The sequence below is a fragment of the Micromonospora lutea genome, assembly GCF_016863535.1.
Classification (GTDB): Bacteria; Actinomycetota; Actinomycetes; order Mycobacteriales; family Micromonosporaceae; genus Micromonospora; species Micromonospora lutea.
The window spans coordinates 1-56,303 of record NZ_BOPB01000022.1 but is presented as its reverse complement, the minus strand read 5'-3'; the positions used below and the strand labels follow the sequence as shown (position 1 = coordinate 56,303).

At 71.4% G+C, this 56,303-nt stretch carries 55 protein-coding genes and 1 tRNA gene (1 of these 56 running past the window's edge); 25 read left to right on the top strand and 31 right to left on the bottom strand.

The window, feature by feature from the left end:
• From Vlu01_RS19335 to Vlu01_RS19325, 3 genes are all read left to right on the top strand, one after another.
• On the top strand, positions 1-2,592 hold the 3' portion of the coding sequence (locus tag Vlu01_RS19335; RefSeq protein WP_204001533.1) for a multifunctional oxoglutarate decarboxylase/oxoglutarate dehydrogenase thiamine pyrophosphate-binding subunit/dihydrolipoyllysine-residue succinyltransferase subunit. It extends 1,203 nt beyond the left edge of the window; only the last 2,592 of its 3,795 coding nucleotides appear in the window; its start codon lies off the left edge, out of view; the stop codon is at positions 2,590-2,592.
• 87 nt (positions 2,593-2,679) lie between these two features.
• Positions 2,680-2,859, top strand: a complete 180-nt coding sequence (locus Vlu01_RS19330) for a DUF6104 family protein (RefSeq protein ID WP_204001531.1) — start codon at positions 2,680-2,682, stop codon at positions 2,857-2,859.
• Between the two features lie 101 nt (positions 2,860-2,960).
• A complete protein-coding gene (locus tag Vlu01_RS19325; RefSeq protein WP_239095993.1) occupies positions 2,961-3,935 on the top strand; it encodes a glycoside hydrolase family 6 protein in 975 nt (324 codons plus the stop codon).
• Positions 3,936-3,997: 62 nt separating this feature from the next.
• Here Vlu01_RS19325 and Vlu01_RS19320 read toward each other — a convergent pair whose 3' ends face one another.
• Positions 3,998-6,181 carry a bifunctional polysaccharide deacetylase/glycosyltransferase family 2 protein gene (locus tag Vlu01_RS19320; protein WP_204001529.1) on the bottom strand — a complete coding sequence of 728 codons (2,184 nt, stop codon included), beginning with the start codon at positions 6,179-6,181 and terminating at the stop codon, positions 3,998-4,000.
• Entirely contained in the window at positions 6,174-6,947 is a 774-nt protein-coding gene (locus tag Vlu01_RS19315; RefSeq protein WP_204001527.1) for a hypothetical protein, read from the bottom strand. The genes Vlu01_RS19320 and Vlu01_RS19315 overlap by 8 nt, the downstream gene beginning before the upstream one ends.
• A gap of 388 nt (positions 6,948-7,335) precedes the next feature.
• Here Vlu01_RS19315 and pta point away from each other — a divergent pair, with 388 nt between their 5' ends.
• On the top strand, positions 7,336-9,441 hold the full coding sequence (gene pta, locus Vlu01_RS19310) for a phosphate acetyltransferase (protein WP_204001525.1): 2,106 nt from the start codon (positions 7,336-7,338) through the stop codon (positions 9,439-9,441).
• 64 nt (positions 9,442-9,505) lie between these two features.
• Positions 9,506-10,624: an acetate/propionate family kinase gene (locus tag Vlu01_RS19305; protein ID WP_204001523.1), complete on the top strand. Its 1,119-nt coding sequence runs from the start codon at positions 9,506-9,508 to the stop codon at positions 10,622-10,624.
• A gap of 5 nt (positions 10,625-10,629) precedes the next feature.
• Here the strand turns inward: Vlu01_RS19305 and Vlu01_RS19300 are convergent, their stop codons facing one another.
• On the bottom strand, positions 10,630-10,800 hold the full coding sequence (locus tag Vlu01_RS19300) for a hypothetical protein (protein WP_204001520.1): 171 nt from the start codon (positions 10,798-10,800) through the stop codon (positions 10,630-10,632).
• A gap of 105 nt (positions 10,801-10,905) precedes the next feature.
• Between Vlu01_RS19300 and Vlu01_RS19295 the strand changes: the two genes are divergently transcribed.
• The gene (locus Vlu01_RS19295) at positions 10,906-11,895 is read left to right on the top strand and encodes an alpha/beta hydrolase family protein (RefSeq protein WP_204001518.1); all 990 of its coding nucleotides are present in this window, start codon (positions 10,906-10,908) and stop codon (positions 11,893-11,895) included.
• A gap of 192 nt (positions 11,896-12,087) precedes the next feature.
• On the opposite strand, the gene Vlu01_RS19290 is transcribed toward Vlu01_RS19295, so the two are convergent.
• From Vlu01_RS19290 to Vlu01_RS19280, 3 genes are all read right to left on the bottom strand, one after another.
• Positions 12,088-13,050, bottom strand: a complete 963-nt coding sequence (locus Vlu01_RS19290) for a zinc-binding dehydrogenase (protein ID WP_204001516.1) — start codon at positions 13,048-13,050, stop codon at positions 12,088-12,090.
• A 45-nt stretch (positions 13,051-13,095) separates the two neighbouring features.
• A complete protein-coding gene (locus Vlu01_RS19285; protein ID WP_204001514.1) occupies positions 13,096-14,274 on the bottom strand; it encodes an NAD(P)-dependent malic enzyme in 1,179 nt (392 codons plus the stop codon).
• Positions 14,275-14,413: 139 nt separating this feature from the next.
• Positions 14,414-14,806: a S24/S26 family peptidase gene (locus Vlu01_RS19280; protein WP_204001513.1), complete on the bottom strand. Its 393-nt coding sequence runs from the start codon at positions 14,804-14,806 to the stop codon at positions 14,414-14,416.
• Positions 14,807-14,831: 25 nt separating this feature from the next.
• Between Vlu01_RS19280 and sodN the strand changes: the two genes are divergently transcribed.
• Positions 14,832-15,236 carry a superoxide dismutase, Ni gene (gene sodN, locus Vlu01_RS19275; RefSeq protein WP_204001512.1) on the top strand — a complete coding sequence of 135 codons (405 nt, stop codon included), beginning with the start codon at positions 14,832-14,834 and terminating at the stop codon, positions 15,234-15,236.
• A gap of 232 nt (positions 15,237-15,468) precedes the next feature.
• Entirely contained in the window at positions 15,469-15,876 is a 408-nt protein-coding gene (locus tag Vlu01_RS19270) for an ATP-binding protein (RefSeq protein ID WP_204001511.1), read from the top strand.
• A 169-nt stretch (positions 15,877-16,045) separates the two neighbouring features.
• On the opposite strand, the gene Vlu01_RS19265 is transcribed toward Vlu01_RS19270, so the two are convergent.
• Positions 16,046-16,435, bottom strand: coding sequence for a hypothetical protein (locus Vlu01_RS19265; protein ID WP_204001510.1), 390 nt, complete (start codon positions 16,433-16,435; stop codon positions 16,046-16,048).
• A gap of 42 nt (positions 16,436-16,477) precedes the next feature.
• On the opposite strand from Vlu01_RS19265, the gene Vlu01_RS19260 reads away from it, so the two are divergent.
• Positions 16,478-17,422: a diacylglycerol/lipid kinase family protein gene (locus tag Vlu01_RS19260; protein WP_204001508.1), complete on the top strand. Its 945-nt coding sequence runs from the start codon at positions 16,478-16,480 to the stop codon at positions 17,420-17,422.
• Positions 17,423-17,866: 444 nt separating this feature from the next.
• Positions 17,867-18,124 (top strand): WhiB family transcriptional regulator, encoded by a 258-nt coding sequence (locus Vlu01_RS19255; RefSeq protein WP_007072794.1) that lies wholly within the window; start codon positions 17,867-17,869, stop codon positions 18,122-18,124.
• A 37-nt stretch (positions 18,125-18,161) separates the two neighbouring features.
• Here the strand turns inward: Vlu01_RS19255 and Vlu01_RS19250 are convergent, their stop codons facing one another.
• The 4 genes from Vlu01_RS19250 to Vlu01_RS19235 are packed head-to-tail and all read right to left on the bottom strand — an operon-like array spanning position 18,162 to position 21,560.
• Positions 18,162-18,968, bottom strand: a complete 807-nt coding sequence (locus Vlu01_RS19250; protein WP_373307453.1) for a sirohydrochlorin chelatase — start codon at positions 18,966-18,968, stop codon at positions 18,162-18,164.
• Positions 18,950-19,714, bottom strand: coding sequence for a phosphoadenylyl-sulfate reductase (locus Vlu01_RS19245; protein WP_204001506.1), 765 nt, complete (start codon positions 19,712-19,714; stop codon positions 18,950-18,952). The genes Vlu01_RS19250 and Vlu01_RS19245 overlap by 19 nt, the downstream gene beginning before the upstream one ends.
• Positions 19,711-19,872 (bottom strand): IS1 family transposase, encoded by a 162-nt coding sequence (locus Vlu01_RS19240; RefSeq protein WP_204001503.1) that lies wholly within the window; start codon positions 19,870-19,872, stop codon positions 19,711-19,713. Before Vlu01_RS19240 ends, Vlu01_RS19245 begins: the two co-directional genes overlap by 4 nt.
• Positions 19,869-21,560 (bottom strand): nitrite/sulfite reductase, encoded by a 1,692-nt coding sequence (locus tag Vlu01_RS19235; protein ID WP_204001500.1) that lies wholly within the window; start codon positions 21,558-21,560, stop codon positions 19,869-19,871. Before Vlu01_RS19235 ends, Vlu01_RS19240 begins: the two co-directional genes overlap by 4 nt.
• Before the next feature lie 413 nt (positions 21,561-21,973).
• Between Vlu01_RS19235 and Vlu01_RS19230 the strand changes: the two genes are divergently transcribed.
• Entirely contained in the window at positions 21,974-23,452 is a 1,479-nt protein-coding gene (locus tag Vlu01_RS19230) for a glycosyltransferase family 39 protein (protein ID WP_204001497.1), read from the top strand.
• Between the two features lie 56 nt (positions 23,453-23,508).
• Here the strand turns inward: Vlu01_RS19230 and Vlu01_RS19225 are convergent, their stop codons facing one another.
• A complete protein-coding gene (locus tag Vlu01_RS19225) occupies positions 23,509-25,038 on the bottom strand; it encodes a sensor histidine kinase (protein WP_204001494.1) in 1,530 nt (509 codons plus the stop codon).
• Between the two features lie 25 nt (positions 25,039-25,063).
• Entirely contained in the window at positions 25,064-26,095 is a 1,032-nt protein-coding gene (locus Vlu01_RS19220) for an SIS domain-containing protein (protein ID WP_204001598.1), read from the bottom strand.
• Positions 26,096-26,290: 195 nt separating this feature from the next.
• Here Vlu01_RS19220 and Vlu01_RS19215 point away from each other — a divergent pair, with 195 nt between their 5' ends.
• A complete protein-coding gene (locus Vlu01_RS19215; RefSeq protein WP_204001490.1) occupies positions 26,291-27,988 on the top strand; it encodes a tetratricopeptide repeat protein in 1,698 nt (565 codons plus the stop codon).
• A 14-nt stretch (positions 27,989-28,002) separates the two neighbouring features.
• On the opposite strand, the gene Vlu01_RS19210 is transcribed toward Vlu01_RS19215, so the two are convergent.
• Positions 28,003-29,589: an MDR family MFS transporter gene (locus Vlu01_RS19210; RefSeq protein WP_204001488.1), complete on the bottom strand. Its 1,587-nt coding sequence runs from the start codon at positions 29,587-29,589 to the stop codon at positions 28,003-28,005.
• 114 nt (positions 29,590-29,703) lie between these two features.
• On the opposite strand from Vlu01_RS19210, the gene Vlu01_RS19205 reads away from it, so the two are divergent.
• Entirely contained in the window at positions 29,704-30,282 is a 579-nt protein-coding gene (locus Vlu01_RS19205) for a TetR/AcrR family transcriptional regulator (RefSeq protein ID WP_204001486.1), read from the top strand.
• Between the two features lie 13 nt (positions 30,283-30,295).
• Here Vlu01_RS19205 and Vlu01_RS19200 read toward each other — a convergent pair whose 3' ends face one another.
• Positions 30,296-30,799: a GNAT family N-acetyltransferase gene (locus tag Vlu01_RS19200; RefSeq protein WP_204001484.1), complete on the bottom strand. Its 504-nt coding sequence runs from the start codon at positions 30,797-30,799 to the stop codon at positions 30,296-30,298.
• The gene (locus Vlu01_RS19195; protein ID WP_093405215.1) at positions 30,796-31,011 is read right to left on the bottom strand and encodes a biotin/lipoyl-binding carrier protein; all 216 of its coding nucleotides are present in this window, start codon (positions 31,009-31,011) and stop codon (positions 30,796-30,798) included. The genes Vlu01_RS19200 and Vlu01_RS19195 overlap by 4 nt, the downstream gene beginning before the upstream one ends.
• A 191-nt stretch (positions 31,012-31,202) precedes the next feature.
• On the opposite strand from Vlu01_RS19195, the gene Vlu01_RS27970 reads away from it, so the two are divergent.
• Positions 31,203-31,277, top strand: a complete 75-nt coding sequence (locus tag Vlu01_RS27970) for a 50S ribosomal protein bL37 (protein ID WP_370461611.1) — start codon at positions 31,203-31,205, stop codon at positions 31,275-31,277.
• A 78-nt stretch (positions 31,278-31,355) separates the two neighbouring features.
• On the opposite strand, the gene rsrA is transcribed toward Vlu01_RS27970, so the two are convergent.
• The 5 genes from rsrA to Vlu01_RS19170 all read right to left on the bottom strand — a co-directional run bounded on the left by rsrA (position 31,356) and on the right by Vlu01_RS19170 (position 34,650).
• On the bottom strand, positions 31,356-31,643 hold the full coding sequence (gene rsrA, locus Vlu01_RS19190) for a mycothiol system anti-sigma-R factor (RefSeq protein ID WP_204001482.1): 288 nt from the start codon (positions 31,641-31,643) through the stop codon (positions 31,356-31,358).
• A gap of 1 nt (position 31,644) precedes the next feature.
• Positions 31,645-32,460, bottom strand: coding sequence for a sigma-70 family RNA polymerase sigma factor (locus tag Vlu01_RS19185; protein ID WP_275409386.1), 816 nt, complete (start codon positions 32,458-32,460; stop codon positions 31,645-31,647).
• Positions 32,461-32,693: 233 nt separating this feature from the next.
• A complete protein-coding gene (locus Vlu01_RS19180; protein ID WP_204001479.1) occupies positions 32,694-33,308 on the bottom strand; it encodes an alpha/beta hydrolase family protein in 615 nt (204 codons plus the stop codon).
• Between the two features lie 40 nt (positions 33,309-33,348).
• Positions 33,349-33,741: a WhiB family transcriptional regulator gene (locus Vlu01_RS19175; RefSeq protein ID WP_204001477.1), complete on the bottom strand. Its 393-nt coding sequence runs from the start codon at positions 33,739-33,741 to the stop codon at positions 33,349-33,351.
• Positions 33,742-33,939: 198 nt separating this feature from the next.
• A complete protein-coding gene (locus tag Vlu01_RS19170; RefSeq protein WP_204001475.1) occupies positions 33,940-34,650 on the bottom strand; it encodes an SOS response-associated peptidase in 711 nt (236 codons plus the stop codon).
• Between the two features lie 104 nt (positions 34,651-34,754).
• Between Vlu01_RS19170 and aroA the strand changes: the two genes are divergently transcribed.
• From aroA to Vlu01_RS19150, 4 genes are all read left to right on the top strand, one after another.
• The gene (gene aroA / locus Vlu01_RS19165) at positions 34,755-36,059 is read left to right on the top strand and encodes a 3-phosphoshikimate 1-carboxyvinyltransferase (RefSeq protein WP_204001473.1); all 1,305 of its coding nucleotides are present in this window, start codon (positions 34,755-34,757) and stop codon (positions 36,057-36,059) included.
• Between the two features lie 166 nt (positions 36,060-36,225).
• Positions 36,226-37,152 (top strand): ribosome small subunit-dependent GTPase A, encoded by a 927-nt coding sequence (gene rsgA, locus Vlu01_RS19160; protein ID WP_239095999.1) that lies wholly within the window; start codon positions 36,226-36,228, stop codon positions 37,150-37,152.
• A 92-nt stretch (positions 37,153-37,244) separates the two neighbouring features.
• Positions 37,245-38,057, top strand: coding sequence for a histidinol-phosphatase (hisN, locus tag Vlu01_RS19155; RefSeq protein ID WP_204001471.1), 813 nt, complete (start codon positions 37,245-37,247; stop codon positions 38,055-38,057).
• Between the two features lie 49 nt (positions 38,058-38,106).
• Positions 38,107-39,072 carry a hypothetical protein gene (locus tag Vlu01_RS19150; protein WP_204001593.1) on the top strand — a complete coding sequence of 322 codons (966 nt, stop codon included), beginning with the start codon at positions 38,107-38,109 and terminating at the stop codon, positions 39,070-39,072.
• Here the strand turns inward: Vlu01_RS19150 and Vlu01_RS19145 are convergent.
• Positions 39,027-40,229, bottom strand: a complete 1,203-nt coding sequence (locus tag Vlu01_RS19145; protein WP_204001468.1) for a glycosyltransferase — start codon at positions 40,227-40,229, stop codon at positions 39,027-39,029. The genes Vlu01_RS19150 and Vlu01_RS19145 overlap by 46 nt on opposite strands.
• Before the next feature lie 136 nt (positions 40,230-40,365).
• Here Vlu01_RS19145 and Vlu01_RS19140 point away from each other — a divergent pair, with 136 nt between their 5' ends.
• Both Vlu01_RS19140 and Vlu01_RS19135 read left to right on the top strand, forming a co-directional pair.
• A complete protein-coding gene (locus tag Vlu01_RS19140) occupies positions 40,366-41,358 on the top strand; it encodes an SDR family oxidoreductase (protein ID WP_204001464.1) in 993 nt (330 codons plus the stop codon).
• Positions 41,359-41,447: 89 nt separating this feature from the next.
• Entirely contained in the window at positions 41,448-42,020 is a 573-nt protein-coding gene (locus Vlu01_RS19135; protein WP_204001461.1) for a DUF5709 domain-containing protein, read from the top strand.
• 27 nt (positions 42,021-42,047) lie between these two features.
• Here Vlu01_RS19135 and Vlu01_RS19130 read toward each other — a convergent pair whose 3' ends face one another.
• Both Vlu01_RS19130 and macS read right to left on the bottom strand, forming a co-directional pair.
• Complete coding sequence (locus tag Vlu01_RS19130; protein WP_204001458.1) at positions 42,048-42,707, bottom strand: response regulator; 660 nt, start codon at positions 42,705-42,707, stop codon at positions 42,048-42,050.
• Positions 42,704-43,828, bottom strand: coding sequence for a MacS family sensor histidine kinase (gene macS / locus Vlu01_RS19125; protein WP_373307451.1), 1,125 nt, complete (start codon positions 43,826-43,828; stop codon positions 42,704-42,706). Before macS ends, Vlu01_RS19130 begins: the two co-directional genes overlap by 4 nt.
• Positions 43,829-43,942: 114 nt before the next feature.
• Between macS and Vlu01_RS19120 the strand changes: the two genes are divergently transcribed.
• Entirely contained in the window at positions 43,943-44,416 is a 474-nt protein-coding gene (locus tag Vlu01_RS19120; protein ID WP_204001452.1) for an ATP-binding protein, read from the top strand.
• 12 nt (positions 44,417-44,428) lie between these two features.
• Here the strand turns inward: Vlu01_RS19120 and Vlu01_RS19115 are convergent, their stop codons facing one another.
• The 5 genes from Vlu01_RS19115 to Vlu01_RS19095 all read right to left on the bottom strand — a co-directional run bounded on the left by Vlu01_RS19115 (position 44,429) and on the right by Vlu01_RS19095 (position 50,212).
• Entirely contained in the window at positions 44,429-45,259 is an 831-nt protein-coding gene (locus tag Vlu01_RS19115; protein WP_204001449.1) for a phosphoribosylaminoimidazolesuccinocarboxamide synthase, read from the bottom strand.
• 108 nt (positions 45,260-45,367) lie between these two features.
• Positions 45,368-45,607 (bottom strand): hypothetical protein, encoded by a 240-nt coding sequence (locus Vlu01_RS19110; protein WP_204001446.1) that lies wholly within the window; start codon positions 45,605-45,607, stop codon positions 45,368-45,370.
• Between the two features lie 118 nt (positions 45,608-45,725).
• Positions 45,726-45,799: transfer RNA gene (locus Vlu01_RS19105), tRNA-Met, on the bottom strand.
• Positions 45,800-46,085: 286 nt separating this feature from the next.
• On the bottom strand, positions 46,086-49,097 hold the full coding sequence (locus Vlu01_RS19100) for a UPF0182 family membrane protein (RefSeq protein ID WP_204001444.1): 3,012 nt from the start codon (positions 49,095-49,097) through the stop codon (positions 46,086-46,088).
• A gap of 101 nt (positions 49,098-49,198) precedes the next feature.
• A complete protein-coding gene (locus Vlu01_RS19095) occupies positions 49,199-50,212 on the bottom strand; it encodes a YlbL family protein (protein ID WP_204001442.1) in 1,014 nt (337 codons plus the stop codon).
• 184 nt (positions 50,213-50,396) lie between these two features.
• Here Vlu01_RS19095 and Vlu01_RS19090 point away from each other — a divergent pair, with 184 nt between their 5' ends.
• On the top strand, positions 50,397-51,626 hold the full coding sequence (locus Vlu01_RS19090; RefSeq protein ID WP_505840627.1) for a zinc-dependent metalloprotease: 1,230 nt from the start codon (positions 50,397-50,399) through the stop codon (positions 51,624-51,626).
• A 45-nt stretch (positions 51,627-51,671) separates the two neighbouring features.
• Here the strand turns inward: Vlu01_RS19090 and Vlu01_RS19085 are convergent, their stop codons facing one another.
• Positions 51,672-52,364 carry a hypothetical protein gene (locus Vlu01_RS19085; protein ID WP_204001438.1) on the bottom strand — a complete coding sequence of 231 codons (693 nt, stop codon included), beginning with the start codon at positions 52,362-52,364 and terminating at the stop codon, positions 51,672-51,674.
• 32 nt (positions 52,365-52,396) lie between these two features.
• The gene (locus Vlu01_RS19080) at positions 52,397-52,918 is read right to left on the bottom strand and encodes a M48 metallopeptidase family protein (RefSeq protein WP_204001436.1); all 522 of its coding nucleotides are present in this window, start codon (positions 52,916-52,918) and stop codon (positions 52,397-52,399) included.
• Positions 52,919-53,455: 537 nt separating this feature from the next.
• Between Vlu01_RS19080 and Vlu01_RS19075 the strand changes: the two genes are divergently transcribed.
• The 3 genes from Vlu01_RS19075 (at position 53,456) to Vlu01_RS19065 (ending at position 56,262) form a co-directional block, all read left to right on the top strand.
• Positions 53,456-53,623 (top strand): DUF5679 domain-containing protein, encoded by a 168-nt coding sequence (locus Vlu01_RS19075; protein WP_012014940.1) that lies wholly within the window; start codon positions 53,456-53,458, stop codon positions 53,621-53,623.
• Positions 53,624-53,818: 195 nt separating this feature from the next.
• A complete protein-coding gene (locus Vlu01_RS19070) occupies positions 53,819-54,865 on the top strand; it encodes a hypothetical protein (protein ID WP_204001434.1) in 1,047 nt (348 codons plus the stop codon).
• Between the two features lie 68 nt (positions 54,866-54,933).
• The gene (locus Vlu01_RS19065) at positions 54,934-56,262 is read left to right on the top strand and encodes an ABC1 kinase family protein (RefSeq protein WP_204001432.1); all 1,329 of its coding nucleotides are present in this window, start codon (positions 54,934-54,936) and stop codon (positions 56,260-56,262) included.
• Positions 56,263-56,303: the final 41 nt, after the last annotated feature.

The following is a 56,303-nucleotide window of genomic DNA, read 5'->3' as shown; positions in this document are numbered from 1 at the left end:
CCGGTGCGCTGGGTACGCGATGTCGCGGTCGACAGCGAGGGCCAGATCAACAAGACCGCCCGGGTCCACGAGCTGATCCACTCGTACCGGGTGCGTGGTCACCTGATGGCCGACACCGACCCGCTGGAGTTCAAGATCCGCAAGCACCCGGATCTGGACGTCCTCCAGCACGGGCTGACCCTGTGGGACCTGGACCGCACCTTCCCGGTCAACGGCTTCGCCGGCCGGCAGCGGATGAAGCTGCGGGAGATCCTCGGCGTACTCCGCGACTCGTACTGTCGCCGGGTCGGCATCGAGTACATGCACATCCAGGACCCGGCCGAGCGCCGTTGGATCCAGGAGCGGGTCGAGCGCAAGTACGAGAAGCCGCCGGCCGGTGAGCAGAAGCACGTGCTCAACCGGCTCAACGCGGCCGAGGCGTTCGAGACCTTCCTGCAGACCAAGTACGTCGGCCAGAAGCGCTTCTCGCTGGAGGGCGGCGAGTCGCTGATCCCGCTGCTCGGCGAGGTGCTGGAGGCGTCCGCCGAGGACGGGCTGGACGAGGTCGTCATCGGCATGGCCCACCGGGGCCGGCTCAACGTGTTGGCCAACATCGTCGGCAAGCCGTACGAAAAGATCTTCTCCGAGTTCGAGGGGCACCTGGACCCACGTTCCACCCAGGGCTCGGGCGACGTGAAGTACCACCTGGGCCAGAACGGCAAGTTCACCACCCCCGACGGCGACCACGCCGTGAAGGTCTCGGTGGTGGCGAACCCGTCGCACCTGGAGGCCGTCGACCCGGTGCTGGAGGGGATAGTCCGCGCCAAGCAGGACCGCATAGACCTCAAGCTGGAGGGCTACACCGTGCTGCCGCTGGCGGTGCACGGTGACGCGGCCTTCGCCGGCCAGGGCGTGGTGGCCGAAACGCTCAACCTCTCCCAGCTGCGCGGCTACCGCACCGGCGGGACCGTGCACGTGGTGGTCAACAACCAGGTCGGCTTCACCACCGCACCGGAGTACAGCCGCTCCAGCCTCTACAGCACCGACGTGGCCCGGATGATCCAGGCCCCGATCTTCCACGTCAACGGCGACGACCCGGAGGCCGTGGTCCGGGTCGCCCGGCTCGCCTTCGAGTACCGGCAGGCGTTCAACAAGGACGTCGTCATCGACCTGGTCTGCTACCGGCGGCGCGGGCACAACGAGGGCGACGACCCCTCGATGTCCAACCCCCAGATGTACCGGATCATCGACTCGAAGCGCTCGGTCCGCAAGCTCTACACCGAGGAGCTGATCGGGCGGGGCGACATCACCGTGGAGGACGCCGAGGAGTTACTGCGCGACTACCAGGCGCAGTTGGAGCGGGTCTTCAAGGCCACCCGCGACGCGGCCACCACGCCACGCCAGCTCAGTCGTCCCAAGCGGGAGGACGAGCCGGAGCCGCAGGTGGAGACGGCGACCGAGGCGTCGGTCATCAAGGCCATCGGTGAGGCGCACGTCAGCCTGCCCGAGGGCTTCACCCCGCACAAGCGGATCCAGCAGTTGCTCGACCGGCGGGCCCGGATGGCCGTCGAGGGCAACATCGACTGGGGTTTCGGCGAGATCATCGCCTTCGGGGCGCTGCTGCACGACGGGATAACCGTCCGGCTCGCCGGTCAGGACTCGCGCCGAGGCACCTTCGTGCAACGGCACGCCTCGATCGTCGACGCGCAGACCGGCGACGACTACCTGCCGCTGCACTCGCTCACCGCCGACGGCGAACGCTCCCGGCTCTTCGTGCACGACTCGCTGTTGAGCGAGTACGCGGCGATGGGCTTCGAGTACGGCTACTCGGTGGAGAACGTCGACGCGCTGGTCTGCTGGGAGGCCCAGTTCGGCGACTTCGTCAACGGCGCCCAGACGGTGATCGACGAGTTCATCTCCTCCGGCGAGGTGAAGTGGGGCCAGCGGTCCGCGGTGACCCTGCTGCTGCCGCACGGCCACGAGGGTCAGGGGCCGGACCACACCTCCGGCCGCCCGGAGCGGTTCCTCCAGCTCTGCGCCGAGGACAACATGCGGGTGGCGAACCCGACCACTCCGGCGAACTACTTCCACCTGCTGCGCCGTCAGGCCCTCTCGCCCAAGCGCAAGCCGCTGGTGGTGTTCACGCCGAAGTCGCTGCTGCGGCACAAGCTCTGCGTCTCCTCGGTGGAGGACTTCACCACCGGCACCTTCGCCCCGGTGCTGCCCGATCCGGCCGCGGGCGCGCCGGAGCAGGTCAAGCGGGTGCTGCTCTGCTCGGGCAAGGTCTACTACGACCTGTTCCAGGCCCGGCAGGAACGCGGTGTCACCGACACCGCGATCATCCGGCTGGAGCAGCTCTACCCGATGCCGGTGGAGGAGATCCGGGCCGCTCTCGCGCAGTACCCGAACGCGGAGGACTTCGCCTGGGTGCAGGAGGAGCCAGCCAACCAGGGTGCCTGGTCGTTCGTCGCGCTCAACCTGCTGGAGCACCTCGACGGTGTCCGGCTGCGCCGGATCTCCCGTCCGGCCGCTGCGGCTCCGGCCGTCGGTTCGGCGAAGATGCACGAGGTCGAGCAGACCGCGCTGATCGAGGCGGCACTCCCCCGCCCCTGACGAGAACTGACCCGGTCCCGTCCCGCCCTACGGCGGGGCGGGACCGGCCGGTCACCGGCAGACGCCGGTGAGGAAGCGAGTACGCCGATGTACTTCACCGACCGGGGCATCGAGGAACTGGTCGCGCGCCGCGGCGAGGAGCAGGTCAGCCTGGAGTGGCTGGGCGAGCGGCTGCGTGACTTCGTCGACCTGAACCCGGAGTTCGAGACCCCGATCGAGCGGTTCGCCACCTGGCTGGCCCGGCTCGACGACGAAGACGACGACTGATCGCGGTGGACGGCACCGGACCGGCTGGTAGCGCCACACCGGCACGGACGCCCACCGGGCGGGTCAGGAAGACCGGAACCGGGGGCCGGGGTCTCGCGGCGGTGGCGGCGACCCTGGCGCTGCTGAGCGGATGCACCGGCGGCGCCCAGCCCACTCCTCCGGTCGCGTCCGCGCCGATCGGGTCGGCACCTCCCGTACCGTCGGTCTTCTACGTCGATCCGGGAAATCCGGCCAACGCGGAGGCCGACCGGCGCGCCGCTCGCGGCGAGACCACCGAGGCGGCGGCGCTGCGCGCGATCGGCAGCCGACCGAGCGCGAAATGGCTGACCGGCGGCCCGGCCCGTGCGGAGGTCGAGGCCTACCTCGGCCGGGCCACGATCGCCGGTCAGACCCCGGTGCTGGTGCTCCACAACGTGCCGCAGCGTGACTGCGGTCGGCGGGGTGCCGGGGGTGCCGGCTCCGGCGCCGAGTACCAGTCCTGGATCCGCGACGTGGCCGCCGGCATCGCCGGCCGTCCGGTGATCGTGGTCCTCGAACCGGGCGCGCTGCCGGACGCGGTGGCCGGCTGCGTACGCGACGTCGAGGGCCGGCTCGCGCTACTGCGCGACGCGGTGGCCGTGTTGGAGAGCACCGAAACCGCCCGGGTCTACCTTGACGCGGGGCACCCAGGCTGGATCAACGACGTGGCGGCGCTGGCGGCGGCGTTGCGCCGGGCCGGGGTGGCCGAGGCGGACGGCTTCGCGCTCAACGTGGCTAACTTCGTCCGTACCGAGGAGAACACCACCTACGGTCACCGGATCTCCGATGCGCTCGGCGGCGGCACCACGTTCGTCATCGACACCAGCCGCAACGGCAACGGGCCGTACCCGGCGGACCGGGTCAAGGGAGCACCGAGCTGGTGCAACCCGCCCGGCCGGGCGATTGGCGCGGACCCGACGACCGACACCGACCTGGATCGGGTGGACGCCCTGCTCTGGGTCAAGTTCCCCGGCGAGTCCGACGGCGACTGCCGCCCCGGCGAGCCTCCCTCCGGCACCTTCTGGCCCCCCTACGCCATTTCCCTAACCCACCCCTGATTCCTCGTTGATCATGAGGTTAGCGGTCAATTTTGTCCGTTTCGCTGCCGCCAACCTCATGATCAACCAGAGTGGGAGCGGGTCGGGGTGGGGGTCAGGCCGGTGCGGCGGAGCTTTTGCCAGCCTAGGCGGCCACCGGTCAGGGCGGTGGTTACCGACTGGATCATCACCAGGTACATCAGCTGCCGATACACGAACTGCTGCAACGGCAGCACCCACAGCACGCTGAGCTTCTCCCGGTCGAACCGGAACGCCACCACGGCGGTCAGCATCTGCAAGGCGAGCATGACCAGCCACGCCACCACCGTCGCGGTCCGGTCGAGGAAGAACAGTCCGTAGAGCGCGAGCAGGTCGATCACCGGTGCCAGCAGCGGCAGGAGCACCCCGAACAGGCTCAGGAACAGCAGGCAGCGCCGGGTGAAGCGGCCGGAGGCACCTCGGTCGAGCAGCGAGCGCCGATGCTTCCACATCGCCTGCATGGTGCCGTAGCTCCACCGGTACCGCTGCTTCCACAGCTGCCCCAGCGTCGCCGGGGCCTCGGTCCATGCCCGGGCGGTCTCCTCGTAGACCACCTTCCAGCCGGCGCGGCCGAGCGCCATGGTGATGTCGGTGTCCTCGGCCAACGTGTCGTCGGTCATGCCACCGGCGTATTGCAGCGCCTGCCGGCGGAAGGCACCGATCGCCCCCGGCACGGTGGACATGCAGCGCAGCGTCTCGTACAGCCGGCGGTCGAGATTGAAACCGATGACGTACTCGATGTGCTGCCACTTGGCGATCAGGCTGTCGCGGTTGCCCACCTTGACGTTGCCGGCGACCGCGCCCACCTGCGGATCCGCGAACGGTTGGACGAGCCGCCGCACCGAGTCGCGCTCGAACACGGTGTCTCCGTCGACCATCACGATCAGCTCGTGCCGGGCCAGCGCCAGCCCGGTGTTCAACGCGCTCGGCTTGCCGCCGTTCGGCGTACGGACGACCCGGACGTTCGGCAGCCGGAGTGCTTCGACGATCTCGGCCGTTCCGTCGGTGGAACCATCGTCGACGACGATCACCTCGATGCCGCCCGGATGGTCGCCACCGGCCAGCGAGCGGACCGCCGCGGCAATCCCCTCCTTCTCGTTGTACGCGGGCACGATCACCGAGACCGGCTCGGTCACCGGCGGCCCCCAGGACCAGCCTGCCGCCCGGCGTCGGCGTGCGTGTCGCCCGGCGAGCACCAGCAGCAGCACGGTACGGCCCACCGTCAGCGCGCCGACCGCCAGGAAGATCACTCCGAGCCAGCCCAGCGTGCGGTCCGCGCCCTGCACCCCCCAGGTCAGCATCCGCCCGCGCCAGCGCTCGCCCGCGCTGGCCGCCTGACCGGCGTCGACCCGGTGGTCGATGCCGGCCTCGGCGAGCGCCAGGTTCAGGCCGTCGGTGACCGTGACGAAGCGGTAGCCGCGCTCCGTCATCAGCGGAATGAACCGGTCGAGCGCGGCGACGGTCTGGGCCCGGTCGCCGCCCGCGTCGTGCCAGAGCGTGATCGCTCCCGAGTATCCGGGTGGCGTCACGTTGGTGAGGATCTGGTCCACGCCGGGTAGCGCCCAGTCCCGGCTGTCGGTGTCGTTGAGCACGCTCAGGTAGCCCAGGTCGCCGGCCTGGGTGAACACCGGCCAGTCCAGGTCGCTGATGGCGTTGGCGTACGAGGAGTACGGAAATCGGATCAGCGAGGTACGGATCCCGGCCGCGCCGGCGATGGCCAACTGGGTCTGGGCGTACTCCATCCGACGTCGCCAGTCGGGCAACACGGCCAGATCGGGGTGGGTGAAGGTGTGCACACCGAGCTCGTGGCCGGCTGCGGCCAGTTCCCGTACCAGTTCCGGATGTCGGGCCACCTGCGAGCCGACCACGAAGAAGGTGGCCGGAACCTGATGGGCGGCCAGCACCCGCAGCACCTCGCGGGTCCAGACCGGGTCCGGCCCGTCGTCGAAGGTGAGTGCGACGGTGCGCGGAGGCAGTCGGTACGACCGGGTCGCCCCACCCGTGCTGCTGACGATCGGGCCACCGGAGACCACCGCCGACGGCACCTCACGCTGACCGTGGTGGGTGTGCTGACGGTCCGGCGCGAAGGACGCGTTGGCGTACGCGCCGACGAGCAGCGCAGCGGCCAGCACCGCGCAGAGGACGCCGAACACGATCCAGCTCGGCGGCGGCACGACCCGACGACCTCGTGCCGGCCGGCGGGACCGGCGTGCTGGCGGTTCACTCATCGGCGAAGGCTGCTCCGTCGACGACGCTCGACGGCTCGACGGTCGGCGGTGTCGGTTCCGTGGTGGGCGGCTCGGCACTGGGTGTCGCCGCCGGCGCGGTCGACCGGGTGGGACGGGGCGGCACCGACGCCGACGAGGGGGTGCGGCGCGGTGGCGTCGGTGCGCTGGTCACCGTCGTGGGTACCCGGGACGGCGTGGCCCGGGGACGCGGCACACCGCTGCCCGTGGTCCGGGGAGCGGCCGTGGTCGGCGGAACCTGCACGGCGGGGATCGACGGGGCGGGTGGCGGTTGCCAGGGCGGGCGGGTCGGCTCCACGAAGGGCAGCACGGTGTCGGCCTTGACCGGACCGCCGGCGAAGCTCGCCACGACCAGGCCGGTGTAGATCAGACTGATCAGACCCAGGGCGTACGCGATCCAGCGCAGCCGGGACCGACGCCGGCCGCTCGGATCGACGAAGACCGGACGCGGCTGGGACACCACGGACATGACGGTGGTGGGGCTGTCCCCCGGCACCACCACCGTGGGCGCGTCCACCAGCACGGCCGGCTGCACCACCGTCGGCGCGTCGAGCACGGCCGGCTGGATGACCGTCGGCGCGTCGAGCACAGCCGGCTGGATGACCGTCGGCGCGTCCGACATGGCCGGCTGCACGGCCGCCCGGGGGTGCGCGAACCCTGGTGTCGTGGCCGGTTCGTCGGTTACGGTTCGCTCGGCTCCCCGCGCGCCGTCCGCCGTATCGGCGCTGGTCAGAGGGTCCGCAGTCATGGCCGGCAGTCTAAGAGTGAACAATTCTCGGCTTACTCCCGGAGCCCGACGATGCGACCGGAATCCCAGTTCGCCGCACCGCCGCGAACACCGGAGTGAGCTTCGACTCACGGATCGTGACGGCCACCTCGACCGGTGGGCTCAACGCCTCGCCGAACTGGTCCCCGGTGCCCGCCGAAACCGGCCGCGGGCAGGTCGAACGGACCGGCCGTCCTCGTGCCGGCGGTCGTCGCGACCGGTCGGTCCGGCTTCTCGGCCCTGGTCGGTCGGGCCGAAACAAAAATCTTTCTGGCCGAGCCGGAGATCGCGGACGCGGTCGCGCGGGCGCCGGACGGCCCGGGCAGGCGGGTCCGACGACCCGCGCGGAAAACAACCCTGATCTTGTAGCGTGAGTGCCGTGGCCCGGAGCGTTTACCTGACAAGTGTCGGCTCGGGCGGGGGGAAGTCGACCATCGCCCTCGGCCTCGCGGAGTTGTTGTCCCGGCAGGTCGGCGGGATCGGTGTGTTCCGTCCACTGGTCGTGCAGGATCGGCCCGACCCGATCCTCGTCCTGCTCAGCGAGCGTTACCGGGTGGGGCTGCCGGTGACGGACCTGCACGGCACCACGTACGCCGAGGCCACCGCCCTGGTCGCCGACGGTCGCCGGGAGGAACTGATCTCCCGGATCGTCGAGCGCTACCGGGCAGTGGAGCGGCGGTTCGCCGCGATGGTCGTGGTCGGCAGTGACTTCGCCGCCGCCGGTGACACCGCCGGCCCCCGCGAACTGGCCTTCAACGCCCGGTTGGCCACCGAGTTCGGCAGCGTCGTGGTGCCGGTGGTCGACGGGTACGGGCAGCAGCCGGCGGCGATCGCCGCCGCCGCCCGGGGTGCCTACCACGACCTCGCGGACCTCGGCGCGACCGTGCTCGCGGTGTTGGCCAACCGGGTCCCCGAGTCGATGGCGATGCCTCGACTGCCGGTACCCACGTACGCCATCCCGGAGGTGCCGAGCGTCTCCGCCCCCACGGTGGCGGAGGTGGCGGGGGCGCTGGACGCCACGGTGCTGGCCGGCGACGAGACCGCGCTCGCCCGTGACGTGCTCGACTACGTCGTCGGTGCCGCCCAGGTACCGACCCTGCTGGAGCACCTCACCGAGGGCGCGCTACTGATCATGCCGGGCGACCGGGACGATCTGCTGGTGGCGGCGAGCGCCGCGCACGTGGCCGGTCAGGTGTCGCTGGCCGGGCTGGTGCTCACCCTCGGCGTACCACCCGATCCTCGGGCGATGCGCCTGGTGGAGGCGCTGAACGCCCGGCTCGCGGTGCTCTCGGTGCGAAGCGACAGCTTCCACACGGTGGCCGCGTCGAGCCGGATCGAGGGCAGACCCAACATCGGCAACCCGCGCAAGGTGGAGACCGCCCTCGGTGCGTTCGAGGCGCACGTCGACACCGACGAGCTGGCCGGGCGGCTGCGGGTCAGCCGCTCCGCGCGGGTCACCCCGCTGATGTTCGAGTACGACCTGATCGACCGCGCCCGTGCCCGCCGCCGGCACCTGGTGCTGCCCGAGGGGACCGAGGAGCGGATTCTGCGGGCCACCGAGGTCCTGTTGCGCCGGGGCGTGGCCGACCTGACCCTGCTGGGCCGACCCGAGGAGGTCGCTCGATGCGCCCGGGAGCTGGGCGTGGACATCGGCGAGGCCCGAGTGGTGGACCCGGCGAGCAGCCCGTGGCGGGACGAGTTCGCCGAGGCGTACGCGAAGCTGCGCGCACACCGGGGGGTCAGCGCCGAACTGGCCCACGACATCGTCGCCCAACCGAACTACTTCGGCACCATGATGGTCTGGGCGGGTCACGCCGACGGCATGGTTTCCGGTGCCACGCACACCACGGCGGCGACCATCCGCCCGGTCTTCGAGATCGTCAAGACCACGCCGGAGGTCTCTGTCGCCTCCAGCGTCTTCTTCATGCTGCTCGCCGACCGGGTGCTGGTCTACGGCGACTGCGCGGTGAACCGTGATCCGGATGCCACCCAGCTCGCCGACATCGCCATCTCGTCGGCGGACACCGCAGCCCGGTTCGGCATCGAGCCCCGGGTGGCGATGCTGTCGTACTCGACCGGCAGTTCGGGCGCGGGCGAGGACGTGGAGAAGGTCGCGGCGGCCACCGCACTCGTCCGCCAACGCCGGCCTGACCTGGCCGTCGAGGGTCCGATCCAGTACGACGCGGCCGTCGATCCGGCCGTGGCCGCCACCAAGCTGCCCGACAGCCCGGTCGCCGGCCGGGCGACGGTCTTCATCTTCCCGGACCTGAACACCGGCAACAACACGTACAAGGCGGTGCAGCGCTCCGCCGGAGCGGTGGCCGTCGGGCCGGTCATGCAGGGTCTGCGCCGGCCGGTCAACGATCTCTCCCGAGGGGCCACCGTGCCGGACATCGTGAACACCGTGGCGATCACCGCCATCCAGGCCGCTGCACTCGCCGAGGCAGCGCCGGCGTCGGACCAGGCGACGTCGTGAGCGGCCGGCAGCGAGCGGGTGCGCTGGTGCCTCAGGTCGACCCACTGCGCAGTGGAGGACCGGCATGAGCAAGGTGCTGGTACTCAACAGCGGATCCTCGTCGATCAAGTACCGGCTGTACGACGGGGACCGCGTCGTGGACAAGGGCATCGTCGAACGCATCGGCGAACCCGGCGGCGGGCCGAGCGACCACACCGGTGCGATCCAACAGATCCTGAGCGAGCTGGACCTGACCGGCCTCGCGGTCGTCGGCCACCGGGTCGTGCACGGCGGCCGGCGATTCACCGCGCCGACGCTGGTCGACGACGCCGTGCTGGCCGCCATCGCCGACCTGGTGCCGCTGGCGCCCCTGCACAACCCGGCGAATCTCGCCGGTATCGAGGTGGCCCGCCGGGCGCTGCCGGACGTGCCGCAGGTCGCTGTCTTCGACACCGCGTTCCACCACACGCTGCCCGATGCCACCGCCACGTACGCGATCGACCGCGAGGTCGCGCAGCGGTACGACATCCGACGGTACGGCTTCCACGGCACCTCGCACGCGTACGTGTCCCGGCGGTCCGCGGAACTGCTGGACCGCCCGTACGAGGAGATCAACACGATCACGCTGCACCTGGGCAACGGCGCGAGCGCGTGCGCGGTGGCCGGTGGGCGAAGCGTCGCCACCTCGATGGGGATGTCGCCGCTGGAGGGCCTGGTGATGGGCACCCGCAGTGGTGATCTCGATCCGGCCATCGTGTTCCACCTGCGCCGCGAGGGCGGCCTGGGCGTCGACGAGATCGACGACCTGCTCAACCACCGCAGCGGCCTGCTCGGGCTGAGCGGGGTCAACGACATGCGCGAACTGCTCGCCCGGCGGACGGCCGGCGACGAGGCCGCAGCGCTCGCCTTCGACGTCTACTGCCGTCGGATCACCGGCTACGTGGGCGCGTACTACGCGTTGCTCGGCCGAGTGGACGCGGTCACCTTCACCGCCGGTGTCGGCGAGCACGCGGCACCGGTACGCGCGACAGCACTGGCCGGACTGGACCGGCTCGGCATCACCGTCGACCCGGACCGCAACGCGGGCAGCGGCGACCGACTCATCTCGCCGGACGGCGCGGAGGTCGCCGTCTGCGTCATCGGCACCGACGAGGAGCGGGAGATCGCGCGGGCCGCCCGGACGATGGTCGCGGACGGCAGCTGATCCGGTCAGCCGAAGGCGAGCCAGGTGGCGAGCGCGAGCAGCACGGCGGCGACCACGGCCGCCCCGATGATCAGCCCGGTCCGCGACGCCGCCGCCTCCGTCGGCGCGGTCTCCGTGTTGACGAAGGCCCGGAACGCCTCGGTGTTGCCGCTCGGGTCGGTGTAGTTCTCAGCCATGCCGGGAACCTTAGCGAAACCTGTCCAGCCCCCGTCCTGCCCACCACCATAGAAGTCGCGCCCCGTGCACCGTCCTACCGAGCGGGGGCGGGCACAATCGGAGCCATGTCGCCTCGCGCCGCCGCCGCTCTGGTCGCCACCAGTCTCGTCGCCAGCATCCTGGTCGGATGTTCCACCGACCCTGAGCCAACCGAGCGGGCGGAAGCGCCCAGCTCGCCGGCCACCGCCTCGGTCGGGCCGTCGGCCTCCGCATCGGCACCGGCGATCCCCGCCGGCAGCGCCCCGGAGAGGACCTTCGCGCTCGGCGTACGGAAGCTGAAGCTGAACCGCGACGAACGGCCACTGCCGGTGACCATCTGGTACCCGGCGGCCGGACAGGCCGGCGGGAAGCCGGTCAGCGGTGCCGACGCCGCCGACGGGAAGTTCCCCGTGATCATGTTCAGCCACGGCCTGGGCGGCTACCCGGAGGACTACGCCACGCTGCTGACCCGCTGGGCCGCCGCTGGATTCGTGGTGGCCGCCCCGACCTTCCCCCACACCTCGGGGCCCAGGGACAACATCAACGCGATGGACGTGCTCAACCAGCCGGCCGACGTGTCGTACGCGTTGACCCAGGTGCTCGCCCTCGACACCCGCGACGGCGATCCGCTGCGCGGCCGGCTGGTCACCGACCGGGCCGTCGCCGCCGGGCACTCGGCGGGCGGGGTGACCACCATCGGGTTGTTCACCACCGGCCGCGACCTACGGCTGGCCGCCGGGATCGTCCTCTCCGGCACTGCCTTCGGGGTGGGCACCGCGTTCGCCGGCGTCGCCGCTCCGCAGCTGTTCGTGCACGGCGAAGCCGACGAGGTGGTGCAGTACGCCGCCGGCAAGGCCGCGTACGACAAGGTGCCGTGGCCGAAGGCGATGCTGAGCCTGCCCGACGGCGACCACGGCCGCGCTCTGCTGCGCGACGGGGGTGCGGCGCTGCGGGTGGTCACGGACACCACCATCGAGTTCCTCCGGTGGACGCTCTACGGCGACGCCGAAGCCAAGGAACGTATTTCCACCGCCGCCTCCCGTGACGACATCGCCACCCTCGACAACCAGCTTTAGAGCGACCGGCAATAGGGCTGGCGGGGCTGCGGCGCGCCCTGGCACTTCGGCTGGCGGCGTTGTCGTCGTCGGCCATGCAACACCGGCATGGCCTCCTCCTCCGCCTTGCCACCCTCGGCCAAGACCCGCCTCGCCTCCACCGCCCTACTGCCGGTCGCTCTTAGCGCGACGATCTTGTCGACCCCGGCGGCCTCACGCGGTGTGGTCGACGACCACCTTGCCGAAGACGTCGCCGGAGTGCAGGCGGGCGAAGGCGTCGCCGACCCGGCTGAACGGCACGACGCTGTCCACCACCGGGCGCACCCCCCGCTCGGCGCAGAAGGCCAGCAGGGCGGCCAACTCGTCCGGGGTGCCCATCGAGGTGCCCAGGATCTCCAACTGCATGGCGAAGACCCGGCGCAGGTTGACCTTCGGCTCGTGGCCGGCGGTCGCGCCGGAGACCACGATCCGGGCCCCCAGGGCGGCCGACTTCAACGAGTGGTCGAAGGTGGCCGCACCGACCGTCTCGATCACCACGTCGACCCGCTCGGGAAGCCGGGCGCCCGGCTCCACGGCGGTCGCGCCCAGCTCGGCGATGCGCTCCCGCTTGGCGGCGTCACGGCTGGTCGCGTACACCCGCTTGCCGTGCGCGGCGGCCAGCACGACGGCCGCGGTGGCCACGCCACCCCCGGCGCCCTGCACCAGAACGGCCTCCGCGTCGTCGATGCGGCCCTTGGCGGTGAGCATCCGCCAGGCGGTCAACCAGGCCGTCGGCAGGCACGCGGCGTCGGTCGCCGCCAGCCCCGCCGGCAGCGGCAGCAGATTCGACCGGGGTACGGCCACCCGCTCCGCCAGCGTGCCGGGAAAGTGCTCGGAAAGGATGGACATCCCGCGCGGGTCGCCCGGCGTCGGCACGACCGGGTAGACGACCACCTCGTTGCCGTCCGGGTCCACGCCGGTGGCGTCGCAACCGAGGATCATCGGCAGCTGGTCGGCGCGGAGCCCCACCCCGCGCAGTGACCAGAGGTCATGGTGGTTGAGCGAGCTGGCCGTGACCCGCAGCGTCACCCAGTCTTCGTCGGGCAGGTTCGGCTCGGGTTGCTCACCGACGGTGAGCGCGGCGAGCGGGTCGGCGTCGTCGAATCGGCTGGCGAAGGCGGCACGCATGATCCGCACCGTAACAAGCTGAGCGCCCGTTAAGAAGGACCCCTTCCTTACACCTCAGGCGCGGGCGACGCCGTCGCGGCGGGCGGCTTCGGCGACCGCGTCGGCCACCGCCGGTGCCACCCTCGGGTCGAGCGGCGAGGGCACGATGGCCTCGGGGGTGAGCGTCTCGGCCACCACCGAGGCGATCGCGTCGGCCGCGGCGACCTTCATGGCGTCGGTGATCCGGGAGGCCCGTGCTTCGAGCGCACCCCGGAACACGCCCGGGAAGGCCAACACGTTGTTGATCTGATTCGGATAGTCACTGCGACCGGTGGCGACCACGGCGACATGGCGGGCGGCCACCTCCGGATCCACTTCGGGGGTGGGGTTGGCCAGCGCGAACACGATGCCGCCCGGGGCCATGCCGGCCACCGCAGGCTCGGGGATCAGCCCGCCGGAGACCCCGATCAGCACGTCGGCGTCGCGCAGCGCCTCGGTGATGTCACCCTGCCGACCGTCGGCATTGGTCAGTTCGGCGAGTTCGGCCTTCGTCCCGGTGAGGCCGGTGCGCTGCCGGGAGATGATGCCCCGGGAGTCGCAGACCACCACCCGCTCCGGGTCCACGCCGCCGGCCACCAGCATCCTGGTCACCGCCACGCCGGCCGCTCCCGCGCCGCTCACGGCCACCCGCAGGTCGCCGAGCTTGCGGTCGAGCAGAGTCGCCGCGTTGCGCATCGCCGCCAGCACGACGATCGCGGTGCCGTGCTGATCGTCGTGAAAGACGGGGATGTCCAACGCCTCGTCGAGCCGCCGCTCCACCTCGAAGCACCGAGGTGCGCTGATGTCTTCCAGGTTGATGCCACCGAACGATGGCGCGAGCGCGGTGACCACCGCGACGATCTCGTCGACGTCCTGCGTGGCCAGGCAGACCGGTACCGCGTCGATCCCGCCGAACTGCTTGAACAGCACGGCCTTGCCCTCCATCACCGGCAGCGCGGCGCTCGGGCCGATGTTGCCGAGCCCGAGTACCGCCGAGCCGTCGGTGACGACCGCGACGGTGCGCGAGGCCCAGGTGTAGTCGTGGGCGAGGTCCGGGTCGGCGGCGATCGCCTCGCAGACCCGGGCCACACCCGGGGTGTACGCGAGGGAGAGGTCGTCCCGGCTGGTCAGTGGCACGGTCGAGACGACGGCCATCTTGCCGCCCCGGTGCAGTTGGAAGACGGGATCAGCAGGGTCCACGGTGGACGAAGACATGGTGACTCCAGAAGATTCGAGCAGCTGGACCGGCCGGTCGGGCGCACGGTGAGGCGAGCGAGCGGCGGCGCGCGGTGCGGGGGGTCACCCGGGCACTTCCGAGCATAACCAGGCCCAGAGGTCCAGTATGTGAGCAGGGTCATAACGGTCGCGGCGGCACCCGGCCAGGGCGTGGCCAGTACCGGGCCAGCACGCGGCCGTGCACGTCAGCCACGCCGTACGCTCGGGAGTCGTCGGTGACCAGGTCGTTGTCGCCGGACAGCCACCAGCCGCCGTCGACGGGACGGATCGCCCGTTTGACCACCAACAGGTCGGGCCGGCTGCGAAAGACCGCGATCACCACATCGTCGGGCCGGATGGCTCGGCCACCCCGCCGCACCAGCACCGCGTCACCGTGACGAAGTGTGGGTGCCATCGAGGGGCCGGTCACCAGCACGGCCGACAGCGGCCATCGCAGCCGGGGGGCGGGCACGGGTTTCACCTCCAGCGGCCTCGGGGACCACCGTCCAGGAGTAATGTCGTCTTGGATCATCGCAAACTTCCCATGGAGGATCCCGATGCGACTTCCACGCATCCTTACGCCCCGCGTGAGCGCCAGTGCCCACTGCGACCTGCCCTGCGGCGTCTACGACCCGGCGCAGGCCCGCATCGAGGCCGAGTCGGTCAAAATGATCTGCGAGAAGTACCAGGCCAACACCGACCCGGAGTTCCGCACCAGGGCCATCCTGATCAAGGAGCAGCGGGCTGAGCTGGTCAAGCACCACCTCTGGGTGCTGTGGACCGACTACTTCAAGCCGCCGCACTTCGAGAAGTACCCGCACCTGCACCAGCTGTTCAACGAGACCACCAAGCTGGCCGGCGCCGCCGGCGCCAAGGGCGCCACCGACCCGAGCAAGGCGGACGAGCTGCTGCAGAAGATCGACGAGATCTCCAAGATCTTCTGGGAGACCAAGCAGGCCTGACGTCACCCGCGTACGGCGGCTGAGCGAACCGCTCCGCAGCCGTGCCTCGCGTCGGCGGTCGGCGTGTCCCGTTGCGGACGCGCCGACCGCCGACGCGTCGCGGCACCAGTGACGCGGTCCCGGGCGTTCCGTCCGGTGCGGTCCCCACCCGGGCCGCCCGGCCCGCCGCGCTGACCATCAACAACCGCGCGGCGGTCCCAGCGGGTAGAGTCCCCGACCGGGGGGATGAGTGGTGACTCAACTGACCGGCCAGCCAACGACCGATGACGACATCGTGCACCTGACCGTGCCTGCGGACGGTGGGTACCTGAGCGTTCTCCGTACCGCCACCGCCGGCCTCGCGGCCCGCCTCCAGTTCGCCCTGGACGAGATCGAGGATCTGCGCATCGCGGTTGACGAGGCGTGCGCGATGCTGCTCGCCATCGCCGCGCGGGATGCCGAACTGGACTGCCGCTTCGCGGTCACCGAGGACGCACTGACCGTCGAGGTGACCGTGCCGACGACGTCCGGTGCCCGACTGCCGGCGGAGTCCTCGTTCGCGTGGAAGGTGCTCACCGCGCTGACCACGTCGGCGGGAGCGAGAGCGGCCGACGGTCGGGCGACCATCTCACTGCTCACCCGGCGCGCCTCCGGCTGGTGACCCCGGCGCCCAGGTCGGCGTCAGCCCCCTGACCGACCGTCAGTCAGCCCACCCCGCGCGGCACACGCATCCCATTCTTTGGCACGCGTCAGCCCGCCCCGCGCGGCAGGCACGTCAGCCCGCCGCACGTGGCGCGCGGGTCAGCTCAGGAGTCTCGGCGGGGTCAGGCTCACTCGAAGCCGAGGGCACGGGTGGTGGGCGGGCTCACCAGCAACCAGGTCACCCCGACACCGAGCGCGAGCAGCGGCACGCCGAGCCAGCCGAGCCCGCCCTGGATCATGAACCAGCCGATCGGCAGCAGCATGAGCTGCAGCACGATGGCTGGCGCACGAGCGCCGGACCGCCGTCGTAGCAGGGCACCGCCCAGCGCCCAGAGGGCGACCGCGGCGCCGATCGCGAAGGCCGTCACCAGCAGCGCCGACGCCAGGTCGGTGGTGGTGGCGGTCAGGTCAGCGACGATCAGCCAGGCGGCGACCAGTCCGACCGCGACCGCCTGGCCGCGCAACAGCCGGACCGCCCAACGGAGCGTGACAGGGGTTGGGTCGGAGTCGATGGTCACGCGGTCACGATACCGGTGGCGTCGCGGGGTATTGTGCCGCCCATGCGGGCCGTCCTGCTGGTCAATCCGAAGGCCACCACCACCAGTGAGCGCGCACGTGACGTGCTCGTCCGAGCGCTACGCAGTGAGGTCAACCTCTCCGTGCGCTACACCCGCCAGCGCGGCCACGCCACCACGCTGGCCCGGGAGGCCGCCGAGGAGGGTGTCGACGTGGTGGTCACCCTCGGTGGTGACGGCACGGTGAACGAGGTGGTCAACGGGCTGATGTCAGCGACCACCGTCGGTGGCGCCGAGCCGACCGCCGACCGGCTGCCGGCCCTGGCCACCGTGCCGGGGGGCTCGACGAACGTCTTCGCCCGGGCGCTCGGCCTGCCCCGGGAGTGGCCGGAGGGCGCCAGCATGATCCTGGAGGCGCTGCGCCTGGGCCGGCACCGCACGATCGGCCTCGGTCGGGCCGACGACCGCTATTTCACCTTCTGTGCTGGCTTCGGGCTCGACGCGTCGGTGATCCATCGGGTCGAGGAGGCGCGCCGCCGAGGGCGGGTCCCCTCCCCTTCGCTCTACTTCCGGGCGTTCACCGCGCAGTTCCTGCTGGGCAACGAGCGACGGCGTCCGGCGATCCAGTTGGAGCGGCCGGGCGAGGCGACCGAGGACGAGCTGGCCACGATCATCGTGCAGAACACCGCCCCGTGGACGTACGTCGGTGAGCGGGAGGTCAACCCGAACCCTGGCGCGTCGTTCGACCTCGGCCTCGATGTGATGGCCCTGCGCCAGCTAGGAGTCGTCAGTACGACACGCACCGTGACGCAATTCTTCTCCACGACGGCCGATCCTCGCGGTCGTCGGGTCTTGCGACTGCACGACGTGGCCGAGTTCACGCTGGTCGCGAGCCGTCCACAAGCGTTTCAGCTTGACGGCGACTATCTTGGCGAGCGGGAAAAAGTCAGATTCACCTCCGTTCCCGCCGCACTCAGAGTAATCTGTTAGGTCTCCGGTACCACCGGGGTGAGGGAGTCGGCGTCACCCCCGACGCGACGGCTGCGACACCCGGGACGGATGCCGGAAATGTCAGCAATGTGCGGCGGACTGTACTATATTGATCCTCGACTGTGATACGCCGGGTAGCCGGAGAGATCTGGAACCCGGACAAATGGGTTGTGGGCTTGCTCACCGTCCGGAGTTTTTCCGAGCGCCACCCTTGACATCGTGTGAGTTCGTGAAAGTATTCACAAGCGAACTTGAGTTACCGGGACATTGCCTGGACGCGCTCGACAAGTCGAGCTTTTTCAGCAGGTCCCGCGAGCAAACAGCCTGCTCACGCACTGCCGAAATGACGGTTGCAAACCGTCACGATCGGCAATGCGGATGCATATAGGAAAAGCACCAAGAAGCAACATCTGCCACCCATCCAGAATGAGGAGTGTTGCCGCCATGGACTGGCGCCACCATGCTGTCTGCCGCGACGAGGACCCGGAGCTGTTCTTCCCAATCGGGACGTCTGGCCCGGCTCTCCTGCAGGTCGAGCAGGCCAAGGCCGTCTGCCGGCGCTGCTCCGTGACCGACCAGTGCCTGCAGTGGGCGCTGGAATCCGGTCAGGACGCTGGCGTCTGGGGTGGAATGAGCGAGGAGGAGCGGCGCGCCGTCAAGCGTCGCGGCGGCCTCCGGGTGCTGCGCGCTCACTCCGCCTGACCACCACACACGTACCAAGCGAAACGCCCCGGCCAGCTCAGACTGCCGGGGCGTTCTGCTGCCCGACGGCATCCACCCGACGCAGCACCAGATCGACCAGTTCCGGCGCGTCGGTCAGCGGGCCGGCCACCGCGATCGCGCCGGCCTGCCGCGCCGCTGTCACCACCCCGTCGTGGAAGAGCCCGGGTGCCAAGAAGTACGCGGCCACCGCCACCCGCCGCGCACCACGTGCCCGCAACCGCGCCACAGCGGCGTCGACGGCCGGCGGCGCCGCCGAGGCGTAGGAGACGCGCGCCGGAGCACCCAGGGTGCTGCCGAGGGCCTCGGCCACCCGTCCCACCGATCCCCGTGCCGCAGCGTCACGTGTCCCCGCGGCGGCCAGCACCACAGCGTCGTACCGGCCCGGCTGCGCCTCGCCCAGCCGCCGCCGCAACCCGGCCAGCAGTGCCGGGTCCACCTCGCCTCCCACCGGTCCGAGTACGTCGGTGATCCGCACCCGGATCGGTGGACCCGTCCGCTGGGCCGCCGCCACCGCCGCCGGGATGTCGACCCGACGGTGGTACGCGGCCGTCAGCAACAGCGGCACCAGAACCGCTCGGGAGTGCCCGGCCGCCGCCAGCCCGCGCAACGCCTCGGTCGGGTCGGGCTCGGTGTGGTCGAGCCAGCTCGCCGACACCGGCGTACCCGGGCGAGCGGCGGCGACCGCCCGGGCGAGAGCCCTGGTCGCGTCGGCCGCGCGCGGGTCGCGGCTGCCGTGGGCGACCAGCAGCAGCGGGTCACCGCCCGGGCGGGGCGGGTCGGGCAGGGTCAGGTCGACACCTCCGGTCAGACGTGCAGCCCGCACTCGGTCTTCTCGAACATCGCCCAGCGACCGGCCCGTGGATCCTCGCCGGCCCCGGTGCGCCGCGTGCACGGCCAGCAGCCGATCGAGCCGTAACCGCGCCGGAACAGCTCGTTGACCGGCACGTTCCACCGACCGATGTACGCGTCGACGTCCGCCTGCGTCCAGGCCGCGATCGGGTTGACCTTCACCTTGCCCCGACGCGGGTCGAAGGTGACCACCGGCGTGTTGGCGCGGGTCGGCGACTCGTCACGGCGCAGGCCGGCGGCCCACGCGTCGTAGCCGGTCAGTGCCCGTTCCAGCGGCTCCACCTTGCGTAGCTGGCAGCATTCGTCCGGCGACCTGCTGAACAGCCGCGGTCCGTACTCCCCGTCCTGCTGCCCCACGGTGAGCCGTGGCCGGATGGACCGGACGTTCACCGGCAGCGTGCGGGCCACCTCGTCGCGGACGGCGAGGGTCTCCGGAAAGTGCAGCCCGGTGTCCAGGAAGACCACGTCCACCCCCGGCGCGACCCGGGAGACCAGATGGGCGAGGACGGCGTCCGCCATCGAACTGGTCACGCAGAACCGGTCCCCGAACGTCTCCGCCGCCCAACGCGCGATCTCCAGGGCGGGCGCGCCCTCCAGCTCCCGGCCGGCCCGCTCGGCCAGCGCTCGCAGCTCGTCCGGGTCGCGTCGGGACGGATCGGCGGTGACCGCCGCACGGGTGTCGACCAGGCCGAGGCCGGCCGCGGAAACCAGGGCGCTCACCGGTTCACCGCCTGGGAGAGCAGGCCGGTGAACCGGACCGTGAAGACCCGGGCGCAGGCGTGGCACTCCCACGCGCTGTGTCCGGTCTCGCTCGGCCGTAGATCCTCTTCGCCGCAGTACGGGCAGTACAGCGGCGCGGAACGAGTTGTACCACTCATCGCAGTTCCTCCTCGTCGACCCGAATCACCCAGTTGGCGAACGTCTCGCCCTCGGTCCGGCCGGCCAGGTAGCGCACGGCCAGCCGCTCGACGTACCCGGGCAGTTCCTCGGCGGTCGTCTTCAGGCCACGCGGCTTGCGCCCGAAGCCCGCGGTGCGACCCTCGGCCATGCCGAGGCCACCGCCGAGATGCACCTGGAAGCCCTCCACCTGACGGCCGTCCGGCCCGGTCACCAGTTGCCCCTTGAGACCGATGTCGGCGACCTGGGTGCGGGCGCAGGCGTTGGGGCAGCCGTTGATGTGGATGGAGATGTCCGCGTCGAAGTCGCGCAGTCGCTGCTCCAGCCGGGCCACCAGCTCCTCGCCGCGCGCCTTGGTCTCGACGATGGCGAGCTTGCAGTACTCGATGCCGGTGCAGGCCATGGTGCCGCGCCGCCAGGCCGACGGCTGTGCCTCCAGGCCGATCTCGCGCAGGCCCGCGACCAACGACTCCGTCCGCTCCGGCGGGACGTCCAGCACCAGCAGCTTCTGGTACGGGGTGAGTCGCACCCGGCCACTGCCGTGCGCCTCGACCACGTCGGCGAGTTGGGCGAGCTGGGTTCCGGAGACCCGTCCGACCACCGGGGCGGCACCGACGTAGTTGCGGCCGTCGCGCTGCCGGTGCACGCCGATGTGGTCGATCGGCCGGTCGGGCAGTTCCGGGGCGGGACCGTCGAGCAGCGTCCGGCCCAGGTACTCCTTTTCCAGCACCTCCCGGAACTTCGCCACACCCCAGTCGGCGACCAGGAACTTCAGCCGGGCCCGGTGGCGCAGCCGACGGTAGCCGTAGTCACGGAAGATGCCGACCACGCCGGCCCAGACCTCGGCCACCTCGGACAGCGGTACCCAGGCGCCCAACCGCTGGGCCAGCATCGGGTTGGTGGCCAGGCCGCCGCCGACCCACAGGTCGAAGCCCGGACCGTGTTCCGGGTGGTCGACACCGAGGAAGGCGACATCGTTGGCCTCGTACGGGATGTCCACCAGCCAGGAGATCGACGACTTGAACTTACGCGGCAGGTTGGAGAATTCCTTGTCGCCGATGTACCGCTGGACGATCTCGTCGATGGCGGGCGTGGAGTCGATCAGCTCGGACTCGGCCACCCCGGCGACCGGGCTGCCCAGCATGACCCGGGGGCAGTCGCCGCACGCCTCGGTGGTCTGCAACCCGACCGATTCCAACCGCCGCCAGATCTCCGGCATGTCCTCGACCCGGATCCAGTGGTACTGGATGTTCTGCCGATCGGTTATGTCGGCGGTGTCGCGGGCGAACTCACGCGAGATCTCGGCCACCGTCCGCAGCTGTGCCAGGTCGAGCTGGCCGCCGTCGACGCGTACCCGCAGCATGAAGAACTCGTCTTCCAGCTCGTGCGGCTCCAGCACGGCGGTACGCCCGCCGTCGATGCCCGCCTTCCGCTGGGTGTACAGGCCCCACCACCGGAACCGGCCCCGCAGATCCTGGGGATCGATGGAGGCGAACCCCCGATGGGCGTAGATGTTCTCGATACGCGCCCGCACGTTGAGCGGATCATCGTCCTTCTTCATCCGCTCGTTGGGGTTGAGGGGTTCCCGGTGCCCGAGCGCCCACTGGCCCTCGCCACGGGGGCGCCGGGGGGCTCGTGGCTGACGGGCGGGAATCTCGCTGACTGCCATCGCGGCGTCCTCCGTTGTCTGCTGCGCCTCGGTGTGGCTGAGCGGGCGCGACGACCGATTCCCGGAGGGACCGTGGACAACGATGTCTCTGCACGGCCGGCGCGCTGCGTGCCCGAGGCAGGGATGGTCGGGCGTCGTCAGTGAGCCGGACAGATGGCGCTGCGGACGCGGCCGTAATCGACGTGGCGGCGAGCCACGAAGCGGCGCACGACAGCGGCAGTCATGAGCGTCATGCTGCCATACCCCGAGCGGGCCAGCCAATGACCACGTGCTCGATCCCACATCACGGGCGGTTGCTGTCGGCTTCTCCGAGCGTCACCGTGTGGCAGGCTCGCGATGTGGGGGATCTGCCCGACAGGTCGGTTCCGCCGGCCGGGATCGGCGTTCGACTGAGTGGAGCACGCCTGCGCTCGATGCCGGTGTGGCTGGCGCCGGCGACCGTCACCCTGCTGGCGACGCTGGTGGGCCTGGACGCCGCCCAGCCCTGGCGTGACGAGTTGGCGACCTGGAGTGCCGCCACCCGGGGACTGACCGGCCTGTTCCGGCTGGCCGGCACCATCGACGCCGCCGCCGGACCCTACTACCTGCTCATGCACGCCTGGCTGGCGGCGGCCGGTGATTCGGTGGCCGCACTGCGCCTACCCTCCGCGCTGGCCATGGCCGCGGCTGCCGGCCTGACCGCCGTCCTCGGGCAGCGGCTGTGGGACGCCCGCGTCGGCACCCTCGCCGGCCTGCTGTTCGCGGTGCTCCCCGGCACCTCCCGGTACGGGCAGGAGGCGCGGCCGTACGCCCTGGCCAGCGCGCTCGCCGTGCTGAGCACGCTGCTGCTGGTCGACGCGCTGCGTCGGCCCGCGCGGCGACGCTGGGTGGGCTACGCGGCGGCGACCACCGCTCTCGGGCTCACCCACCTGGTGGCCCTCACCCTGCTCGCCGCCCACGCCGTCGCCGCGCTGACCACGACCGGGGGCGTACCGGACGGCTCCGCCACCGCTGACGGCGACGGCCGAGGTGACGGATCGGGCGGGAAGCGAACGTCACCGAGGCCGGGCCGAGCGGTCCGCTGCTGGTTGGTCGCCCTGGTGCCGGTCGTGGTGGCGGTGGTACCGGTGGCCCTGGTGGCCCGAGGACAGCGGGCCCGGCAGCTCGACTGGGTGGATGCCGCCCGGCCCGGAGACCTGGCGGCGCTTGCCGGTGGGGTGGCGCAGAGCAGTGTGGTCGGTGGTGTGCTGGTCGGGCTCGCCGCACTGGGTGCGGCTCGGGCGGGTCGCCGCGGGCTGCTGCCGCTGAGTGGTGTCCTGGCCCCGGTGCTGCTGCTCTTCCTGGCCGGGTCGGTCGTCCCCCTGTGGGTACCCCGCTATCTGGTCTTCGTGGTGCCTTTCGGCTGCCTGCTGGCCGGTGCGGCGCTCGCCTCGGCCCGGCTGCCCGCCGCGCTGGCGGTGGTGGTCCTGACCGGCCTGCTCGGCCTGCCCGACCAGGCCGCGCTGCGCCGCACCCACGAGTGGCCACGCAGTGCGACGGTGGACTACCGGGCGGTCGCCGAGATCGTCGCGAGCGGCCAGCGACCCGGTGACGCAGTGGTCTACTCCCCCCGGGACAGTTGGCTCTTTCTCGACCTCGGCCTGCGATATCACCTGGACGGTCGGACCCCACGGGACGCGCTGCTGGTCGAGGGACAAGAACGCCGGGGTGACCTGTGGGCCGCCGAATGCGACCGCCCGACGGGGTGCCTGACCGGGGCCGAGCGGGTCTGGCTGGTGCTGGCCGGGCGGCGATCCGACCCGCTGGCCGCCGTACCCGGCACCAAGGGCGACGCGTTACGCGACAGCTTCACGGTGACCCAGGTGTGGCCGCGACCCGGCATCACGCTCGCCCTGCTGACCCGGCGTGGCTGACCGTCCTCCGCCCGCCTCGTCGACCACGGCAGTCGCGGTCGAGCGGGCGCGTCGGGTCACCCGCTGCTGCGCGCCAGCGGGACGGCCAGGAACGCTTCGGTGCCACCGTCGCCGCCGGGACGCAACTCGATGGTGCCGCGCAGTTCCCCGGTGACCAGCGCCCGGACGATCTGCAACCCGAGCTTGGCACCCCCCTCGGCGTCGAACCCCGCCGGCAGGCCCCGACCGTTGTCCGCGACGGTGACGTGCAGCATCCTGCGGAGCCGGTGAGCCGAGACCACCACCTCGGGCTTCGCCGGCCCGACGGTCACCGGGGACTCGTCACCGGCCGGCGGGAAGCCGTGCTCGACGGCGTTGAGCAGCAACTCGTTGAGCACCATCACCAGCGAGGTGGCGATCTCGGCCGGCAACACACCGAAGGTGCCGGTACGGCGCATCGCGACGGTCACCTCGGTCGCCGCCACCTCGGTCGCCGCGTTGGCCACCCGGTCGACGATCCCGTCGAACTCCACCGCCTCGTCGCTGGACATGGCGAGCGTCTCGTGCACCAGAGCGATCGACGCCACCCGGCGTACGGACTCCTCCAGGGCCACCCGCGCCTCGGGCATGGACACCCGGCGGGCCTGGAGGCGCAGCAGCGCCGCCACCGTCTGCAGGTTGTTCTTCACCCGGTGGTGGATCTCCCGGATGGTGGCGTCCTTGGTGATCAGCGCGCGGTCGCGTCGGCGTACCTCGGTGATGTCGCGGACCAGCACCAGCGCGCCGATCGGCACTCCGGCGGGCATCAACGGCAGGGCCCGGGTGAGCATGGTCGCGCCGCGCGCGTCGATCTCCCGTCGTGGCGGCGCCTCGCCGCGCAGCGTGGCGAGGATGCCGTTCGCGGCGTCGGTGCCCTCCAGAGGGTCGTCGGCCAGCCGCCGGTGCAGCACCGCGAGATCCTCACCGACCAGGAGCGAAGCGTGACCCAGCCGGCGGTACGCCGACTGCGCGTTGGGGCTGGCATAGGTGACCTTGCCGCCCGCGTCCAGCCGCACCAGCCCGTCACCGACGCGCGGTGCCGAGGTGGTCTCGCCCGGGTGCCGGGGTGGCGGAAAGGTGCCGTCCGCGATCATCTGCGCCAGGTCGTCGGCGGTGGTCAGGTAGTTCAACTCCAGTTGGCTGGGCGTACGGGCGGTGGAGAGGTTGGTGTCCCGGCCCACCACGGCGATCACCTCGCCGGATTCGCCGTCGGCCGTGCGCAGCCGGACCGGGATCGCCTCGTGCCGGGCGGGCACGTCGCCGTACCAGACCGGGTCGCCCTCCCGCCAGATCCGCCCCTGCCGGTAGGCGACATCGAGGTGTGCCACCTCCGGGCCGCCGACGATCCGTCCCACCTGGTCGTCCTGGTAGGCGGTGGGCGCGGTGGTCGGGCGGACCTGGGCCACACAGAGGAAGCTGCCCTCACCGTCCACCGGAACCCAGAGCAGCAGGTCGGCGAAGGAGAGGTCGGACAGCAACTGCCAGTCACCGGCGATGCGATGCAGGTGGTCGATGTCGACCCGGCGTAGACGGGTGTGCTCCTCGGCGAGATCGCGCAGCGTTGACACGCCGACCAGCGTGCCACGCCCACCGTCACCTGGTCGCGGTGACCTTCTTCAACCCGCGTGGCGCGTCCGGGTTCTCGCCCCGGGTCAGGGCGAGGGCCAGTGCCAGCCGCTGCAGCGGCAGGATGTCCAACAGCGGGGCGTACCGCTCGTCGACCTCGGGTACGACGAGGCGGGTGGTGCCCTCGATCTCGGCGGAGCCGACCACCACCACGTCGGCGCGGCGCTCACCGAGCCGGGGCAGCACCTCGCCCATCGACCGCCCGCCCGGCCCCGAGCCGACCACCGCCAGCACCGGCACCTCCGGGTCGGTCATGGCCAGCGGACCGTGCAACAGGTCAGCGCCGGAGAACGCCAGCGCGGGCAGGTACGACGTCTCCATCAGCTTCAGTGCCGCCTCCCGGGCGGTCGGGTACGCGTACCCCCGGCCGGTGGTGACGAGCTGGGAGGCGAAGCGGTAGCGCGGCGCGAGCTGATCCGGAACGGGGTCGGTGAGGGTGCGGGCGGCCAGCTCGGGCAGGTCGGCCAGAGCCCGGCGCTCCTCGGCGGGCAGCGCACCGTCGCCGGCTCTGATCCCCTCCACCAGCATCAGCAGGGCGAGCAGTTCGGCCGTGTAGGTCTTGGTGGCGGCGACCGCCCGCTCGTGCCCGGCCGCGATGTCGACGGAGAGTTCCGCGGTCGCCGCCAGCGGTGAGTCCGGGGCGTTGGTGACGGCGAGGGTGAGGGCGCCGGAGTCGCGGGCGGCTCGGAGCACTTCCGTCAGGTCGGGGGATCCACCGCTCTGGCTGACTGCGACGACCAGGGCGTCGGAGAGGTCCGGTCGGGCGTCGAAGAGGGTTACCACGCTCGGCGAGGCCAGGCCGGCCGGCAGGCCGAGGCGGATCTCGCTGAGGTACGCGCCGTACAACGCGGCATGGTCCGAGGTGCCTCGTGCGGTGAACACCACGTGCCGGGGTCGACGCTCGGCGACGATCCCGGCCAGCCGGGCGATGGGTGTGGCGTACTCGGCGGAGAGCAACCGTTCGTAACCGGCCGGCTGCTCGTCGATGTCGGCGGCCATGCCGCTACCTGGGCGCGTCACGAAAAGCTCCTCCCCTGCGCGATATCCGCGCGAATGATGCTCAGCCTTGCATCTTTGTGCCGTTCTGAGCAATCAAATGAGCAGCATTGCGCAGTGGATCACCGAAACCGGGTCTCGTCACCTACGCTGACCCGACCTCACCGCGCAACCGGTACCGACGAGCGAGAGGACCACGTGGCCGAGGGAACGGACGACCGGGCGCTACCGGCGACGGAGGAGCTGGCTCTGGCCCGACGGGCCCTGGACTCCGGCGAGCTGACGCATGCCGCCGAGCACGTCGCGGCGGCGCTGGCCCGGGCACCGACGCTGCCCGAGGTGCACGAGGCCCTCGCCCGGCTGGCCGCCGCCAGCGGCGACGGCGGCCTCGGCCTGTTCCCGTTGCAGCACCACACGTTCGTCGGTGCGGTGGTCGCCCGCGCCCATCTGCTCGCCGCGGCCGGCCATCCAGCCGAAGGCCTCGATCTGCTGGTCGCCGCCACCGCGCACGCACCCGGCGCGGACTGGGCGGGGGTGCCGTGGGTGACCTCGTCCGAGTTGGCCGAGCGCCTCGGCCCCGAACAGGCCGCCCGAGTGCTGATGCAGGTGTGCGCCGCCGTTGCGGACCCGGTCCCGCCAGCGAACCGGGCGGCCCTGTCGCCGTACCTCACCCTCGCCCGCAACGCGATCACCGTTCACCCGGAGCACGCGCTGTTGTTGGGCACGGCGTCCGCGCTGGCCCGGCGGGTGGACGAGATTCCGCTCGCGGTCCGCTGGGCCAGCCGGGGGGTACGCGCGACGCCGTCCAAGATGGGCGAGGTGTGGCTCGGGTACGCGCTGCGCAGCGCCGGCCGGACCCGGGAGGCGCTCGCGGCGCTGCGGCGCGCCGTCGGGCACGACCCGGACGACCTGACGGTGTACGCCGACATCGCCGCCACCCTGGCCGACCACGGCCGGCTGGAGGAGGCGCTGGGCTGGATCGAACGTGCCCTGGCCCGCAATCCGTCCTTCGACTGTGCCGTGCACACGGCACACCGCCTGCGCTTCCAGCGCGACGGCGCGGTGCGTCACCTGGTGGCGTTGGCGGACTTCATCCGCGATCATCCGGACGACTCACACGAACACGGCGATCTGGCCGAATGCTGCCGCGGACGCCCCTGGCTGGGGCAGTTGACGCCGCCCACGCCGACCACCGGGGCCGCCGCGATCCACGGGCATCCCGACACCGGGCACGTCGAGGAGCTGGAGCCGCCGGCGGACCGCCCCACGCCGCCCCCACCGTCGGCCGAGGCGGCCCGCAGGCTGCGGGAGCTCGCCCACCCGGCCTGGCCGCACCCGCCGGCGGCGTACGACGCGGCGGTCGGCCTGGCCACGCTCGACCTGCCCGATCTGCTCGGCCTGCTGACCCATCCGCCCGAGACTCCGCAGAACGCGCTGGGACGGGTGCTCTCCGGCCAGGACCCGGCGCTGTGGTTGCGCTGCGTGCAGGTCTGGACCTGCCTCGGGCTGCTGCACCATCGGACCGACGAGCCGTGGGCGGATTCGACCCGGCGGCGGGTGCTGGTGGAGTTGGCGCGCGAAGTGGCAGAGGTCTCCGAGGCGGCCCTGTTCGCCCTGGTGACCGCCGCCTGGGTCGATCCGTCCGTCCGCCCCGACGTGGCCGCGCTGGTCACCGGGCGGCTGGCGGCGGTGGCCGAGGCGGCCCGACACCAGCCGGTGCCGAACGCCGCCTCCCTGGCGCACCTGGCACTGGCCACACCGGATCTGGATCCGGAGACCATCGCGCTGGCGCAGGCGCTGGCCGGCGTGACCGCCGGCCAGCGCCGTGGCGCGCTGCGCGCCCTGCTGCGCCGACTTCTGCCCCCGTGGCGGAGCCGCCCACGCGGCACGCCCTGAGCGTGCCCGGGTGGTCAGACCGCCGGTGACCGGGCCAGGTCGGCCTCGGCCTGCTCCGGCCCGGCACCGTCGGGCTCCCGTTCGTTGCTGGTGCGCAACGGGATCTCCCGGATGAACCAGGCCAGCACCGGGACCACGACGGCGAAGAGCACCGCCCAGAGGAACACGTGCGAGATCGCGTCGGCGAGCCCACCGAGCACCACCTCGCGGGCCTGCGCCGGCAGGTCCCGGAGCTGTTCGATGTTCATCGCCGCACCGGCTTCGCCGCCGCCGCTGAACGCGCCACCGGCAGCCGAGCCGGCCAGCCGGTTGGCGAAGATCGCGCCGAACAGCGAGATGCCGAACGACCCGCCGATGGAGCGGAAGAAGGTGGCCGCGCCACTGGCCGCCCCCAGGTCCTTCTGGGCGACGCTGTTCTGCGCGATCAGCATGGACGTCTGCATGAGGAATCCCATGCCGGTGCCGAGTACGAGCATGTAGAGCGACGACTCGAACTTGCTGGTGTCCACGTCCAGCAGGCTCAGCAGCGCGAGCCCGACGGTCATCACCGCGCCGCCGACGATCGGAAAGATCCGGTACCGCCCGGTCCGGGTGATCGCCCGCCCGACGACCAGCGAGACCACCAGCATGCCGAACATGAGTGGGAGCAGCAGCAGCCCGGAGTTGGTGGCCGACGCCCCCTGCACGGTCTGCTGGTAGAGCGGCAGGAAGTTCATCGCGCCGAACATCGCGAAGCCGAGCAGGAAGCCGATCACCGAGATGAGGGCGAAGTTCCGGTTGGCGAAGAGCCGCAGCGGCAGGATCGGCTCGGGGACGCGACGCTCGACGAACCCGAAGGCCACCAGCGCCACGACGGCGAGTACGACGAGGCCGAGAATCTGCGGAGAGGCCCAGGCGTACTCGTTGCCACCCCAGGTGGTGATCAGCACGACCCCGGTGATGCCGACCGACAGCAGCGCGGCCCCGAGCCAGTCGATGCGGTGCTCGGTGCGGTACTTGGGCAGGTGCATGGTGGCGATCAGCAGCACCAGCGCCACCCCGCCCAGGGGCAGGTTGACGTAGAACGCCCAGCGCCAGGAGAGGTGGTCGGTGATGAAGCCGCCGACCAGCGGGCCGGCGACCATCGCGATCGCCATGATCCCGGCGATCATGCCCTGGTAGCGGCCACGCTCGCGGGGCGGCACAAGGTCGCCGATGATCGCCATGACGCCGACCATCAGGCCACCGGCGCCCAGGCCCTGGACGGCTCGGAAGGCGATCAACTGGACCATGCCGTCGTCGGGCCCGCCGAGGAACCCGGACCCGGCCATGCCGCACAGCGCAGAGCCGACCAGGAAGATCACCACGGCGGTGAGGAAGACCGCCTTACGGCCGTAGAGGTCGCCGAGCTTGCCCCAGATGGGGGTGGAGACAGTGGTCCCCAGCACGTACGCGGTCACCACCCAGGTGAAGTGGTTGAGCCCACCGAACTCACCCACGATGCGCGGCAGAGCGGTGCTGACGATCATGTTGTCGAGCATCGCGAGCATCATCGCGATCATCAGGCCGAAGAGCACAACCCGGACATTGGGTCGTACGGGTGCCTGGTTCTGCTGGGCCATCAGTAAGCTCTCCCCCCGAGATGCGGCACACTTACCTGCCGCCCGGCTAGTCACCTTACTAGCCGGACGGTAAGTTGGACAGGTAACGACGGTCAACCGGATTGGTAGGTAAGGGTGAGTCAGAGCACAGGCGGCACGCGTGAGCGGATCAAGGCTGTGGCGCTGGAGCTCTTCACCGAGCAGGGCTACGAAGCGACGTCCCTGCGTGAGGTGGCCGAGCGGCTCGGGGTGACCAAGGCCGCGCTCTACTACCACTTCAAGAGCAAGGACGAGATCGTCACCAGCGTGGTGGAGGACCGGCTGGAGCGGATGGACGCGTTGATCGCCTGGGCCGAACGTCAACCGGCCACCCTGGCCACCCGACGGGCCGTCATCGAGCGGTACGCCGACGCCATGTTCAGCGGCGAGCAGCCTTCGGTGATGCGGTTCTTCGAGCAGAACCAGACCGCGTTGAAGAGCCTCTCCGCCGGCCGTGAGCTGCGCGATCGGATGTTCCGGTTGGCCACCGCGCTCTGCCAGGGCGACGACTCCCCCGGCGCCCAGCTCCGGGCCGTCCTGGCCCTGTTCGCCGTGCACAGCAGCTGGTTCGCCGTACGCACCCCGGACATCGCCGACGTGGAGCGCAAGCAGGTGGCGCTGGAGGTCGCCGACGAGCTGCTCGCCGCGATCGCCGAGCCGCCCGCCGGGCGGTGAGCCGCCGCCTCCGCTAGCGGAGAGACAGGCGGAGGGCGAGCAGGTCCACGCCGGGGGCCGGGCTCCAGTCCCGCTCCGGCTGCCGGACGAAGCCACGTTTGCGGTAGAGCCGATGGGCCGGCTCGGCGAGGCCCTCGCGTACGCAGATGATCACCGCGGTGCAGCCCAGCTCGACCGCCCGGGCGATGCACGCCTCCACCAGCGCCGCGCCGGCTCCCCGTCGCTGCGCGGCAGGATCCACCGCCAGCATCCGGAACTCCGCCTCCCCCGGGCGGGACATGTCGGCGTACCGGGTGCCGGGCAGCACGAAGGTGACCGAACCGAGCAGCTGGCCGCTCGCCCGGTCCACCGCCACCAGCACGTCACCGTGCTCCGCTCGGGCGGAGGCGTCGCCCAGCGCGTCGGCGTAGCCGGGCTCGTCCTTGAGCTGGCCGTCGGCCTCGTACGCCGCGACGGTGAGGCGGGCGACCCCGGCGAGATCGGCCGGCTCGACCGGACGGACCAGTACGCCACTCAACCGATCACCGCGATCAGGTCACCGTCCTGCACCACGTCGCCCTCGTTCACCGCGAGTTGCTGCACGACACCGTCGGACTCGGCGATCACCGGAATCTCCATCTTCATCGACTCCAGGATCACCAACGTGTCCCCCTCGGACACGGTGTCCCCGGCCGACGCGACGACCTTCCAGACGTTCGCCACCATCTCGGCGCGGATCTCCTCGGCCATCTTCGGCCCCTTCCTCGCGGCTCCTGCGACGTATCCAATCATGGGCAGGCGGCCGGTGGGCGCGGAGCGGCCCCGGGAGCAGCCCGCCCGTACCGTCGGCACTAGCATCAACGGGTCAGGCCCTGACGCCGGCTAGGGCGACAGCACCCGGTGGCGGGGCCGTGCGCACCGGCCATCACGAGGAGGTCACCATGGCGAAGAAGGCCCGTAAGAAGAAGGCCCGTAAGAAGAGCGCCGCGAACCACGGCAAGCGCCCCAACTCCTGAGCCGGCGGGCGGCTGCCCGCCGCGATCGGACGACGGAACATCGGTGCCCGGGTCCTCCGACCCGGGCACCGATGCATGTCAGTCAGCCAGTTCGCGCGACTCGCTGCTCTCGAAGACGACGAGTTCACTCAGCCGGATCCGCAGCCGCTCGCGCAGTTCGTCCGGCGCGGACTCGTTGCCGCAGCAGCGCGCCACGAGCGCCCTGACCTCCTGCTCGATGCCGTACTCGCGCAGGCAGGGCCCACACTCGTCGAGGTGGTGCCGGATCAGCGTCCGCCGCTCCTGCGCGCACTCCAGGTCGAGGTAAAGGTAGACCTCGGCGAGCACCTCACGGCAGTCCGTCTCGTGCGGCTCTCCACAGCTCACGTCACACCTCCCGGCCGGTGCCGGCGGTCGAACTCCGGGCCGGCTGGGCCGCGGAGAAACCCCGCTCCGCGGCGTATCCCTCAAGCAGCTTGCGCAGATTACGACGCCCGCGGTGCAACCGCGACATCACCGTGCCGATCGGCGTGCCCATGATGTCGGCGACCTCCTTGTAGGAGAAGCCTTCGACATCGGTCAGGTAGACCGCCAGCCGGAACTCCTCCGGCAACTGCTGGAGGGCTTCCTTGACATCGCTGTCCGGCAGCCGGTCGAGCGCCTCCGTCTCGGCGGAACGCAGCCCGCTGGAGGTGTGCGACTCCGCCTCGGCCAACTGCCAGTCGGTGATCTCGTCGGTGGGTGCCTGCACCGGTTGGCGCTGCCGCTTGCGGTACGAGTTGATGTAGGTGTTGGTCAGGATCCGGTAGAGCCAGGCCTTCAGGTTCGTGCCCTGCTCAAACTGGTGGAAGGCGGCGTACGCCTTCAGGTAGGTCTCCTGGACCAGGTCCTCGGCATCCGCCGGGTTACGCGTCATCCGCATGCCGGCCGCGTACAGCTGATCGACGAATGGCATTGCGTCCCGTTCGAACCGGGCCCTGCGCTCGTCCGTCTTCTCCGTGGTCAACCGCACATCCCCTCGGGTTGGATGCTTCTCCGCCGAGGATACGCGCACCGGCCTTCTGGCAGATTCGGTTCCGACGGGTGTGCCCGTCGCCACCTCGACCGGCGACACCGCCGCCGGCCACTTCGGGCCGGTCAGCAGCTGTCTGAGCTGCCGCGCCTCCCGCTCGTCGTGCTCCCGGCTCCGGATCTCGGTCGGCACCGGTCACCCCCTCGCACAGTGGTTGTCCGAGGTGTTCAACACGCGGTGTGGGGTGGGACATTCCGGCTCGGCCCGGGCGTTCCTGGTCCCTGCCCCGGCGGTGCGACCGCGGCTGGGACCAGGAAGGGCCTGGGAGCCCGGTGTCGCCGCCCGGACTGGCACTGGGACACCATCGAGTGCAACGAAGCGGCGCGGCCGGCGGAAACGGCACCGGGTCCGGGGGGCCGCAGTCGTCAGGCGGTCGCCCAGCCGTGCTCGCGCAGCCAGTTCCGCACCAGGGCAGCCGTACCGGCCGGGTCGCCCCGTAGGTCATGCCGCTCCCCCGGCCGGACCAGCACCCGCACCCGCGGGCCCTGTTCCGGCACACCGAACGGGTCCCGGTCCCCGTTCACCACCAGGGTCGGCAACCCGGTCGCCAGCTCACCGGCCCGGCTCCGCTCCGGTCGACCGGGCGGATGCAGCGGAAAGGCGAGTGCCACGACTCCGGCGGCACCCACCGTGGTCGCCGTCCGGCAGGCCACCCGCGCGCCGCTGGAGCGACCACCCACCACCAGTGGTACGCCCGGATGCCGCTGCCTCAACACGGCCAGGACCGCGCACCACGCCTCGTCGAGGTGCCCGGCCGGGGCCGGCGCGCGTCGGCCGGCGACCCGATACGGCTGGGTGACGCGCACCACCACCAGCCCGACGGCCACCGCCGCGTCACGTAGGGCGATCAGATCCGGGGCGTCGACACCACCGCCGGCCCCGTGACCCAGCACCAGCAGGGCTCGGGGCGCATCGGGCGGCTGGTCGGTGTCGACCTGGGCGGGACCGCGCGGAGTGTCGATGACGTCGTCGTGGGGCACCGGCCCATTGAACCCGTCGACCGGGCCGATGCCGCGCCGATCAGCTCAACGGCACCAGGGTGAGCAGTCGGTCGCGCACCGGCGGGCCCGGCTCACCGGCGGCCTCCGGGTCGGGTTGCACCTCGCTGCGCCAGGCCACCAGCATCGCCCGCCGCTCCCGTGGGGTGGTGCCACCCCAGACGCCGTGACAGTCGCCGACCTCCAACGCCCAGGCCAGGCAGGAACCCTGCACGTCGCAGCTGCGGCACAGGGCCACCGCCGCGTCGGCCGGCTCGTTCGGCGCCGGAAAGAACGTTTCCGGGTCGACGCTCTGACAGGTGCCTCTGGTACGCCAGGCTTCATCCTGTCGCCGCTCACGCAACGCCCGCAACAGTCGCGGATCACGTCGCGCGGCGGCCACCTCGTGCGGACGGGGCATACGCGCCCGTGTCATCCACCCACCTCCCCCGTGGGACCAGCAAGATCGATGAATGTTGCTCACCCGACGTGAACGACACCCAACACCGGCGCTGTGTTCTATCGCACTTACGCACACGGGGACAAGACTTCGCCGGGAAGTTGGCAGAAGGTTCGGGTCACCTTTCACCCGGAACCGCAGCAAATCACTCCCGACAATGTGTGCGGGGCGTGATCAGAAGAGCGTCATCTCCGTCGGGTCCGCGGGGCGGGTCAGCGGCACCCGGGCGGTCAGCTCGGGGCCGTCATTGCGGACATCACCCACGGCCTGCCCCACCGGTCGCACCTCCAACCGGGCCAGCCAATCCCTCGACGGCGGCACCAGCAGCTCAGCCGCATCGCCGACGCCACCCAGCCAGGTCGCCCAGCGCTCGGGCGGCAGCAGCAAGGGCATCCGGTCATGCACCTCGGCCAGTTCACCGAGGGCCACGGTGGTCAGCACACTGAAGGTCAGCAGCGTGGTGTCCGGGCCGTCCCAGAGCGACCAGATGCCGGCGAAGGCGAGCACCGAGCCGTCGCGCGGGGTCATGAAGTACGGCTGCTTCGTGCCGCCGGACAGCCGCACCCACTCGTACCACCCGTCGGCGGGCACCAGACACCGTCGGCGGGCGAAGGCCGGAGCGTACGCCCGACTGGTGGCGACCGTCTCGGCACGCGCGTTGATCATGCGGGCCGCTCCCGCGGGCGACCGGGACCACGGCGGGACCAGCCCCCACCGACCCAGCGAGAGCGCCCGGTGCCCCTCAGCGCTGACCCGGACCAGCGGCACCGGATCGGTCGGGGCCACATTGTGATCGGCGACCAACCCGGCACCGGTTTCGTCGACGGCCTCGAACAGGCCGCTCAGGTCACCGGCGCTCCGGGTCGTGGCGTACCTCCCGCACATGCCACTCACGCTAGCGCGCCGCCCGCCGAGCGATTCGTCCCGTTCCCCGGGAGTGACCGATGACCGTGGCAGCCACCAGGGCTGCCGCACGGCAGAATGGAGGTGTGGGGAACATGACCGCGACCCGGCCGCTACAGCCGTGGACCGCACCGACGGCCAGCGACCCGGTGTCGGCGTCGCTGCGCCTGCCCGGCTCCAAGTCGATGACCAACCGCGCCCTGGTGCTCAGCGCGCTGGCCACCGGCCCCTCGACACTGTCCCGACCGCTGCGGGCCCGGGACACCGAACTGATGGCCGCCGCGCTGCGGGCGATGGGGGCCCACGTCTCGATCGCCGACGACGACCGCTGGCTGGTCCGGCCGCACCGGTTGTTCGGTCCGGCCCAGGTCGACGTGGGGCTCGCCGGCACGATCATGCGCTTCGTACCCCCGGTGGCGGGACTGGCCGACGGGCAGGTCACCCTCGACGGTGACCCGCAGGCCCGCACCCGCCCGCTCGGCCCGCTGATCGAGGCGCTGCGCTCACTCGGGGTACGCGTCGACACCCCCGCCTCTGGCAGCCTGCCCCTGGTGGTCCTGGGCGCTGGCCGGGTGACCGGCGGTGAGGTCGTCATCGACGCCTCCGCCTCCAGCCAACTGGTCTCCGGCCTGCTGCTCGCCGCCCCACGCTTCGACCGTGGGTTGGTGGTCCGGCACGTCGGCCCGCCGGTGCCCTCCGCGCCGCACCTGCGGATGACCGTGCAGATGCTGCGTGCCGCCGGTGCCGCGGTCGACGACAGCACCCCCGACGTCTGGGCGGTCGAGCCGGGGCCGTTGACCGGGCGCGGCTGGGAGATCGAGCCAGACCTCTCCGGTGCGGTGCCGTTCTTCGCCGCCGCCCTGGTCACCGGCGGTGAGGTGACCCTGCGCGGCTGGCCGGCGCGGGGCAGCGCCCAGCCGGTGGAGCGGCTGCGCTCACTGTTGCAGCAGATGGGGGCGACGGTCACCCTCACCACCGAGGGGTTGACGGTGCGCGGCACCGGTCCGGTGAAGGGGCTGCAGGCCGACCTGTCCGACGTCAGCGAGCTGACCCCGGCGCTGACCGCGCTGGCCATGCTCGCCGACTCGCCCTCGGTGTTCACCGGGATCAGCCACATCCGTGGCCACGAGACCGACCGGCTGGCCGCGCTGGTTCGGGAGTTCACCGGCCTCGGCGCGGACATCGCCGAGTTGGCCGACGGCTTGGAGATCCGGCCCCGACCGTTGCACGGAGGCGTGTTCCGTACCTACCACGATCACCGCATGGCGCACGCGGCGGCGGTGGCCGGGCTGGTCGTCCCGGGCGTCGAGCTGGACGACGTGTCGTGCACCTCGAAGACCATGCCCGAGTTTCCGGCGCTATGGTCGGCACTGGTGACCGGTAAGAGCTGAGCGGAAGAAGGGGCCGACCCTGGCGACCAGGCGGCGAGAGTACGACGAGGACGACGTCCGGGTCCGACCCGGCAGGTCCTCACGCCCACGTACCCGCACCCGGCCACAGCACGCCGACGCCAAGGACGGTTTCGTCATCGCGGTGGACCGTGGGCGGTACACCTGCGTGCGGCCCGGGGCCGGGCCGGACGACCCCACCATCACCGCGATGCGTGCCCGCGAACTGGGCCGCAAGTCGGTCGTGGTCGGCGACCGGGTGGGGCTGGTCGGTGACACCTCCGGCTCCTCCGGAACGCTGGCCCGCATCGTTCGGATCGAACCACGCCGGTCGGTGCTGCGGCGGACCGCCGAGGACGACGCCAGCACCGCTGAGGGGCGGCTGGAACGGGTGGTGGTCGCCAACGCCGACCAACTCGTGATCGTCAGCGCGCTGGCCGACCCGCCGCCGCGTACCGGGTTCATCGACCGCTGCCTGGTCGCCGCGTACGACGCCGGCATCGAACCGCTGCTCTGCCTGACCAAGGCCGATCTGGCCGGGCCCGAGGCGGTGCTCGACTACTACACCGAGTTGGAACTGCCGTACCTGCTCCTCCGGCCGGACTCCCCACTGGACGCGCTGCGCAGCCTGCTGACCGGCCGGGTCTCGGTGCTCGTCGGGCATTCCGGGGTGGGCAAGTCGACACTTGTCAACCGCCTGGTGCCGGAGGCCGAGCGGGCGGTCGGCACGGTCAGCGCGATCGGGCGGGGACGGCACACCTCGACCAGCGCGGTGGCGTTGCGGCTACCCGCGCCACCCGACGCGCAGCAGGACCCGGGCTGGATCGTGGACACCCCGGGCGTCCGCAGCTTCGGGCTGGCCCACGTCTCGGCCGAGAGCCTGCTGCACGGCTTCCCGGACCTGATCGAGGCCACCGCCGACTGCCCGCCGAACTGCCCACACACCGCCGACGAGGCCGACTGCGCACTCGACGGTTGGGTGGCGGCAGGACGGGCCGATGCGCGCCGGCTGACCTCGTACCGCCGATTGCTGGCCTCCCGCGCCGGCGAGACCGACGCACGGAGCGAGCCCGACCCGCGCGGGCAGCCGGAGTGACCCGGCGGGCGCGCACCCGACTCGGCACCTGACGACCTACCGGCGCGGGCCCCGGGCGCCGGCCCGGTGCCGGCGTCGCTACCGTGTCCGGCATGACCGGTTACGTCGCTGACCTGACCCTCGCCCACCGGCTCGCCGACGCCGCCGACGCCTTGTCGACGGCCCGGTTCCGCGCCCTGGACCTGCGGGTCGAGTCGAAGCCCGACCTGACGCCGGTCTCCGACGCGGACACCGCCGTGGAACGCGAGATCCGCGCCCTGCTCGCCGAGCACCGGCCCGACGACGGGCTGCTCGGGGAGGAGTACGGCGAGACACCCACCGCCGGAACCCGCCAGTGGGTGGTGGACCCGATCGACGGCACCAAGAACTTCGTCCGGGGGGTACCGATCTGGGCCACTCTGATCGCCCTGCTGGAGGACGGCCATCCGGTCGCCGGTCTGGTCTCCGCGCCGGCCCTGGGCCGCCGCTGGTGGGCGGCGCGGGGCACCGGAGCGTACGCGGGCCCGGACGCCTCCCGAGGTACGCCCATCCGGGTGTCCGGGGTGAACCGGTTGGCCGACGCCAGCCTCTGCTACTCCTCGCTGGACGGTTGGGAGAAGGCGGGCCGGCTCGACGCGGTGCTCCAACTGATGCGCGACACCTGGCGCAGTCGGGCCTACGGCGACTTCTACGGTTACATGCTGTTGGCCGAAGGCGCGCTGGACGTGATGATCGAGCCCGAGTTGTCGCTCTGGGACGTGGCCGCGTTGGTACCCATCGTGACCGAAGCGGGGGGCAGGATCACCGATATGTCCGGCCGTCCAGCTCCGGCCGGTGGCGACAACAGCACCCTGGCCAGCAACGGCGCGCTGCATCCCGACATCCTTCGGCGGCTCGGCAGCCCGCCGCGCATTGACGCCGGGTAACCTCTATCCTCGCCAGGTGGCTACCTCGGGTTGGTGTTTCCTGGCTGCGATGATCGTCGCGTACGGCGTCGCCAACCTGTTGCAGTCGGTGGCCGCCGCCCGTACGACAGTGCATCACACCTTCGATCCCGGGCTGTTGCTGCGGCTGGCCGGGCATCGCACCTACCTGGTCGGGCTGGCCTGCCAGGTCGCCGGCTTCGTCCTGGCCTTCCTGTCCCGACGGGACCTGCCGCTGTTCCTGGTGCAGGCGAGCGTGGCCGCCGGACTCGGCGTCACCGCCCTGCTCGGCGTGATCCTGCTGAAGTGGCGGCTACCAGCGGCCGAGGTCGCGCTGCTGGTGCTGCTCTTCGCCGGAATCACCGCGCTGGTGCTCGCCGCCCGGCCGGCACCGTCGAAGGCCCTCGGCACCGAGGGCATGATCGCATTGCTGGTGACCCTGGCGGTGATCGCGGTGCTGGGCTTCTTCGCGGTCCGGCTGCACGGCGCGCCCGGCTCGGTGGCGCTCGGGTCACTGGCCGGGCTGGCCTTCTCCGCCGCCGCGGTGGCGGCCCGACCGTTGGCCTCCGCGTCGAGTTGGGACGCGTTCCTCAGCGACCCGCTGCTCTATCTGCTCATCGCCCATTCCGTGGTGGGTCAGCTGCTGCTCGGGCTGGCGATGCAGCGCGGTTCCACCACGGCCGCGGTGGCCGCCATGGACGCGGCCGGGGCGGTGCCCGCCGCCATCGTCGGGCTGCTGCTGCTCAACGACAAGATCTGGCCGGGCCGCGAATGGCTCGCCGGGGTCGGTTTCCTGATCACCCTCGTCGCGGTCGTCGGGCTCACCCGGTACGCGGAGCCGCAACACCAGCACGCTGTGGCCCGGGAGACCAGTCGGGCGGTGGTCGGTGTCCCGCCGCCGCTCGTGGCCCAGCCGGCCGCTGCCGGCTGCGAGGTCACGGGTGTGCGTGTGGGTGTGGGAGACCCGCTGCCTCAGGCCGCCTCGACCGGCTTACGCCGGCCCACCACCCGCTCGTAGAGCCGCTCCAGTGCGCTGGCCGTACGCTCCCAGGTGTAACTGCACCGCACCCGGTCGACCGCGGCGTGCCCGTAGGCGAACCGGCCCGCGTTGTCGGTGAGCAGCCGTCGCAGCGTCATCCCGAGGGTGCGTACGTCGCCCGGTGGCACCAGCTTGCCGGTCACCTCGTCGACCACGGCGTCGGCGATGCCGCCCATGGCGTAGCCCACCACCGGGACACCACAGGCCATCGCCTCCAGCGACACCCGCCCGGCAGAGGAGTAGTGCGGCGTGCAGGCCACCACGTCGGCCGAGCGGTACCAGGTGGCCATCTGCTCGTGTGGTACCGCGCCGACCAGCTGCACCTGCTCGCCGACCCCGACGCGATCGGCCAGCTCGCGCAGCAGGCGCGCCTCGGCATGGTTGGCCAGCTGGTCCGCCGGTGGCCCTCCGGCGATCACCAGCTCCGCGTCACCGACCAGGCGCATCGCCCGGATCAGGTCCTCCTGGCCGTGGCCCCGCCCGAGCCCACCCACCGAGAGGATCCGGGGGCGCTGCTCGCGCGGGGCGGCCTCGCCGTCAGGGTGGAAACGCTCGATGTCGACGCCGGTCGGGACCATCGCGACCGAGGTGCGTTGCAGACCCATCCGGGTCAGCTCATCGACCTCGTCGTTGCACTGGGCGACCGCGATGTCCACCGCCCGGGTCAGCGCACGCTCCAACGGAATGCGGGTGCCCGGACCGTCGTACTGGGCGCCGAGGTGGCGGAGCTGTTCCATGCCGATCGAGTGGAACGTCTGCACCATCGGGATGTCGGTCTCCCGCACCGCGTGTGCGGCGACCAGACCCCCGACCCAGTAGTGACCGTGCACCACCTCGGGCGTCCAGTCGCCGGACCACCGGTCGGCCAGCCACTCACCGAACGCGGCCACGTAGGGCACCAGCTCGGCCGTGGGGATCGGCTCGATCGGGCCCACCGGTGCCCGCTCCACCCGGTAGCCGTCCACCGTGTCGGTCTCGGTCACCTCGGGATCGTCCCGGCGGACGTACACCCGCACGTCGTGACCCCGCCCGGCCAACTCGGCCGCGACCCGTGCGATGTGCTGGTAGGTGCCGACGACGGTTCCGTCGCCGAACGGCGGCGCAGCGGCGTGGGCACAGACAAGGCCAACGCGCATGGGTCACCTCCATGCGGATGAGGGCGGTGGTCTCCGGTCAGAGCGTCCCATTAACCGGCCTCCGAAGAGCCGAAACCTCGCAGATCGGAGGTACACCCGACGGCATGACCCGGACACGACGGGGTACGGACGCTGAATGCCCCTTGCCCGCACACTCGCCGACGCCACGATCGTCATCACCGGTGCCTCCAGCGGCATAGGTGCGGTGACCGCGTACGCCCTGGCGCGACGCGGCAGCACCGTGGTGCTGGCCGCGCGCACCGAGCCGGCGCTGCGGAAGGTGGCCCGGCACTGCCGTGAACTGGGCGGCCGCACCCTGGTGGTGCCGACGGACGTGACGGATGCGGACGCGATGCGTCGGCTCGCGGCGACCGCGGTGGCGGAGTTCGGCCGGATCGACGCGTGGATCAACAACGCCTCGGTCGGCACCATCGGGCTGTTCGACGAGATCCCGGTGGCGGAGTTCCGTCGGGTGCTGGACGTCAACCTGCTCGGTACGGCGAACGGGATCCGAGCCGCGCTGCCGCACCTGAGCGCGGCCGGTGGCGGTGTCGTGGTCAACAACGCCTCGGTACTGGCCGAGGTGGCGATGCCGTACCAGTCCCCGTACAACGCGGCCAAGCACGGCGTCCGAGGACTGGCCGACACGATCCGCCAGGAGCTGCGGGTCACCGGCCGAAGCTCCGTCTCGATCTGCACCGTGCTTCCGGCCACCATCGACACTCCGTTCTTCCGGCACGCCGCCAATCACAGCGGCCGGCAGGTCCATCCGCCGCCACCGGTGTACCCGCCGGAGGTGGTCGCGGAGACGATCGTCCGGTTGCTGCGGCGACCCCGACGGGAGGCGTACGCCGGGGGTGCCGCGCGCCTGATCGGCATGCAGTGGCGGCTCGCTCCGGCGCTGGCCGAATGGGTTCTCGGCTGGTATGGCCGGTACACCCAGTTCGGTTCGCCGGCGGTCGCCGACACCACGGACAACCTCTTCCGTTCCGACGCCGGTGCGGCGACCGAGGGTGGCTGGCATGGCCGGCGTCGCCAGGTGGTCCGGATGTCCGCCGCGCTCGGGCTGGCCGCGGCCGGCACCGCTGTCGGCACGGTCGCCGTGCTGACCCGCCGGCTGGCCCGCTGAGCGGGCCGGGGCGGCACTCGGCTGGCGTCGAGCCGCTATCCGCCCGTCGGGACCGGTTACGGCGGGAGGGCAACGGGTAGTGGTGAGTCATGCGCGACGACGAGTACCCGACCCCCGTGTCCGATCCCGAGGCCGACGGCCTGCCCGACACCGCCGACGACGATTCGACGGCCGGGGACGACGTGCTGACCGGTCGGGAGGCCGACGGTCCCGCACCGGCCCAGCTGCCCGGTGACCGGACGCCGGTGGCGGTCGACGAGTTCGGCACCACCGCCGAGGAGCAGCTCGACGGCGAGTCGTTGGACTACAAGCTGAGCCGGGAACAGTTCGAGCTGCCGGTCGATGATCCGCTGGCCGGGCCGGTGGATCCGGACATCGCGGCCGAGGCGGACAGCCGGGAGCAGGCGGCGCAGGCGCAGCTCGACGCCGACGTGATCGACCCGGGCCCCACCTCGGATCCGAAGTCCCCGGTCTCGCTCTACGACCACGACCAGCTGGGCACCAGCGCGGACGCCACCGTCGGTCGGCTGGTCGAACCGGACGAGGGGGCCCACACCGACCAGGAGACCGATTCGATCGCGTACGACGCGGGTGCCGCCGGTGGCGGAGCCAGCGCCGAGGAGCTGGCCGTGCACGAGACCCGGCCGCCGCACTCGGTCTGACCAGCGAACGTCGACCGCACCCCCCGGTCAGTCGTCCAGGCCGCGTTCGATCGCGTATCGGGTCAGCTCGACCCGGTTGTGCAGTTGGAGCTTGCCAAGCGTGTTCTGCACGTGGTTCTGCACGGTGCGGTGCGACAGTCCGAGCCGGTCGGCGATCTGCTTGTACGACATCCCCTTGGCCACCAGACGCAGCACCTCGGTCTCCCGGTCGGTGAGCCGGGGTGCCGCGTCGGCACCGGCCGTCGCGTCGTTGCTGACGCCGGCCAGTCGGCGGTACTCACCGAGGACCAACCCGGCCAGGCCGGGTGTGAAGACGGGTTCGCCCGCCGCGGTGCGCCGCACCGCCTCCAGGAACTCCGTCAGCCCGGCGGATTTGAGCAGGTAGCCGGTGGCGCCGGCCTTCACCGCGTCCAGCACGCCCTGCTGCTCGCCGCTGGCGGAGAGCATGAGCACCCGCACGCCGGGGTGGGCCGCTCGCAGTCCCTGGATCACCTCCACGCCGGAGATGTCGGGCAGTTGCAGGTCGAGCACCACCACGTCGGGACGGGCCGCGGCGACCACCCGGACCGCCTGGCGGCCCTCCCCACAACTGGCCACCACCTCGTGACCGGCCTCGGCGAGGTCGCGGGCCACCCCTTCCCGCCACATCGGGTGGTCGTCGACGACCATCACACGCACACCGTTCATGATCTCCTCCTCGGCACGGTGAGCTCCACCTCGGTACCGGCACCCGGCGTCGAGCTGATCCGGGCGACACCGCCCAGGTCGACCAGCCGCCCCCGGATCGCCTGGGCCACACCCAACCGTCCCTGGGCCACGGCCTCGGTCAGGCGGTCGGGTGGGAAACCCGGTCCCTCGTCCCGGATCGACACGGTGACCGCCGACCCCTCGTCCTCGATCAGCACCCAGCCCCGCCCACCGCCATGCCGGGCCACGTTGTCCAGCGCCGCACCGACGGCCGCGGCCAGCTCGCGGGCCACCGCCGAGGGCAGCAGCACCGGGTCGGCCGGGGCGGACAGCGACACGGTGGCCGAGGCGTGCCGGCCGAGCAGCGTACGCAGATCCACCGGCGCGTCGGCGGCCCCGGCCGCGACCGGCCCGGCACCGGAGATCAGCGACCGCAGCGCCACCTCCTGCTCACCGGCCAACCGGGCCAGTTCGCCCGCCTCGCCGTCGAGGTGGGCGCCACGCCGCTGCACCAGAGCGAGCACCTGGAGCACCGAGTCGTGGATGTCGCGGGCCAACCGTTCCCGTTCCCTCGTGGCGGCCTCCAACTCGACCGCCCGGTGCAGCCGTTCTCCGGCGGTCACCGTCAGCCGGGCGACGTGTCCGACCACCACGCCGGCGAGCAGCATCAGGATCGCGCCGTTGAACGCGGTCGGGGTGACCATGCCCCGGGTCGCGAGGTCGGTCGCGCCGAGCACCAGCGCCGCGACCGCACCGCGCCGCCGCCCGCCGCAGACTGCCCAGGCCAGCACCGGCCCACTCAGCCAGGCCACCGGAAGGGTCGGCAGCCCCGCGTCGAGCGCCGGCCGACCCATCACCCACGGGGTCGCCAGCAGGATCGCCACCACCACTCCCAGATCGGCCAGGAGCAGCGGCCAGCCGCGCCGGGCCGGAACCGCGTACCCGATCGCGGTGACGGCGGTCCAGGCCGCCATGAGCAGCACCAGTCCTGCCGCGGCGATGGGGTGGGCGTACCGGTCCGCGTCGCGGATCAGCACCACGCAGACGTACGCCAGGGAGGCCACCCGGAAGACCGCCACGGCCCGCCAGAGCGGAACCTCGAAACCACCGGCAGCGGGCACGTGCGCCACCATGCCACAGGGCGTCGGACCGCCTGCGGCCGATGCACCTCGACCAACCCTGACGTACGGTGGTAAAAGTCGCGAAAACTCTGCGATCTCTGTCGGGACGGGGCCATGACGAACGCAGGATCTCCCACACCGCGTACGGTGGTCCCCATCGAACACGCCCTCCTGATCGCCGACGCCTTCGACCAGGCACAGGTGACCGAGCTTCGACACTCGGTCGCCGCCTGCGCGCGCACCACTGGGCTGCGCGACGAGCGGCTGGACGACTTCGTGCTCGCCGTCAACGAGCTGATCACCAATGCGGTACGCCACGGCGGCGGTCAGGGCTGGCTGCGGCTGTGGCAAGAGCCCGGCCTGGTGTTGTGCGAGGTAGCCGATCACGGGCCGGGCATCAGCACGCAGAACCTCGACAATCGCAGCCGGCCCGAGCCCGAGACGGCCGGCGGCTGGGGGCTCTGGCTGGCCCGCGAACTGACCGACGCGATGGACGTCGACACCGGGCCCGCCGGCACCACGGTACGCATCATCACCGCGACCGTCCCCACTGAGCAGCACGTCGGCCGCCACCGCAGCGGCGAGTAACGGCTCGCAGCGCTACCAGCGGGTGCCGGTCAGCTTTTCGTAGACATCCACGTAACGGGCCCGGGTGGCGTCGACCACCTCGGCAGGCACCTCCGGCGCCGGATCCCGCTTGTCCCAGCCGCTGTTCGTCGCCCAGTCCCGGACGTACTGCTTGTCGTAGGAGAACTGGGCGCGCCCGGGCTGGTAGGACTCCGCCGGCCAGAATCGGGACGAGTCCGGGGTGAGCAACTCGTCGCCGAGGACCAGAGTGCCGTCCGACGCCCAGCCAAGCTCGATCTTGGTGTCGGCGATCAGGATGCCCCGGTCCGCCGCCAGCTCTGCGCCCCGGCAGTACACGTCGATGGTGAGCTGTCGCAGCCGGTCGGCGGTCTGGGCGCCGACCTTGTCGACCACCTCGGCGAAGGTGATCGGCTCGTCGTGCTCACCAACCGGCGCCTTGGTGGACGGAGTGAAGATCGGCTCGGGCAGGATCGACGCTTCGACCAGCCCGCGCGGCAGTTCGACGCCGGACACCTTCCCGGTGCTCTCGTACTCCTTCAGTCCGCCGCCGGTGAGGAAGCCCCGAGCGACGCACTCGACCGGCACCATCTCAAGCCGGCGGCACCGAATCGCCCGGCCGGCGAACTCCGGCGGCACGTCGGTGGCCGAGATGACGTGGTGGGGGATCAGGTCGGCCAACTGTTCGAACCACCACAGCGACAAGGCGGTGAGCAGCTTGCCCTTGTCCGGGATCGGGGTCGGCAGCACCACGTCGTAAACGGAGATGCGGTCGGATGCGACCAGGATCAGGTCATCGCCCTCGGCGTAGACGTCCCTCACCTTGCCCGAGTGCAGAAGTTCCACGCGGACAAGTAGAACACGCGCTGGGCGTACCACCGCTGGCGGTCCACGCTGCGGCCGGAGGGCCGGACGCCACCGCCCAGCCCTCGACAGGGTGCCGGGGTCGTCTGGTCAACGCCGACGGCGGGTCATCCGGATCACCAGCAGGACGATCACCCCCACCACCACGAGGCAGCAGAGCAGGCTCAGGAAACCGAAGAATCCGCCACCGCGTCCACGCCGTCGAGCCGCCTCCACCACCAGTTCCCCGGTGCCGGTCGACGCCCAGGCCGCGACCGGAACGAACACCGCCAGCACCACCGCACCCAGGAGCGTGCTGAGCCGCCCCCACCACCTACCGAAGGAAGACATGTGCTCATCCTCGCCGAGACGCGCAACCCGGACGGCCGAATGACGCTCGCGTCAACATCGGCGGCAGCATCTCGAAAAAGAAGAGGTCCCGGATGAATCCGGGACCTCTTCCATGCAGTAGCGGGGACAGGATTTGAACCTGCGACCTCTGGGTTATGAGCCCAGCGAGCTACCGAGCTGCTCCACCCCGCGTCGGTAGATCCACCGTAGCGCACCTCCCCGGTCGGCCGCAAAGCGGCCCGCTGTACGCCCCACGCCGCACCGATCCGCGACCCCGTAGCGGCGTCGGACCCGGTCCGCGCGGACACCCTCGGCGACGGCAACCGGGGGCGGGAATCGAACGACTACGTAGTGCTGTGGCTCACGACGACCTCCTGGTGCCGAGTTGACACGGCACAGACGAACGGTGGGTCCCCGGTTCGGATGAACCGGGGACCCACCGGGGCTGGTCGCGCCACCGCGCTACCGTCCGCGCACGCTAACCACCGGGCGTCGCGGTCGGGGTGGCGCTCGGTCCACCAGCCGCTGTCTGTGCCTGCTGGAAGGCGGTGAGCGCCTCGTCCAGCGCGGCCAGCGCACGACCGTACCGCTCGAAGTCGCCGGACGCCTGCGCGGCACGCACCTCGGTGATCGCGGCCCGCACCCGCTCGGCCGCCGCACCGAGGTCGCCGGTGAGCGGCGGAGCGTCGCCGGGTGCCGGGGTGGCCGTCGGCGAGGCCGGCGGCGAAGCCGGTGGTTCCTCGCCCTGCTCCGGCGGTTCCTCGCCCTGCGTCGGGGGCGGCGGCGGGTTGCCTGCCGCCGCCTGCTTGCCCTGCTCGACGAGCTGCTTGATGCCGTCGCTCACGCTGTCCGCCAGGACGACGTAGGAACCCCCGTCGCCGTACGACATCAGCACCTTCTGCAGCAGCGGGTACGCGTCCTGCTGGTTGCTCTTGACGTAGACCGGCTCGACGTACAGCATCCCGTTGCCGAAGGGCAGTGAGAGCAGGTTTCCGTACTGCACCTGAGCCTGGTTCGAGGAGAGCAGGTTCAACTGCTGCCGGATGTTGGCGTTGGTGTTGGTCATCCGCTGGTGCACCTGCACCGGCCCGGAGATCGCCGTCTGGTCGGGCAACTCCAGCACCTGCAACGTCGGCCTACCGTCCTGGTACGACCCGGAGATCAGGGCGGCCAGGTTCTGCCGACCGTTCGGGGTGACCGCGCTGGTGAGCTGGAAGCGCGGCGCGTCCTGACCCGGGAACTGCGTGTAGAGGTAGTACGGCGGCTGCTTCTGCCCGCTGTCCGGCGCGTCCGGCACGTTCGGCACCTGCCAGAAGTCCTGGCCGGAGTAGAAGTCGCCGGGGTTGGTGACATGGAACCGGGTCAGCAGGTTGCGCTGCACCTTGAACAGGTCGGCCGGGTACCGGAAGTGGTCGGCCAATGCCGCGGGGATCTCGCCGCGCGGTTTGATCAGGTCACCGCCGAAGGCCTTGTTCCACGCCTTGAGCACCGGGTCGTTCTCGTCGAACTCGTAGAGAACGACCGTGCCGTCGTACGCGTCGACGGTCGCCTTCACCGAGTTGCGGATGTAGTTGACGTTCTCCCGGGCCAACTGGATGGTGCCCCGGCCGGTCAGCTCGTCGGTGGTCTCCTGCTGGAGGTTGACCCGCTCCGCGTACGGGTAGGTCGCGGCGGTGGTGTAGCCGTCGACGATCCACTGCACCCGACCGTCGACCAGGGCGGGATAGGGGTCACCGTCCAGGGTGAGGAACGGCGCGACCTTCTCCACCCGGTCCCGGGGGTTACGCACGTAGAGCAGCTTGGAGTTGTCGTTGACCGCCTCGGAGAGCAGGAAGTTGGCCTCCTGCTCCTTGATCGCGTAGAGCAGCCGGCGGGAGAACGAGCCGATCTCGACGCCACCGGAACCGGTGTAGGTGTAGTACGACTCGGACCCCTCGCCGCCCTCGCCGGCCGGGCGGTCGAACTCGGCCGGGTTGGCGTCCTCGTTCGGCTTGCCGACGATCGCGTAGTCGCCGTCCGCCATCCGCTCGCCGTAGTAGATCCGAGGCTGGCTCGCCGGGATCAGGTCGGTGGGTGACGCACACGACTCCTGCGACCGCTCGCCGAGCGAACCGGAGACGAAGAACGGCTGGCCACCGCAGACCACCCGGTTCGCGGGCGCGGCCACCACTCCGTAGCCGTGGGTGTAGACGGTGTGCCGGTTGATCCAGTTGCTCTGCTGGGCGGTCAACTCGCCGTAGTTGATCTCACGTACGCCGACCACGTAGTCCTGAGTCGCCCCGTCGATCGTGTACCGGTCGATGTCCAGCTTCGGGCCGAAGTCGTAGAAGCCACGGACCTGCTGAAGCTGGGTGTAGGTCTCGCTGACCAGCTGCGGGTCGAGCAGCCGGACGTTCGGCACCACCGAGGTGTCGGTGGCCAGGCTCTCCGGCGGGTTCAGGTTGCTGGCCGCGTACGCCGAGCTCTGGGCGATGTCCAGGCCGAATGACGCGCGGGTGGCGTCGATGCTGCGCTGGATGTACGGCGCCTCCTTGTCCCGGGCGCTGGGCTTCACCTCGAAGGTCTGCACCGCCCACGGGTAGATGCCGCCGATCGCCACCGCGGAGACACCGAGCAGGGCCAGCGAGATGCCCGGCCAGACCAGGTTGCGCATCCAGGCGTTGGAGAACACGATGATCGCGATCGCCACCACCACGGAGATGTAGGCGAGGATCTCCTTGGCCGGCAGCAGTGCGTTGATGTCGGCGTAGCCGGCGCCGTACACCCCCACGCCGTCGTTGTACTCCAGCAGCATCGCCCGCCGGTCCAGCACGTACGCGACGGCCTTCAGCAGGACGAAGACCGCCACCAGCGTGCTCAGGTGGGCCCGGGCCGCGTTGCTCATCCGGTCGCCGACACCCTGTAGCCGCACCCCGCCGAAGAGGTAGTGCACAGCCAGCGCACCGATCAGAGCCAGGACCACTGCGGTGAAGGCGAGCCCCAGCAGGAACCGCCAGAACGGCAGCTGGAAAACGTAGAAGCCGACGTCGACACCGAACTCCGGGTCGTCGACCCCGAAGTTTCCGCCGTGCAGGAAGAGCAGCCACTGGTTCCAACGGCTCTGCGCCGACAGGCCGGCGAAGAGGCCGACGATGGCGGCGGCCACCGTGATCCACAGGCCCAGCCGGGGACCGAGCAGCATCCGGTACCGCTCCAGCGTGGCCTGTTCCGGTGAGTGCGGTCGCATCCGTGGGCGCAGCCGTTGGGCGAGCCAGAGGTTGCCACCGACGATCGCTGCCATCGCCAGGCCCGCCGCCAGGAAGAGCAGCAGTCGGGTGACCAGCACGCCCCGGAAAACCTCGGTGTAGTCGACCTCGGAGAACCAGAGCCAGTCCGTCCAGGCCTGCACCCCCCAGCCCAGCAGGGTGAACAGGACGAACACCCCGATCAGGACCCCGATCGTGACGCGTCCGCGTCGGCTCATCCTCGGCAGGGGGCTGCTGCTACGCATGACCACTGTTGGCTCCGCACGCTCGTTATGATCGGCTCCGACCAGGCACCCAGAGTACGGGGTGTTCCTGAAGGCGTGAGCGCAAGGTCAAGCCGGGCGGCTCAGCAGTACGCGGGCTCGCCCCCGGAACGCAGTGCCTCCAACGCGTCAAGCGCCTCGTCGAGCGAGCCCACCTTCACCAACGGCAGGTCCGGCTGTCGGTTACCGACCGCTTCGGCGCAGTTGGCCGCCGGTACCAGGAACGCGGTCGCGCCGGCCTGCTTCGCACCGACCAGCTTCTGCGGTATCCCGCCGATCGGGCCGACCTGCCCGGAGTCGTCGATGGTGCCGGTGCCCGCGATGACCCGGCCGCCGGTCAGGTCCTCCGGGGTCAGCTTGTCGATGATGCCCAGGGCGAACATCAGGCCCGCGCTGGGCCCACCGATGTCCTTCAGATCGAAGGAGAGGGTGAACGGATGCGGCTGCTGCTGCTCGATTTCGACGCCGATCCGGGGCCGGCCGTCCTGCTCCTGGCTGGTGATGGTGTCGGTGCGCGCGGTGCCGTCGCGGGTGTACCCGATCCGCAGTGCCGTGCCCGCCGGCTTGGCTCGGATGAGTTCGGTCAGCCGGGAGGCGAGCGGCACCGGTTCACCGTCGACCGACGTCACCACGTCACCGGGGCGGAGCACCGCGGCCGACGGCCCGTCGGTGGCCACCGTCTTGACCACGACCTGCACCTCGTACCCGAGTTTCCGCAGCGCGGCGGTCTCCGCGCTGGTCTGCGAGACCTGGAAGTCCTCGGCGTTGCGCTGTTCCACCTCCTCCTGGGTCTCCCCCGGCGGGTAGACCAGCTCACGCGGCACCACCGCCTGCTCGTCGGAGAGCCAGCCCTGAATGGCGGAGCGGAGCTTGACGCCGGGCTGCACGCCCACCGTCGTCAGCCGCAACTGCCCCTCCGAGGTGGAGGTCTCCCGGCCGGTGACCTGGATGACCTCCTTGCCGTCCTCCTGGCCCAGGGTGTCGACGGTCGGGCCGGGACCGAGCACCACGTACGGGACGGGCGCGCCGAGCACCCCGATGCTGAGCAGTGCGGTGAGCAGAGCACCGAGCAGAACGGTCATGCCGCGACGTCTCATGCGGCAGAGCGTACCGATCCCGACGACGGCTCCCGGTCGGCACGACGCACGACTTCGCCCTCAGCGCAACCACGGTGGCGGCGACCCGGGGCGTCACGCGCGTACCGTAGACGTCGTGCCTGATATTCCGTTCGGTTTCGCGCTTCCGGGTGGGCAGCCGCCCGACCCCAACGACCCCGCGCAGATGCAGCAGTTCATGTCGCAGTTGCAGCACCTGCTCTCCGCGCCGGGCAGCGGGCCGGTCAACTGGGACCTGGCCCGTCAGGTGGCGGCCAGTCAGCTCGCCGGGACGGGCGACCCGGCCGTCGCGCCCCACGAGCGTCACGCGGTCGAGGAGGCCCTGCGCATCGCCGACCTCTGGCTGGAGCCGGCCTCCGCGCTGCCCTCGGGCATCCGCACCACGGTGTCCTGGAACCGCAACGAGTGGATCTTCAAGACGCTGGACGTCTGGCGCAAGCTGTGCGATCCGGTGGCCAGCCGGATGGTCGGCGCGATGGGCGACCTGGTCCCACCGGAGGCCCGAGCGCAGCTCGGCCCGATGCAGTCGATGGTGGCCACCCTCGGTGGCGCGCTCTTCGGCGGTCAGCTCGGCCAGGCACTCGGGTCACTCGCCGCAGAGGTGCTCTCGGCCGGCGACATCGGTCTGCCGCTCGGACCCGCCGGCACGGCCGCGCTCATTCCGGCCAACATCAGGGCGTACGGCGATGGTCTGGAGCTGCCCGAGGACGAGGTTCGCCTCTATGTCGCCCTGCGCGAGGCGGCACACCAACGGCTCTTCGAGCACGTCCCGTGGCTACGCGGGCACGTCCTCAACGCCGTCGAGACGTACGCCGCCGGCATCCGGGTGAACCGGGAGGCGATCGAGGAGGCGATGGGGCGGGTCGACCCGACCGATCCGGAGTCGATGCAGGCGATTGCCCTGGAGGGCATTTTCACTCCGGAGGACAGCCCGACGCAGAAGGCGTCGCTGGCCCGGCTGGAGACCGCCCTCGCCCTGGTGGAGGGTTGGGTCTGCCACGTGGTCGACGGGGCGGCCGCCGGCCGGTTGCCGAACGTCGTGGCCCTGGGCGAGGCGTTCCGTCGCCGTCGGGCGGCCGGCGGGCCGGCCGAGCAGACCTTCGCTGCCCTGGTCGGGCTGGAGCTGCGGCCCCGTCGGCTGCGCGAGGCCGCAGCGCTCTGGGCGGCGCTCACCGAGCATCGGGGAATCGCCGGCCGGGATGCGTTGTGGGGGCACCCCGACCTGCTTCCCTCCGACGACGACTTCGCCGACCCGGTGGCCTTCGCCATGGCGGACGTGGACCTGATGACCGAGCTGGAGAACTTCGACTTCTCCGCACCGGGTGGCCCGGAGGAGAAGGCCCCGGGCGAGACGGAACGACGCGACGACACCGAGGGCGACGAGGGCCGTTCCTGACCACCCCGAACGACTGGTCGCCGTCACGCCGACAGCGTGACGGCGTCAGCCGTTCCGGCCGGCACCGGAGAGCAGGGACCGGGTGTGCTCCCACCCGTCCAGCGCCGGATCGAGTCGGGCCAGATCCGCCGGACCGCGCAGCCGGTGCCAGGAGGGTGTCACCGCCAGGTCGCCGGGGCGGGGTGCCGCCGCCCGGACAGCCGCGGGCACCGTGGCGTCCATGTCCAACGGCGGCAACCAGGACGGTACGGGCAGCCGGGCCGCCACCCCGAGCAGTCCGGGCAGGCCCCCCTCGGCCGGGGCGACCGCGACCGGTCGGCTGGTCAGCGGACGCAGCAACTTACCGACGGTGAGTCCAGGCAGGTCGGGCGCATCGCCGGCAACGACCGCCACCTGCTCGTAGCGGTCGGTCGTCGTCAGGGTGCCGCCCCCCGGACCGGCACCGGATGGCGGTTCCGTGCCGGTCGTCCCGTCCGGCCCGCCGGCATCGGTCAGGGCGGCGAACACCGCGTTCGGGGTCGGCTCGGGTACCTCGTACACGGTCGTCCCGGGCCAGATCACCGCATCGGCCAGCCACCGGTCCGCTCGGGTGACCGCCACCGCGGTGTCCACCTCGTTCAGCATGGCGAGCAGGTCCACCACGTCCTCGGCGAGCGCGGTGCGCCAGTCCTCCGGGTCGACGCCGGGCGGCGCCCAGGCGACCGGCGCGAGCAGCGCCACCACCACACGTCGGGCCATCCACCGACCCTACCGCCGCGCCGTCGGGGCACTCAGGCGGTGCCGACGACGGCCGCCACGCCCTCCAGGTAGCCGCGCGCCCGTTCGGTCTTCGGGTACCGCCCGACCAGTGCCCAGAACTGTGCGTTGTGACTGGGCACGATGAGGTGAACCAGCTCGTGCAGCAGCACGTAGTCGATCACCCAGTCCGGCATCTCCTGGATCCGGTGCGACAGCCGGATCGAGCGGTCCGCCGGGGTGCAGGAGCCCCACCGGCCGTTCTGATTGCTCACCCAGCGGACGCTGCCCGGCACGGCCTGGTTGCCGTACTCAGTGAGATAGAGCTTGATCAGCCGGCTGGCGCGAGCCACCAGTTCGGCGTCGGAGCGGACCAGGCGCCCCTCGCGGGCCGCCAGCCGGGCGAGCATCCGGTCGACCCACTCGCTCTCCTCGGCCCGGGAGAACTGGTCGGGGATGAGGACGACGACCCGCTCCCCGTCCCGGTAGGCGGACACCGTGCGTCGCCGGCGCTGGCTGCGCCGTACCTCGACGACAGGCTTCCGCGGCCCAGCCATCAGTGGACCGCGCAGCCTCGGTTTGCTGTCACGTTGGCAAGCTAATGCGTTGTGACCAGGGCTCCGCAAGAGTCAACCCCCCGACACGCGTCCGGAAAATGGGGATTGGTCGCCAGGAGTCCAGAAAAATTTATTGCCAAACGCGGTGCAGCCGTCACGGTCACCCTTCGTGGTGGCCGGCGAGGTGTCACACCCGGACCCGCCACCACGGTAAGTGATCATCGCAGCGGAACCCGATTCGGGGTCCGCGTACCCGGCATCAGCGGCATCACCAGCGCAATTGCGGGGTACCGGTCGGCGTGTCCCCGCCAAACTGACTGATCTGACCCAATTCGGCGTGCACACTCTCGACGTCGCCTTGCTCACAGTGGCAATGCGCAGCTGACATGGAACCGCCCACACCTGGGTAGGGTCCGCCAACCAGTGGTCACGGAGGTGATCACCGGACAGAACCCGGCGCCGGACGCCTTGAGCGACCGCCACCGGGAGACCCACCGGGTCGTTATCGCCCGGTGGACGAGATGAGGAGGGCACATCGTGGCCGACCAGGCCCAGACCTACAACGGTTACTGCGTCAAGTGCAAGGAGAAGCGGGACTTTGAGGGCCGTGTCGAGGTCTCCAAGACCGGCATGAACATGGCCAAGGGCAAGTGTCCGGTATGTGGCACAACAGTGAACCGCATCCTGGGCAAGGCGAAGGTCTGACGTACGGGTACTGGACGGGGTGGCCTGCGGCCACCCCGTCCAGTGTGTGTGCGTGGGTAACTGTCGGACCACCGACAACCACTACCCGCGGGTTGTGGATAACTCGCCAAAACCTGTGGGCAGCCCTGGATCTGGGGTTGGCCACCTGTGGACAACGATCGACGGAAAGCATGGACACGGTCACTATTCGTGCCCATGACGCGACCCGCCCAACGCCCACCGTCTCCCCGTCCTCGACTGCTGCCCGGGCTCACCCGCCTCTGGCGTGACCGGCACACCCTCCAGCTCGGCCTCGGCCAGGAGCGGGCGGTCCTGGTCGAGGTGGCCGACTCCCGAGCGGCCCGGCTGCTCGACCTGCTCGACGGCACCCACAGCGAACGGCAGGTGCTGGCCAGGGCGGAGGTGCGTCCGGAACACGCCCGTGCGCTGCTCGACGCCCTACGGACCGCCGGCCTGGTGGTGCCAGCGCACACGCTCGTACCCCGGGACCTCACCGGACCACGGCGGATCCGGCTGGCTGCCGAGGCCGGCGCGCTGGCGCTGGCCACCGCCCGGTTACCGGGCACCCCCGCCCAGGTGCTCCGGCGTCGCCTGGCCGCCCGGGTGACGGTCGCCGGCAGCGGTCCGCTCGGCCCCGCCGTCGCGGTCGCTCTCGCCCAGGCGGGCATCGGTCATGTTCATCCCGACCTGCCCGGACCGGTTCGCCCGATCGATCTCGTCGGCACCGGCATCCCCGCCACCGAGATCGGGCGTCCGCTCGACGCCGCCACCCATGCGGCGATACAGCGGGCCGCCCCGGGTACCGGCACCGGTCCGCTCCGCCGACCCCGTCCCGACCTGGTCGTGCAACTCGGCTGCGACCGGCCGGCCGCGCTGCTGGCCGCCGGTCACGCCCAACGGCGACAACCGCACCTGTTCGTGGACGTCCGGGAGGGTGTTCCGACGGTCGGGCCGCTGGTCCGTCCGCCGGTCGGTCCCTGCCTGCGCTGTCTCGACCTGCACCGGGCCGACCGGGACCCGGACTGGCCGGCACTCGCCGCCCAACTCGCCAGCGCCCCGCCCGCTCCGGCCTGCGCGGCGAGTCTCCTGCTCACCGCGACCGGATGCGCCGTCGGCGAGGCGTTGAGCCACCTCGACGGAGGCACTCCCGAAACCCTCGGCGGATCAGTCGAGGTGGTGGCTCCCGGCAGCTTTCGGCGACGCTACTGGCCACCACACCCACGCTGCCGATGCGGCGGGTGACCGCTGCACCGGTGCCGGGTGCGGCTGCACGGCAGCGATGGGCCGGCCGAGTCGGTAACAATGACCAAGTGACCGACATCCCGCGCCGGGCCGTGTCCCGGACCGCCAAGCTCGCCGCTCTGCCGCTCGGCTTCGCCGGCCGGACCGTCCTCGGCATGGGAAAGCGCGTCACCGGGCTCGCCTCCGACGTGATCTCCGCCGAGATCCAGCAACGCACCGCCGAGCAGTTGTTCAGCGTCCTCGGCCAGCTCAAGGGCGGAGCAATGAAGTTCGGTCAGGCGCTGTCGGTGTTCGAGGCCGCCCTGCCGGAGGAGATCGCCGCGCCCTACCGGCAGGCGCTGACCAAGCTCCAGGAGGCCGCGCCGCCACTGCCCGCCGCCACCGTGCACAAGGTGCTGGCCGAACAGTTGGGGCCGGCCTGGCGGGACCGGTTCGTGAGCTTCGACGATTCTCCGGCCGCCGCAGCCAGCATCGGGCAGGTGCACCGAGCCGTGTGGCGGCTGCCGGACGGCACGGGCCGGAACGCCGCCGTGAAGATCCAGTATCCGGGTGCCGGCGATGCCCTGCTCGCCGACCTCAAGCAGCTCTCCCGGCTGGGCGGCATGTTCCGGGCCATCCAGCCCGGGCTGGACATCAAGCCCCTCCTGACCGAGTTGCGGGAACGGATCACCGAGGAACTGGACTACGAGTTGGAGGCGGAGTCGCAGCGCGCCTTCGCCGCCGGGTACGTCGACGACCCGGAGATCTACATACCGGAGGTCTTCCACGCCTCGCCCCGGGTGCTGGTCACCGAGTGGATATCGGGCACCCCGCTGGCCGACGTCATCCGGTCCGGCAGCGAGGAGCAGCGCGACGAGGCGGGCCGGCTGATGGCCACCCTCCACCTCTCCGCGCCGGCTCGGGCCGGGCTGCTGCATGCCGACCCGCATCCGGGCAACTTCCGGCTGCTACCGGACGGCCGACTCGGTGTCATCGACTTCGGAGCGGTGGCCCGGATGCCGGAGGGCACGCCGGAACCGATCGGCCGCATCGCCGGGCTGGCCCTGCGGGGCGACGCCGACGAGGTGGTGGCCGGCCTGCGGGCCGAGGGCTTCGTGAGCACCGGGGAGCCGATCGACGCGCCCGCGCTGCTAGAGTTCCTGCGGCCGATGCTGGAGCCGATCGCCACCGACGAGTTCCGGTTCACCCGGGCCTGGCTGCGCGCCGAAGCCACCCGGCTGGCCAGCCCTCGTTCCCCGGCGTACCAGTTCAGCCGGCAACTCAACCTGCCGCCGTCCTACCTGCTCATCCACCGGGTGACGCTCGGGTCGATCGGGGTGCTGTGCCAACTGGAGGCCAAGGCCCCCTACCGGGGCATCCTGGAACGGTGGCTGCCGGGGTTCGCTCCGGTCGGCTGAGCCCGGACGCGACGCGGCGGGCGGGGACATCGTCCCCGCCC

What these genes read in the sequence shown, in the direction of transcription:
- Vlu01_RS19295 (WP_204001518.1), top strand. Translation starts at nt 10,906, where the DNA reads ATGTCGCCTCGCGCCGCCGCCGCTCTGGTCGCCACCAGTCTCGTCGCC.
- Vlu01_RS19090 (WP_505840627.1), top strand. Translation starts at nt 50,397, where the DNA reads ATGCAGCAGTTCATGTCGCAGTTGCAGCACCTGCTCTCCGCGCCGGGC.
- Vlu01_RS19130 (WP_204001458.1), bottom strand. Translation starts at nt 42,707, where the DNA reads ATGAACGGTGTGCGTGTGATGGTCGTCGACGACCACCCGATGTGGCGG.
- Vlu01_RS19080 (WP_204001436.1), bottom strand. Translation starts at nt 52,918, where the DNA reads ATGGCTGGGCCGCGGAAGCCTGTCGTCGAGGTACGGCGCAGCCAGCGC.
- hisN (WP_204001471.1), top strand. Translation starts at nt 37,245, where the DNA reads ATGACCGGTTACGTCGCTGACCTGACCCTCGCCCACCGGCTCGCCGAC.
- Vlu01_RS19210 (WP_204001488.1), bottom strand. Translation starts at nt 29,589, where the DNA reads ATGGCCCAGCAGAACCAGGCACCCGTACGACCCAATGTCCGGGTTGTG.
- Vlu01_RS19280 (WP_204001513.1), bottom strand. Translation starts at nt 14,806, where the DNA reads ATGATCCAAGACGACATTACTCCTGGACGGTGGTCCCCGAGGCCGCTG.
- Vlu01_RS19220 (WP_204001598.1), bottom strand. Translation starts at nt 26,095, where the DNA reads ATGGCCGCCGACATCGACGAGCAGCCGGCCGGTTACGAACGGTTGCTC.
- Vlu01_RS19260 (WP_204001508.1), top strand. Translation starts at nt 16,478, where the DNA reads ATGCGGGCCGTCCTGCTGGTCAATCCGAAGGCCACCACCACCAGTGAG.
- Vlu01_RS19145 (WP_204001468.1), bottom strand. Translation starts at nt 40,229, where the DNA reads ATGCGCGTTGGCCTTGTCTGTGCCCACGCCGCTGCGCCGCCGTTCGGC.
- Vlu01_RS19150 (WP_204001593.1), top strand. Translation starts at nt 38,107, where the DNA reads ATGATCGTCGCGTACGGCGTCGCCAACCTGTTGCAGTCGGTGGCCGCC.
- Vlu01_RS19095 (WP_204001442.1), bottom strand. Translation starts at nt 50,212, where the DNA reads ATGAGACGTCGCGGCATGACCGTTCTGCTCGGTGCTCTGCTCACCGCA.
- Vlu01_RS19085 (WP_204001438.1), bottom strand. Translation starts at nt 52,364, where the DNA reads ATGGCCCGACGTGTGGTGGTGGCGCTGCTCGCGCCGGTCGCCTGGGCG.
- Vlu01_RS19240 (WP_204001503.1), bottom strand. Translation starts at nt 19,872, where the DNA reads ATGAGTGGTACAACTCGTTCCGCGCCGCTGTACTGCCCGTACTGCGGC.
- Vlu01_RS19120 (WP_204001452.1), top strand. Translation starts at nt 43,943, where the DNA reads ATGACGAACGCAGGATCTCCCACACCGCGTACGGTGGTCCCCATCGAA.
- Vlu01_RS19255 (WP_007072794.1), top strand. Translation starts at nt 17,867, where the DNA reads ATGGACTGGCGCCACCATGCTGTCTGCCGCGACGAGGACCCGGAGCTG.
- Vlu01_RS19285 (WP_204001514.1), bottom strand. Translation starts at nt 14,274, where the DNA reads ATGTCTTCGTCCACCGTGGACCCTGCTGATCCCGTCTTCCAACTGCAC.
- Vlu01_RS19315 (WP_204001527.1), bottom strand. Translation starts at nt 6,947, where the DNA reads ATGACTGCGGACCCTCTGACCAGCGCCGATACGGCGGACGGCGCGCGG.
- Vlu01_RS19170 (WP_204001475.1), bottom strand. Translation starts at nt 34,650, where the DNA reads ATGTGCGGGAGGTACGCCACGACCCGGAGCGCCGGTGACCTGAGCGGC.
- Vlu01_RS19110 (WP_204001446.1), bottom strand. Translation starts at nt 45,607, where the DNA reads ATGTCTTCCTTCGGTAGGTGGTGGGGGCGGCTCAGCACGCTCCTGGGT.
- Vlu01_RS19135 (WP_204001461.1), top strand. Translation starts at nt 41,448, where the DNA reads ATGCGCGACGACGAGTACCCGACCCCCGTGTCCGATCCCGAGGCCGAC.
- Vlu01_RS19195 (WP_093405215.1), bottom strand. Translation starts at nt 31,011, where the DNA reads ATGGCCGAGGAGATCCGCGCCGAGATGGTGGCGAACGTCTGGAAGGTC.
- Vlu01_RS19070 (WP_204001434.1), top strand. Translation starts at nt 53,819, where the DNA reads ATGACGCGACCCGCCCAACGCCCACCGTCTCCCCGTCCTCGACTGCTG.
- Vlu01_RS19140 (WP_204001464.1), top strand. Translation starts at nt 40,366, where the DNA reads ATGCCCCTTGCCCGCACACTCGCCGACGCCACGATCGTCATCACCGGT.
- Vlu01_RS19100 (WP_204001444.1), bottom strand. Translation starts at nt 49,097, where the DNA reads ATGCGTAGCAGCAGCCCCCTGCCGAGGATGAGCCGACGCGGACGCGTC.
- Vlu01_RS19230 (WP_204001497.1), top strand. Translation starts at nt 21,974, where the DNA reads ATGCCGGTGTGGCTGGCGCCGGCGACCGTCACCCTGCTGGCGACGCTG.
- Vlu01_RS19300 (WP_204001520.1), bottom strand. Translation starts at nt 10,800, where the DNA reads ATGGCTGAGAACTACACCGACCCGAGCGGCAACACCGAGGCGTTCCGG.
- Vlu01_RS19330 (WP_204001531.1), top strand. Translation starts at nt 2,680, where the DNA reads ATGTACTTCACCGACCGGGGCATCGAGGAACTGGTCGCGCGCCGCGGC.
- Vlu01_RS19320 (WP_204001529.1), bottom strand. Translation starts at nt 6,181, where the DNA reads ATGAGTGAACCGCCAGCACGCCGGTCCCGCCGGCCGGCACGAGGTCGT.
- Vlu01_RS19305 (WP_204001523.1), top strand. Translation starts at nt 9,506, where the DNA reads ATGAGCAAGGTGCTGGTACTCAACAGCGGATCCTCGTCGATCAAGTAC.
- Vlu01_RS19235 (WP_204001500.1), bottom strand. Translation starts at nt 21,560, where the DNA reads ATGGCAGTCAGCGAGATTCCCGCCCGTCAGCCACGAGCCCCCCGGCGC.
- Vlu01_RS19175 (WP_204001477.1), bottom strand. Translation starts at nt 33,741, where the DNA reads ATGACACGGGCGCGTATGCCCCGTCCGCACGAGGTGGCCGCCGCGCGA.
- sodN (WP_204001512.1), top strand. Translation starts at nt 14,832, where the DNA reads ATGCGACTTCCACGCATCCTTACGCCCCGCGTGAGCGCCAGTGCCCAC.